Below are 40,568 nucleotides of genomic sequence, written 5' to 3' on the forward strand. Positions count from 1 at the left end.
GCCCAGGCCCTCCAGGGCGAGGAGCGTCGGCCGCGGCGCGCAGCCGCGGCAGCAGCGTCGTGCGCAGCGAGGCGGCGTCGTGCCGGCTGGTGTGGCTCACGGTGCTCAGCACGCACGCGATCCGTCCGTCCGGCCCGCGCACCGGCACCGCGAGCGCCACCAGTCCCGGCTCGACCAGCTGGTCGTCCACCGCGAAACCGGCCTCGCCCGCCTCGGCGACCCGGGCCGCGAAGTCACCGCCGGCCACCGCGCCCGAGCGGCCCGGGGGCAGGGCGGGGAAGCCGAGCCCCGCCGGATCGGCCGTCCGGCGCTGCCGCCACCGCTCCCACTCCGGTTCGTCCCACTCCGAGGCGAACAGCACGCCCGGCGCGGTGCGCTCCACCGGCAGCAGATCGCCGATGCGGAAGCTCACCGACATCGCCCGGCGCCGGGTCGCCTGGTGGACGAAGCGGATGCCGTCGCCGTCGGCGACCGCGAGCGACACCGACTCGTCCAGCTCGTCCGCGAGCGCGTCGGCGCGCCCGCCCAGCAGGTCGGGCAGCCGCACGGAGGCGAGGTAGGCGTTGCCGAGTTCGAGCAGCCGGGGCGCGAGCACGATGTCGCGGCCCTCGATCCGTACGTATCCCATGCGGGCGAGCGTGCCGGTGACCCGGTCGACCGTGGAGCGGGCGAGTCCCGTGGCGCGTTCGAGTTCGCCGACCGCGAGGCGGCCGCCCGCGTCGGTGAGCCGGCGCAGCACGCCGAGGCCGCGCAGCAGGGGCGTCACCGCCTCGGGCGGCGCGCCGGCGGTCGTGTCGTGGGGTGTCGGTGGCATCGGCTCTCCGTCGTGGATCTTCGCTCCACCGTAGTGAATACGCGTGCGGCACGGACACGGCACCCCGTTGACAGGCGGGCCCGGCCGCGACCAGACTCCCAGCATAGTGAAGAAGTCTTCACTATGCGAACAACCCTTGATTCGACGCGACGAGGAGACCTCATGCACACCACCGTCGGCATCATCGGCGGCGGCCCCTCCGGCCTGCTCCTGGCCCGCCTGCTGCACCGCGCCGGCATCGACAGCGTCGTCCTGGAGAGCCGCGACCGCGCCTACGTCGAACAGCGCCAGCGCGCCGGCATCCTCGAACAGGCCACCGTCGACGCCCTGCGCGCCGTCGGCGCGGGCACCCGCCTCGACGCCGAGGGCCTCCCGCACGACGGCATCGAGCTCCGCCACGACGGCCGCGCCACCCGCATCGACTTCCCCGCCCTGACCGGCGGCCGGCGCGTCTGGGTCTACGCCCAGACCGAGGTGGTCAAGGACCTCGTCGCCCTCCAGCTCGCCGAAGGCGGCCCGCTCCTCTTCGAGGCCGAGGCCGTCGCCGTCGAGGGTGCCGACACCGACCGCCCCCGCATCCGCTACACCCGCGAGGGCCGCGAACAGATACTCACCTGCGACTACGTCGTCGGCTGCGACGGCTACCACGGCGTCACCCGCCGCGCCGTCCCCGAGACCGCGCAGCGCACCTTCGAGCGGACCTACCCCTACTCCTGGCTCGGCATCCTCGCCGACGCCCCGCCCGTCTACGACGAGCTGATCTACGCCCACTCCGAGCGCGGCTTCGCCCTCGCCAGCATGCGCTCGCCGTCCGTCAGCCGGCTCTACCTCCAGGTCCCCAACGGCACCGACCCGGCCGACTGGCCCGACGAGCGCGTCTGGGACGAACTCGACGCCCGCCTCGCCCTGAGCGCCGACCCCGGCTGGCGCCTCACCCGCGGCACCGTCACGCAGAAGGCCGTGCTGCCGATGCGCAGCTCCGTCACCGAGCCGATGCGCTTCGGCCGGATCCTCCTCGCCGGAGACGCGGCGCACATCGTGCCCCCGACCGGCGCCAAGGGCCTCAACCTGGCCGCCGCCGACGTCATCGTCCTCGCCCGAGCCTTCGCCCACCTGCACAAGACCGGCTCCACCGAGCTCCTCGACGCCTACTCCGACACCTGCCTGCGCCGGGTCTGGCGGGCCGAGCACTTCTCGTACGCCATGACCACCACCCTGCACGCCGACCCGGCCCAGTCGCCCTTCGACACCCGTCTCCAGCAGTCCCAGCTGGACCGCATCGCCACCTCCCCGCACGCGGCCGCCGAACTCGCCGAGAACTACACCGGGTTGCCGCTCGACGTCTGACGGGAGACCGCCGGGCGGCTACGCCCCGGGCGACTCCGAGAGCAGGACCACCTCCAGGCGGCGCGGCCCGTGCACCCCCTCCACCCGGTCGAGCTCGATGTCGCTCGTCGCCGACGGCCCGGAGATCCAGGTCAGCGGCCGCTCCGGCGCCAGCCGGGGCAGCGCGAGCGGCACCGACGCCACCACCTGCTCCGGCACCCGCACGACACACAAGTGCAGATCCGGTACGAGGGTCAGAGCGCGGCGCCCCTGGGCCTGGCCGCCGTCGAGGACGATCGTGCCCGTCTCGGCGACGGCGACCGCGCAGCCGGTCACCACCGCGTCCGTCGCGTCCAACTGAAGGGCCGTCAGAGGCCCGTCGTCGCCCCGGAGTTCGACGTCCGCGCCCAGCCCCGACAGCCACTCCGACGGCAGCCCGGGCGGTACGGCGACACTGCGCGCACCGTGCGCGGCGAGCAGCCGGCCGATCAGCTCCGCGAGTCCGTCGGACCCGGTGCGGTGGACGACGGCGCGGTAGTCGGCGAGGTTCTCGTGCAGCAGATCGACGAGCGCGGCCGGATCGTCCGGTGCGTGCTGCCGCCGATAGCGGCGCTCCGGCTCGGGCGCCTCCGGGGCGCCGGCGACGGCGGCCCGGATCCGGGCGAGGACCAGCTCTCTGGAAGAGGTCATGAACGGTTCTTCCTCCACCACTCGCGGAACGGCTCCGCCGGCATCTCCGGCAGGTCACGGCTCTCGGTCCAGGACCCGGCGCCCGGCGGGTTCCTCGGGTGCAGGGCGCGGGTCCGGGCGGCGAGGCGCTCCCCGGCGGCGAGCACGCCCGGCCGGTCGAGCACCCAGCCCGCGGCCTTGACCGCCGCGCGTTCGAGCCGGTGCCCGGGGCCGCCCTGCGCCGCGACCCGCTCGCGCAGGTGCACGAGCACCTCGGGGATGTCGATGGCGACCGGGCACACCTCGTAGCAGGCCCCGCAGAGCGACGAGGCGTACGGCAGCGAGGCGTCGACCTCGCTCGCAGTACCGCGCAGCTGGGGAGTGAGGATCGCGCCGATCGGGCCCGGGTAGACGGAGCCGTAGGCATGGCCGCCGGCCCGCTCGTACACCGGGCAGACGTTCAGGCAGGCCGAGCAGCGGATGCAGCGCAGCGCCTGGCGGCCGGTCGCGTCGGCCAGGACGTCGGTGCGGCCGGCGTCGAGCAGCACCAGATGGAAGTTCTCGGGCCCGTCGCCGTCGGTGGTGCCGGTCCACATCGAGGTGTACGGGTTCATCCGCTCGGCGGTCGAGGAGCGGGGGAGCGTCTGCAGGAAGACCTCCAGGTCCCGCCAGGTGGGCACGACCTTCTCGATGCCCACGACCGAGATCAGGGTCTCGGGGAGGGTGAGGCACATCCGGCCGTTGCCCTCGGACTCGACCACGACGAGCGTGCCGGTCTCGGCGACCATGAAGTTGGCGCCGGAGACGCCGACCTTGGCGCGCAGGAACTTCTCGCGGAGATGGAGCCGGGCGGCTTCGGCGAGTTCGGCGGGATCGTCGGTGAGGTCCTCGGGGGCCGGGCGGCCCCAACGGGCCATCTCGGAGCGGAAGACGTCCCGGATCTCGCCCCGGTTGCGGTGGATCGCCGGGACGAGGATGTGCGAGGGCCGGTCGTCGCCCAACTGGACGATGAGTTCGGCGAGATCGGTCTCGTAGGCGCGGATGCCCTCGGCCGCCAGGGCCTCGTTGAGGCCGATCTCCTGGGTGGCCATCGACTTGACCTTGACGACCTCATGCTGCTCAAGGTCACTGCCGCCGGTCGCTTTGACCAGGTCGGCGACGATCCGGTTGGCCTCGGCGGCGTCCGCCGCCCAGTGCACCGTGCCGCCCGCCGCGGTCACCGCCTCCTCCAACTGGACGAGATAGCGGTCGAGGTGACGGAGCGTGTGGTCCTTGATGCGCCGCCCCGCCTCCCGCAGCTCCGCCCAGTCGTCGAGCTCGGCGACCGCACGGGCCCGCTTGTCGCGGATGGTGTGGGTGGCGTGCCGCAGGTTGGCGCGGAGCGTCTCGTCGCGCACCGCGTCGTGCGCGGCCTTCGGGAAGGCGGGCATGCCGAGAAAAGTGCCGCTCATGCCAGGGGCTCCTCTTCCGTGCTCGCCAGGATCTCCGCGAGGTGCACCGGCCGCATCTCCGGGAACACCTTCATCCGGCTCATCGTGCCACCCAGGTGCATCAGGCACGAGCTGTCCGCCCCGCACAGCACCTCGGCCCCGGTCGACACGGCGTTGCGGACCTTGTCCGCGCCCATCGCCGCCGACACGTCCGGGTTCTTCACCGCGAACGTGCCGCCGAAGCCGCAGCACTCCTCCGCGCCGGGCAGTTCGACCAGCTCCAGGCCCTTGACGGCTTCGAGCAGCCGGCGCGGCCGGTCGCCGAGCCCGAGGAGGCGCAGCCCGTGACAGGAGGGGTGGTAGGTGACCCGGTGCGGGAAGTACGCGCCGACGTCGGTCACACCGAGGACGTCGACCAGGAACTCCGTCAGTTCGTAGGTCCGCGGCCCGAGTTCGGCGGCGCCGGGGCCGAACTGCGGGTAGTGGCGGCGGATCATCGCGGCGCAGGAACCGGAGGGGGTGACCACGTACTCGTACCCCTCGAAGGCGCGCACCGTCCGCCGGACCAGGGGAGCGGTCTCGGCGCGGTAGCCCGTGTTGAACTGCGGCTGCCCGCAGCAGGTCTGGGCGGCCGGGAAGTCGACGGTGACGCCGAGGCGTTCGAGCAGCCGGACGGTCGCCACCCCCGTCGCCGGATACAGGGCGTCGTTGACGCAGGTGACGAACAGGGCGACGCGCATGTGCGGGGTCCTCCGGGTCAGGGGCGCGGCCAGGGCCGCCCGTCGAGTCGTTCGATGTCCCGGTTGAAGCGTTCCAGGACGGCGGCGAAGTCCGCCACCTCCCGGGGCGTCCAGTCGGCGAGCACCCGTTCCAGGCCCTCGACGTTGTAGGAGCGGTCGGCGTCCAGGCGCCGCTCGCCCTCCTCGGTGATGCGGAACTTGCGGGCGATGCCGCCGGCCGGGTCGGGAATCCGCTCGACGACCCCGGCCCGCAGCATGGCCGCCGTCTGCCGGTTGAGCGTGGAGGCGTCCAGGCCGAAGGCGTCGCTGAGCTGGCTGATGGACATCGGCCCGTCCATCCGGATGCGGGTGAGCAGGAGGTACGCGCTCCGGTCGAGGTTGCCGCCGGCCGCCCGTGAGCGCGGCGCGTGGAGCAGCGAGTACCGCGCCAGGAGCATGGTCTCGAACTCGATCAGATGCGTGGGCTTGTCCATCGGCTCAGGATAGGCAGCGGGCAGTGATTGTGCATGTTGCACATCATGTGTACCTTGCACATCGCCGGCGATGTGCCACCCGTCGTTCGCCGTCCAAGGAGCTTCCATGCCCGCCACCACGCCCGCCGCCCGCCCCCAACGCGGGCGGCGATCTCAGCGGCGTGGTGCTGCCGGTGGACGGGGGCTGGTCGGCGGTGCGAGCCGGCCCGCCGCCGGTCACGACCTGCGGCGCGGCTTCCCGGAGCGACCGCTCTTGGGGGCCGCGCCGCCGCCGGTGCGGCCGCCGCCCGGCTTCTGCCCCTGCTTGGACTGCTGCCGCTGCCCGGCGGCCTTCGGCTTCGCCGAGCGTCCGCCCTTCGTGCCCTTCGCGTCCTTCGCGCCCGTGTCCTTGGTCTTGGCCGTCTTCTCGTCGGGGCGCCGGCCGCGCGAACTGTTCACGGTCCGCCCGCGCACGATCCCGATGAAGTCCTCCACCAGATCGGTGGTCGCCTCCTCCGGCCAGGACAGTGCCACCTGCGACTGCGGAGTCCCCGTGATCGTCCGGTACGTGAGGTCCTTGCGGTGGTGGAGCCGCGCGAGCGACTGCGGCACGATCAGCAGCCCGATCCCCGCCGCCACCAGCTCGATCGCGTCGGCCGTCGTCGCCGGGCGCTCGAACGCGGGCTGTCCCGGCGGGCCGTCCCAGTCCAGCGTGTCGTCCAGCGGATGCAGCACGATCTCGTCGGCGACGTCCTCGACGGTCACCTCGTCCGCCGCCGCCACCACGTGGTCCTTGGGGCACACGACGACGGTCAGCTCCGTGTAGAGCGGGATGGCGCTGAGCTCCGTACGGTCCACGGGCAGGCGTACGAAACCGGCGTCGGCACCGCGCTCCCGCAGCAGCGCCGCGGCCTCGCCCGGCTGCACCTGCAGCAGCTCGAGCGGCACGTCGGGCAGCCGCTCCTGCCAGATCCGCACCCACTTGCCCGGCGTCACGCCCGGCACGTACGCCAGCCGGAACGACGGAGCGGCCGGGGCCGGCGCCGGGGCCGCAGCCGGGGCCTCAGCTGGGGCCGGGGCGGCCGCGGAAGCGGAGGGAGCGGGGGTGGGGGAGGTGTCCGAGCCTGTCACCAGGCCAGATTACCGGCCGTGGTCGGCGGCGGCGCCCCTGGCCGATATTCTTGTCGCATGACGCAGCACCAGACCGCCCAGACCATGAAGCCCGCCACCGCGGCGAAGAAGCTGGGTGTGTACCTCGATGCCACCCCCGCCGAGTTCCGCGAGGGTGTCGTCTCCCGTGCCGAGCTCAACGCCCTCCAGACCGATCCGCCGGAGTGGCTGCGCGAGCTGCGCCGCACCGGACCGCACCCCCGCCCCGTCGTGGCGGCCAAGCTCGGCATCTCCATCTCCGGCCTCGCCCGCGGCGGCGTCACGGAGGCGCTCACCACCGAGCAGATCGAGGCCCTCAAGGCAGAGAACCCCGAGTGGCTCCAGAAGGAGCGCGCCACCCAGGCGGAGGTCCGCAAGGAGACCGTCCGCATCAAGGAGATGCACGCAGAGAAGGCGGCGCGGGCGCAGCAGCAGGACTGAGCCCGGGGCGGCCCGGGCCCTGGCGGCCCGGACCGCCCCGCCGCCGCCCTGGACCGCCGGCACAGCCGTGATCCGGCCGCGCCGGCTCCAGCCGCACCGCCGTAGCTCGGGTGCGTCGGCTTCGCCCGTACTGCCGTGTTCCGGGTACGTCGGCTTCGCCCGTACTGCCGTGTTCCGGTTGCGTCGGCTTCGCCCGTACCGCTGTGATCAAGACGCGTGCACTCTGCCCGTACCGTCGTAATTCGGATGCGTCGGCTCTGCCCGTAGTGCTGCAATCGCCGGATGTCACGCGAGACCGAGACACCGGCCGTGCCGGTGACAGACGTGCCCATCACGCTCGACCGCGGGCGGTTCGCCGACGCGGTCACGCCCTGGGAGGACACCGGCTGGCGGGCGGCCGCCCTGGAGTGGGCGGAGCGGGGCCTGGCCCGCCACGGTCTGGCCGAGGCCGGACCGCGCGAGGCGCGGATCAGGCCCTGGTCGATCCTCGTCCGCTTCCGTACCGGAACGAACGCGCGCGACGCGGTCTGGTTCAAGGCGAGCGCGCCCGCCGCCGGGTTCGAGGCGGCGCTCGGAAGCGCGCTCGCCGAGTGGGTGCCCGAGCACGTGATGACGCCGCTCGCGGTCGACGCCGAACGCGGCTGGTCGCTGCTGCCCGACGGGGGCCCGCTCTTCCGGAAGGTCCTCGACGCCGGGGCGGCCGGGCCGGCCGACTGGCCGGCGGCGGTGGGGCAGTACGCGCGGATGCAGCGCGCCCTGACCCCGTACGCCGACCGGATGACCGAGCTGGGCGTGCCCAGCGCCCGGACCGCCCATCTGCCCGGGATCTTCGACCGGCTCGTCGAGGAGAACCCGACCCTGGCCCCGGACGCCCGGCGGTCGCTGCGGGCCCGGCGCCCGCGGCTGCTCGACTGGTGCGCGGAGCTCGACGCCCTCGGCATCCCCGACTCGCTCGACCACTGCGACCTGCACGACGGCCAGGTCCTCGCCCCCGCCCCCGGGCGCTTCACCTTCTTCGACTGGGGCGACGCCGGGGTGGCGCACCCCTTCGCCAGCCTCCTCGTCCCGGCGCGTGACGTGCGCGAACGGTACGGGCCCGAGGCGGTGGCGGGCGTCCGCGACGCGTATCTGGAGCCCTGGACGGACCTCGGCGCGCCGCTGCCCGAGCTGCGCCGCGCCGCGACCCTCGCCGTCCGCCTCGCCGCCATCGGCCGGGCGGTCTCGTGGGGCCGGCTGTTCCCCGGCACACCGGCCGGGGACTGCCACGAGGCGAGCGCCTACTGGGTCGAGGAACTGTTCGCCGAGCCCGACCTGCTCTGACCGCCGTCCGGTCGCCGGTCCCGCCGGGCGACGAGGTGCAGCAGCCGGGCGGTGTGCCGGTACGGGGCCCGTCCGGCTGCCGCGATCTCCAGGCGCTCCAGACGGGCGTAGTACCCGGGGTCGAACTTCACCGTGTCGTCGGGGATGTAGTCGCAGAACACCCGGATCCCGTAGTGGTGCACCTCGCCACATCCCAGCGTGCGGAGCGTCGCGGTCAGTTCCTCGGCCGTGTGCAGCCGCAGCTCGGCGTCGAACATCCCGGTGTGCACGGTCGGCGCGTCGAGCGCCTCCAGGACCGCGTCGGGATCCATCGTCCGCACCGCCGAACGCAGCGCCTCCGAATGGCGGTTCATGGCGATGACCGACACGAGCCCGCCCTCGCGCAGCGCCCCGAGCGCCACGCCGAGCGTCGCCGCCTCGTCCGGCATGTACGGCAACAGGCCGTGGCAGAGCGCCACATCGAACCCGCCGTCCGCCAACTCGGCTGGCAGAGCCCCCACTTCGGCCTGCACGCAGGTGATCAGGTCTGCCACGCCCGCCTCGGCCGCGCGCCGCGCCGCGGTCGCCAGCATGGCCGGCGCGTAGTCGACGACGGTCACGTGGTGGCCGCGAACAGCCAGCCGGACCGCGTCGCCGCCGTCCCCGCCGCCGAGGTCGAGCACGCGCAGCGGCCCACTGCTCAACTCGGCGAGATGAGGCGCCAGATCGGCCTCGGCCACGGCGTAGCGCAGCCGTCCCCACGGTGCCTCCTGCCAGTCCTGCCATGCTGCGACGCCCTGGTCGAAACTCTGCGAAGCCACCGTCACCCCTTCTCGTTGTCGCCGTTGTCGCGGAAATGTCGGTCCAGGTAGTCGATCAGTGCCGGCTCCTTCCCGCGCAGGGCCTCGCGCCGCTCGGCGGGAAGGCCCGCCAGGACGTCCACGAGCACCCGCCTGCGCGGGACGTCGACCATGTTCCCGGCGTACAGCCGGCACTCCGGACACCAGGCGAAGCCGACGCACCGCTCGTAGAGCTCGGACTCGGGCGGGTGGAAGCGGTACTGGTACGAACGGATGGGCGTCCGGCAGTCGGCGCAGACCCGTCGCTCTCCGTCGGCGACGCTCTCCAGGCCGCCCTTGATCCACCTGTACCGGTCCTGCGGCCGTCTCTGTATGCGCACGGGGATCATCCTGCCCGCAACCGCTCCGGTACGGAGTCCCGCAGCGCCCCGATCAGCGCCGCGACCGCCGGATGCGCGCCGGCTCCGCTGCGGAACGCGATCCGGGTCCGGCGACGCACCGGCAGTGCCGTCAGGCGCACTCCGGTCGGCGGGTCCGTCGCTCCCAACTCCGGGACGACAGCCACACCCTGACGGGCCGCCACGAAGGCGAGCACCGTCGCGAACTCGTCCACCTGGTGCCGTACGCGCGGCACGAACCCCGCCGTCCGGCACACCTGCTCGGTCACCGCCCGGCACAGCGTGTCGGGAGCCGCCATGATCCACGGCGCGTCCCGCCAGTGCGCGAGCACCGCCAGGCCGACGGAGCCCTCGGAGTTCTCTGGTGCCGGCGCGGGCGAGGCCAGGTACATCCCCTCCTCGCACAGCGGTTCGGCAGCGAGTCCCGGCTCCAGGGGCGACGGCACCAGGTCGTAGTCGTGGACCAGGGCCACGTCGAGGTCGCCCGCCCGCAGTGCGTGCGCCACTCCGGCCGGATCGGTCTCGGAGACCATCGGCTCCAGGGCCGGATGGCGGGCGGCGAGCAGGACGAGGGCCTCCGGCACGATCGCGCGGGTCGCGGTCGGGAAGGCGCCGATCCGCAGTGGACCGGCCGGCCCGCGCCGGGCCTCGGCGAGCTCGGCCGCCGCCTGCTCCAGGCGTTCGAGTACGGCCTCCGCGTGCCGTACGAGGTTCTCCCCGGCCGGAGTGAGCCGCACCCCGCGGCCGGAGCGTTCCAGGAGCGCCACCCCGGCCTCCCGTTCCAGGGTGCCGAGCTGCTGCGACACCGCCGAAGGGGTGAACGACAGGGCGTCGGCGACCGCGGCGATGGTGCCGCGCAGGGCCAGTTCGCGCAGCAGGCGCAGACGTCGCACATCGAGCATCAGCTCAGCTTACGCTTCGCATCAAAAACGCGAACTGGACCTGAGGGGTCGGCCGCCCGCACCCTCGACGGCATGGCACAGGACTTCATCCCGCACGGGATCCACGTACCGCTCGTCACGCCCTTCGCCCGCGACGGCCGCCCCGACCTCGACGCCCTGGCGGGGCTCGCGCACTCCGTCCTCGACGACGGCGCCGCCGGGCTCGTCGCGCTCGGCACGACCGGCGAGGCCGGCGCCCTCGAACCCGAGGAGCGCCGGGCCGTCGTCGACACCTGCGCCCGGGTCTGCCGGGAACGCGACGCGCAGCTCGTCGTCGGCGCCGGAAGCGGCGCCACCGCCTCCGCCGGCCGTGACCTCGTCGCACTCGCCCGGTGGCCCGAGGCCCGGGCGGCCCTGGTCATCGTCCCGGCCTTCGTGCGCCCCTCGCAGGAGGGGGTGATCGCCCACTTCACCCGGCTCGCCGCCGACAGCCCCGTACCGCTGGTCGTCTACCACATCCCGTACCGCACCGGCCGCTCGCTCGACGCCGCCACCCTCCGCGCCCTCGCGGCCGTCCCCGGCGTGATCGGCGTGAAGCACGCCGTCGGCGGCATCGACCAGGACACCGTCGACCTCCTCGGCGACCTGCCGCCCGGCTTCGCCGTCCTGGCCGGCGACGACACCTTCGCGTCCCCGCTGCTCGCCCTCGGCGCCGCCGGCGGCATCCTCGCCTCGGCGCACCTGGCCACCGACCGCTTCGTCCGGCTCGCCGCGGCCTGGCGCGACGGCGACGCGCCCCGCGCCCGCGCCCTCGGACACCGCCTCGCCCGCCTCTCGGCCCGGCTGTTCGCCGAGCCCAACCCGGTGGTCGTCAAGGCCGTCCTGCACGCCCAGGGCCGCATCCCCACCCCCGACGTCCGCCTCCCGCTCCTCCCGGCGTCCGAGGCGTCGGTGGCGGCGGCCCTGGCGGAACTGGCCGCGCTCGACGCCTCGGATGGGCGAAGTACGCCTGTGACAGCTGAACCGAACCCGTCCGTGGGCACATTCAGGTAGTGATGAGCACCATGATCATGACGCCGTCGAGGGCAAGGCCCAAGCACAAGCAGCCTAGGGAGAGGACGACGTACACGACTGTGCGACGCCCCGAGCGGTGGACGACCACCTTCTCCGGGTCCTGCGGGTCGTAGGCGACCTGGATGCTCTCGGCGCCGGCCCTGCCGTCCACAGTTCGGCTCACGCCCGCAGTGTCCGTGTAGACGTACGTCCTTGAGCTGCCGAGCCGGTCAGGTGTATCAGCGGCGTTCGCCGCTTCGACGGTGATGCCGTGCCGAGTCAGCTGCCACCCCCTGAACGCTGCCCACATCCCCGCGGCGCCGCCTGCGGTGGCCCCCGCGGCTACCAGGCCGTTGAACAGGGTGACGACCGCCAGGATGACGCCGCTCAGCCCGCCCTCCCGGATCCCGATGGTCAGGGCTAGGGCGACGATCAGGAGGCCAACGGCGAGCGCTCCCCACCTCGGGATGCGCTGCCTCCTCTCCGCCGGGGACGTGGTCAGGACTCGCGTGGCGACGAGGCCGGAGCCGTCGACGACCACGTCCCCTTCGGCGCGCTCGGGCAGGGCGCGGTTCACGGCCTCGGCGAAGACCCTGGCTGCTGCCTCGCTCACACCGCCGACCCGGCGGACGGCCGGCGCCACCCCGGCCGCGGCGGTCAGCTCGATGGTGACCGACCGACCCTCGGCGCGTATCCGTTCGATCGCCACCAGAGGAATGCGCAGTTCCTCGTGCGGGCGGCTCAGGAGCAGCACCGCGCCCTCGGCACGCAGGACGGTGCCCTTGCTCCCCTGCAGGACGGGTATGGGCGATGTGATCGACATGATCGTGATCGTAGAGCGTCTCCCGCGGCTCGAAGCGGGATTGCCGCTGCCGCAATCGGCCCTCCGTCACCCCCAGCAGAGTCAGGCTCGCCCGGCTGGTATCGGCGAAGAGCTCGGGATGGAACTCCGTGGCCGGTCGGGGGCCGTACAACGGAGAGTGCACCATCGCCCCTTTACGGACACGGCCTGGTCGGCTCCGGCCGGGCAGCCGCGTCACGAACGCGGAACCGTGGCATGTACACGGCGCGTCCTCCTGTGTGCGCCGGGTGAGCGGAACCCCGGCGCATCACGCCCGAAGCAGGAGGACTCGATGGCCACGCCCGGCACGACCCCGCCCCCCGCCCGGAAGAGCGGCGGCTGCCTCTCGGCGCTGCTGATCATCGCCGTCATCCTCGGCCTCGCCTACGGGGCCTCCAAGTTCTTCGACGACAAGAACAAGTCGTCCTCGTCCTCGTCCTCCTCGTCGTCCTCCGGCGACAAGGACGGCTCCTGGAACGTCGGCGACTGCGGCGGCCCCGACCCGGACGACGCCCCCGACGGCTACCGCGCGGTCGACTGCGGCGACTCCGGCGCGACCTTCAAGGCGCTCGCGGTGATGGACGCCAGCATCCTGCCCGACGCCATCCAGTGCCCGGCCGGCACCGACCTCATCATCCAGGTCAAGATCTCCTTCGGCTCCGGTGGCGACAAGAGCGGCGGCATCCCCAGCAAGACCGTCTGCGGACGCAACCTCTCCGGCACCCACCCGGGCGACGCGGGCGCCGGCGGCGGCCAGCTCGTCAAGGGCGACTGCGTGACCTCCACGGCCCAGGAGGTGCCCTGCGCCCAGGCCGCCGGCAGCGGCTACAAGGTGCTCGACCTGACCAAGGACGTGAAGCAGTGCCCGTCCGGCACCACCGAGCCCATGCGACTCACGCTCGCGATCGGACGCCCGTACGACGTGATCTGCGCCGCCAAGGTCTGAGCACCGTCACACCGTGTGCGCCTCGAAGTCCCAGAAGGGGCGCAGACGTTGGCGAGCCGCGACGGTCTGCGGATGTCGGGCGCCGAGGGTGCGGGCGAGCGTGCGGAGGGCCGTGTCCTCCAGCTTGCCGGCCTCCTCGGCATTCCGTAGGTCCCGCAGGCCGGCGGAGAGCGCGACCTGGCAGGAAAGGGTGAACGGATGCTCGTTGCCGAGAGCCTCCCCGGCCCTCAGCAGGGTTTCGCGGCCGAGCTCGACGCCGTAGTCGAACAGGCCGTTGAGGGTGCGGGCCGCTCCGGTGTTCAGGGCGCAGCCGAGGACCCAGGGGTGATCGGCGCCGAGTGATTCGGTCAGCCCCACGAGCGCGGCCTCCAGGAGGTCGAGCGCGCCGGCCCCTTCGCCCGCGGCCTGCATCGCGAGCGCGGTGCTGATCAGCATGCCGATGGCGACGGGGTGGGCGGAACCGAACAGGTCCCGGAAGCCGGCCTCGGCCTCGTCGACGAGCTCGCGGGCCTCGTCGACGTCGCCGTGCTCCCGAAGGAAGTTGCCGTAGTCGTTGAGGAAGCTCAGCGTCGCGTGATGGCCGCGGCCGTGAACCTGTTCGAGATCCTCGAGAACGGCGGCCATGGCGGCGCCGAGGTCCGGGTGGAGGGCGCCCCCGCTTCGCCGGCACCGGATCAGCTGGACGCGGGCTTCGAGGGTCTGTGGATGCAGGGAGCCCAGCACCAGCTCGTGCATCCGCAGCGTGGACTCCTGGCGGGCCAGGGCCTCCCCGTAGCGGCCGAGCAGCCGCAGGTCCTGGGCGACGGCGAGGCCGGTGGCGAGGGTGGTGACGGTCTGCGGGAGGAGCGCGCGCTCGCTGCGCGCGAGCGTGGCGGTGTCGTGTTCGAAAGCGTCTTCGTAGCTGCCGAGGAGCCGGAGTCCGCGTCCGAGGTCGTTGCGGGCGGCGAGGGTGACGACGTCCGTGTCGCCGAGCAGCCGGTGCGCCTCGCTCAGCGTCCGGTGCTGAAGGTCGTCGGCCTCCTGGTACCGGCCGAGGTGGCGAAGGTCGCTCGCGAGGGCGCCGTCGCAGAGCATGTTGCCGAGCTCGTTGGCGGGGACGGCCTCGCCGAGCCGCTCGCGCAGCCCGAGGTCCACACGCTGGGCGTCGTAGACGCGTCCCTCGGCCCGCAAAAGGCTGCTCTCCTGGACGGTGAGATCGAGCATCGGCTCGGCGAGTGGATCCATGAACTCGGTCCAGGCGGCGCGGATCCTCTCGGCGAGGCGGATCCCGGTGCGGTACTCGCCGCTGTGCACGCTGTAGCGCAGGCAGTTGAGCACGGTGTTCTGGATGCCCCGGCTGCCACTGGTGAGAGCTCCGGAGGGTTCGAGGTGGGGCAGGAGGTCGGCGTAGGAGGGCCAGCCGCGGCTGTCCAGGGGGTTGCCGGGGTCCGCCCAGGGGAGCACGCTGCGGACGGCTTGGCGGTAGGCGTCGCGGCCGTCGCCGTCGGTGAGCTCGGCGACGATGTCGTGGACGTGCCGGTGCATGTGCACCGTGTCCGGGTAGGTGACAAGGGCGCGGGTCTCGCGGGTGAACAAGGAGTAATCGACGAGGGTGTCCAGGGCCCGGTTCCATGCTCGCGCGTCGCCGACCATCCACCGCTGTTCCTTCGGCAGATCCACGGGGAGTTCACGCACGATGCCGAGCGGGATCCGCCCAGGTCCGAACGCCGCGGCAAGGTTGAGAACGTCGAAGGCTTGTGGGTGGTCGCGCCGGAGCTCCGCCAAGAGGATCGACCAGTTGGCGAAGGAGTCGTCGGGGACTCCCGCCACGGCCGCGGGGCCCCCGAAGAGGGAGACCCGCCGTCCCTGGACCATCCGCAGGTACGCGGCGACCTCCATCCCGGATTCGCCGAGCCGGGCGGCGAGCTGGGCGAGCGCCAGCGGCACGTCGCCGAATTCGGCGGCGACTTCATCGGCCTCGGACGCGGTGATGTGCGGGGCGCGCCGCATCAGGTAGGCGGTGGACTCGGTCCGGTCGAAGCCGGGGACCTCGATGACATCGGTGTGCCCGCCCCAGCCACGGTTGCGCGACGTGATCAGTACATGCCCAGTGCCCTGGGGCAGGACGGCCTCGGCGTCGTCGGTGTCGTCCCAGCCGTCGAAGACGACGAGCCAGCGGGAGTGCGGGTCGCCCCGGCGCAGCGCCTCGCGGACGGCGCGGATGCGTTCGCCGGGCTCGTTGCCGGTGGAGAGGCCGAGCTCGACGGCGAGTTCGCCGAAGCGATCGCGCAGGACGGTGCGGTCGTCGGAGTTCACCCACCACACGACGTCGTAGTCGGAGCTGAAGCGGTGGGCGTACTCGGCGGCGATCTGGGTCTTGCCGATGCCGGACATGCCGAGCAGGGTGCACGTCGCACTGCCCCGTTCGGAGTCCATGAGCCGCGTCTGGAGCGTGGTGAGCAGGTCCTCCCGGCCGGTGAAGCGCGGGTTGCTGCGCGGGACCTCGCCCCAGATCGTGGGCGGGGTGTCCGGGTAACGGACGCGAGAGCCCGGCAGGTCGGCGAGGGCGGATCGGCGGCGAGGCTCGACGCAGAGCCGGCTCAGCAGCCGCTTCTCCGCCTCCTCCTCGCCGATGGACCAGAGGCTTGCCGGCTCCAGCACTCTGGCCGCCGGGAGCAGGGTCCGGTTGGTGATGTCGACCGCGGCGAACCGCTCGGCGTGGGCCGCGACGAAGCCGCGCAGCACCTCGTTCCACTCGTCCGCCGAACGTGGGCCGACGCCGAAGATCCGGTCGCTGAGGACGAGAAGGACCCTGCCGCGAGCGAGCAGCAGGTCCTTGAAGTAGTCCTCCAGGGGCACCTCCCGCAGCGGATCCCAGCGCTGCAGCGCCACGCGGCAGCCGTGGGTCTCCAGCCGCTGGGCGAGCCACGCCGCCCAGGGGCGGTGGTAGCCGGGAAAGACGACCGTGAGGTGCCGGAGGTCCTCCGGGCTCGTCGTGGGCGCCTGCCCGCCTTCTCGTACGTCCGTGCTCGGTGTGGGTCTCGCCTCGGCCTGCTCCTTCCGCTCCCTGAGGAGCGCCACCTCCTCCTGGAGTTCCACGCAGCGCTGCTCGACGCCCGCAACGCGCTGCTCCGTCGCCCTCAGTGCCTCGCGCAGTTCCGCCACCCGTCGGAGGAGCGCCCTGCTCCACGCCGCGTCCGGGCGGCCGTACGCGGCGTTCGTCACCCAGGGCAGGTCGCCCGTCGCGTTCTGTCCGAACTGCTGGGGTTCCGGGGAGCCGCGTTCGAGGAGTGCCGACCGGGACGCCTGCCATATGGTGTTGAGCGTCAGTTCGGGGCCGGCCGCGGGCAGGCCACTCTCGAGGATGTCGATCAGGACCCCGGTGAACTCGGGGTAGGGCTGCTCGTCGTGGGCGAAGGCCCGCTGGGTGCTGGAGGCCGAGGTCAGCAGGTACGTGCCCTCGACCGTCTGTTCGGAGAGCTCCGCCCGGGTGATGCCCTGCGGCCCCATGCTGCCGGCCAGTCCGCTGTAGCAGCAGTCGAGCAGCACGATGCGCCGCCTGGCCCGGTTTCCGGCCCGGAGCGTCCGGCGGACGTCGTCGTAGACGATGCTGCCGATCTGCGGATGCTCGTCGTCCGCGCCGGTCAGGGCCAGATGAAGCTGTTGTCCGCCTCTGTCGCGCAGTCCGTGTCCCGCGAAGTACAGCAGCAGGGTGTCCGTGGTGGCCTGGGCCGCCTCCTTGATCGCGGCGAGGATCTCGTCCCGCCCCGCCTGAGCGCCGAAGACCGTGACGTTGTCCTCGTGCAGCCCCCAGACCGCGGGGTCCCGAAGCAGCTCGGCCAGGCGGTCGCGCCCTCGGCCGACGGGGCGCAGTGAGGGCAGGTGCCGGTACTCCTCGATGCCGATCAGCACGGCACGGCTCGCCCCTGGGTCAGGAAGCGCCACCGTCTTCTCCGCCCTCGCGCTCGCCGTCGGAGCCCTGCTGATCGTCCGCGGGAGCCAGGAGTTCCACGATGCGCGCGGCGGTCTCCGGCGAGGCGTCGGTCACCGTGATCCGGGCGCCGTCCCGCTCGATGACCACGGCCGCGTCCTGCCGGCGACGGGGCAACGAGGCACGGAAGGCCATGTGCGCGTAGAGAGCCCGGCGGCCGAGAAGCCCGATCCCACGAGCAGTTGGATCCAGCCGGACGGGTCCCCGCTCATCGCACCGGAACCCCTGCCGGGCTCGCCTCCCGACCGGGAGATCTCCGCGTGGAGACCCACCCCCCGGTCCTCGGTGAGCCAGTCGTGGAGCGCCTGCGTGAGCTCTTCGTCCTCCGGGCCCTGCTCGGACCCGTCGGAAGCCACCACCAGCCGGATCTGCATACGATTCCCCCTTCTGGCCGCCGTCCCGCAGGGAGATTCTGCACGGTGAGCGTCCGGGTGAACCTCAGTTCTCGACCCTCGTTCGGTTCGCGCACTGATTTCGTGCACTGATGCCGTGCACCGATTCCGCGAACCGCATTCGTGTGCCGGTCAGCGGTGCATCGCCGCCCGGCGGTCCACCGTCGCGACAGCCGTGTTCACGAGGGCGACGACCCCGAAGGCGAGGGCCCATGCGGGGTGCCCGACGCCGTACAGCGCGGCCACCGCGGAGCCGAAGACCAGCGCCTTCACGGCGAGGATCCCCGGCAGCGGGACCGGGACGCGTGCCTTGGGCGCGGCGAACAGGCCCCACACGACGGCCGCCGCGGCGGGCGCCGCGACGGCGATAACCAGCCGCAGGGCGACGGGCGCCACGCTCTCCCAGCCCCACCAGGCGAGGCAGCCGAGGGCCGCGAGTTCCAGGAGGAACGCGAGGCCCTCGTTGAACACGTGCAGGGGAGTGGGGAGTCTCATGGAGGTCATTCTGCGCCAGGATCGCACCGATCGCGCCTGCCGGTGTTCACTTCTCGACCAACCTCGATCGACTCGCCAACCAGCCTCACCAGACGGTCGCATGACGTTTCGTCAGATCAACAATGCGTAACGGAAAAGGATACGGCGGGCGGAATCCTTCCCTCCGGTAGTGGCGTCCTGGGATCTTGCGTCCACCCCACACCACACAGGGCCCGGCCGGTGCCACCCGCACCACCGGACCATCGGAGGACGCAGTGTTTTCCCACATATCGAACCGGATATCGCACCGGCTGAGAATGCCGGTCGCGGCCGCGGCCGTCGTAGGCGCCACCGTCGCCCTCGCCACCCCCGCCCAGGCCACCATCGAGCCCACGGGCGGGCCCCGGACCCAGGCCCCCGCCGCCAAGTCCGCCCCGCGGACGGCCGCCACGACGCAGCAGATCGCCGGCGTGCAGCAGACCGCCGGCGCCTGGGCCGCCGGCACCCGCGCCTATCTGGTGATCACGACGCCCGGCGACACCACCGCCGTCCGCAACGCGGTCGCCGCCAACGGCGGCAGCGTCTTCGCCTCCTACGACGCCATCGGCGTCGTCGTCGCCCACTCGACCTCCGCCTCCTTCGCCGCCACGATGCGCGGCGTGACCGGCGTCCAGCAGGTCGGCGCGACCCGTACCTCCGACGTCCCCGCGGACGCGTACAACCCGGCGCTGCCCGCCAACCCGAGTCAGTCCACGACCACGCTGACCGAGTCGAACCGCTGGGACATGACCCAGATCAAGGCGGACCAGGCGTGGGCCGTCACCACCGGCTCCGCGTCCGTGAAGGTCGGCGTCCTCGACACCGGCGTCGACGACCAGCACCAGGACATCGCGCCCAACTTCGACGCCGCCGACTCCGTCTCCTGCGCCTACGGCAAGGCCGACACCCGCGTCGGCGCCTGGCGGGACGTCGACACCCACGGCACGCACGTCGCCGGCACCATCGCCGCCGCGAAGAACGGCAAGGGCGTCATCGGTGTCGCGCCCGGCGTGAAGATCGCCTCGGTCCGCATCGCGGAGCCCACGAGCACGCTGTTCTACGCCGAGAACACCGTCTGCGCCCTGATGTGGGCGGGTGACCACGGCTTCAAGGTCACCAACAACAGCTACTACACCGACCCGTGGCAGTTCAACTGCCCGGACAACGCCGACCAGGCCGCCATCATCGAGGGCGTCCGGCGCGCCCAGGCGTACGCCGAGTCCAAGGGCTCGCTGCAGGTCGCCGCGGCCGGAAACTCCAACTACGACCTGGCGAACAAGACGACCGACAGCGACAGCCCCAACGACTCCACGCCGGTCACCCGCACCATCACCAACGCCTGCCTCGACATCCCGACCGAGCTGCCCGGCGTCGTGACGGTCGCCGCCCAGGCCAGCGGCGGCGCCAAGGCCTCGTACTCCAACTTCGGCAACGGCGTCATCGACATCGCCGCGCCCGGCGGCGACGGCACGACCGGTGTCTACTCGACGCTCCCGGGCGGCAAGTACGGCACCAAGAGCGGCACGTCGATGGCCTCCCCGCACGTGACGGGCGTCGCCGCGCTCATCGCCAGCGTCAACCCGACGTACACCCCGGCGGACATCCGTGCCGCGCTCGCCGCGCAGGCCACGGACAAGGCGTGCCCCGCCGACACCCGCTGCACCGGCACCACCGCCAACAACGGCTTCTTCGGCGAAGGCGCGGTCGACGCCCTGAAGGCGGTCTCGGGCTCGACCCCGCCGCCCACCGGCCCGTACTTCGAGAACCTGACCGACGTCGCGATCCCCGACAACACCACCGTCGAGAGCCCGATCACGGTCTCCGGCGTCACGGGCAACGCCCCCGCCACCCTCAAGCTCGGCGTCGACATCAAGCACACCTACCGCGGCGACCTCGTCGTCTCCCTCGTCGCGCCCGACGGCACCGTGTACCTGCTGGAGGACTTCCCGAACAGCGACAGCACGGACGACGTCCTCAAGACCTACACGGTCGACGCCTCCGCCGAGACGGCGAACGGCGTCTGGAAGCTCCGCGTCCAGGACACCGCGACCCAGGACACGGGCCGCATCGACGCCTGGAACCTGACCTTCTAGGCCTCCCGGTCCACTGGGACCGCCCGGTCCTCGTGGACCTGTTCGCACCGTGAACGCGCGGTGAGCCCCCGGGAGTCGACTCCCGGGGGCTCACCGCGCGTTCACGGTGCGAACAGGTCCACGAGGACCGGGCGGTCCCAGTGGACCGGGAGGCCTAGAAGGTCAGGTTCCAGGCGTCGATGCGGCCCGTGTCCTGGGTCGCGGTGTCCTGGACGCGGAGCTTCCAGACGCCGTTCGCCGTCTCGGCGGAGGCGTCGACCGTGTAGGTCTTGAGGACGTCGTCCGTGCTGTCGCTGTTCGGGAAGTCCTCCAGCAGGTACACGGTGCCGTCGGGCGCGACGAGGGAGACGACGAGGTCGCCGCGGTAGGTGTGCTTGATGTCGACGCCGAGCTTGAGGGTGGCGGGGGCGTTGCCCGTGACGCCGGAGACCGTGATCGGGCTCTCGACGGTGGTGTTGTCGGGGATCGCGACGTCGGTCAGGTTCTCGAAGTACGGGCCGGTGGGCGGCGGGGTCGAGCCCGAGACCGCCTTCAGGGCGTCGACCGCGCCTTCGCCGAAGAAGCCGTTGTTGGCGGTGGTGCCGGTGCAGCGGGTGTCGGCGGGGCACGCCTTGTCCGTGGCCTGCGCGGCGAGCGCGGCACGGATGTCCGCCGGGGTGTACGTCGGGTTGACGCTGGCGATGAGCGCGGCGACGCCCGTCACGTGCGGGGAGGCCATCGACGTGCCGCTCTTGGTGCCGTACTTGCCGCCCGGGAGCGTCGAGTAGACACCGGTCGTGCCGTCGCCGCCGGGCGCGGCGATGTCGATGACGCCGTTGCCGAAGTTGGAGTACGAGGCCTTGGCGCCGCCGCTGGCCTGGGCGGCGACCGTCACGACGCCGGGCAGCTCGGTCGGGATGTCGAGGCAGGCGTTGGTGATGGTGCGGGTGACCGGCGTGGAGTCGTTGGGGCTGTCGCTGTCGGTCGTCTTGTTCGCCAGGTCGTAGTTGGAGTTTCCGGCCGCGGCGACCTGCAGCGAGCCCTTGGACTCGGCGTACGCCTGGGCGCGCCGGACGCCCTCGATGATGGCGGCCTGGTCGGCGTTGTCCGGGCAGTTGAACTGCCACGGGTCGGTGTAGTAGCTGTTGTTGGTGACCTTGAAGCCGTGGTCACCCGCCCACATCAGGGCGCAGACGGTGTTCTCGGCGTAGAACAGCGTGCTCGTGGGCTCCGCGATGCGGACCGAGGCGATCTTCACGCCGGGCGCGACACCGATGACGCCCTTGCCGTTCTTCGCGGCGGCGATGGTGCCGGCGACGTGCGTGCCGTGGGTGTCGACGTCCCGCCAGGCGCCGACGCGGGTGTCGGCCTTGCCGTAGGCGCAGGAGACGGAGTCGGCGGCGTCGAAGTTGGGCGCGATGTCCTGGTGCTGGTCGTCGACGCCGGTGTCGAGGACGCCGACCTTCACGGACGCGGAGCCGGTGGTGACGGCCCACGCCTGGTCCGCCTTGATCTGGGTCATGTCCCAGCGGTTCGACTCGGTCAGCGTGGTCGTGGACTGACTCGGGTTGGCGGGCAGCGCCGGGTTGTACGCGTCCGCGGGGACGTCGGAGGTACGGGTCGCGCCGACCTGCTGGACGCCGGTCACGCCGCGCATCGTGGCGGCGAAGGAGGCGGAGGTCGAGTGGGCGACGACGACGCCGATGGCGTCGTAGGAGGCGAAGACGCTGCCGCCGTTGGCGGCGACCGCGTTGCGGACGGCGGTGGTGTCGCCGGGCGTCGTGATCACCAGATAGGCGCGGGTGCCGGCGGCCCAGGCGCCGGCGGTCTGCTGCACGCCGGCGATCTGCTGCGTCGTGGCGGCCGTCCGCGGGGCGGACTTGGCGGCGGGGGCCTGGGTCCGGGGCCCGCCCGTGGGCTCGATGGTGGCCTGGGCGGGGGTGGCGAGGGCGACGGTGGCGCCTACGACGGCCGCGGCCGCGACCGGCATTCTCAGCCGGTGCGATATCCGGTTCGATATGTGGGAAAACACTGCGTCCTCCGATGGTCCGGTGGTGCGGGTGGCACCGGCCGGGCCCTGTGTGGTGTGGGGTGGACGCAAGATCCCAGGACGCCACTACCGGAGGGAAGGATTCCGCCCGCCGTATCCTTTTCCGTTACGCATTGTTGATCTGACGAAACGTCATGCGACCGTCTGGTGAGGCTGGTTGGCGAGTCGATCGAGGTTGGTCGAGAAGTGAACACCGGCAGGCGCGATCGGTGCGATCCTGGCGCAGAATGACCTCCATGAGACTCCCCACTCCCCTGCACGTGTTCAACGAGGGCCTCGCGTTCCTCCTGGAACTCGCGGCCCTCGGCTGCCTCGCCTGGTGGGGCTGGGAGAGCGTGGCGCCCGTCGCCCTGCGGCTGGTTATCGCCGTCGCGGCGCCCGCCGCGGCGGCCGTCGTGTGGGGCCTGTTCGCCGCGCCCAAGGCACGCGTCCCGGTCCCGCTGCCGGGGATCCTCGCCGTGAAGGCGCTGGTCTTCGGCTCCGCGGTGGCCGCGCTGTACGGCGTCGGGCACCCCGCATGGGCCCTCGCCTTCGGGGTCGTCGCCCTCGTGAACACGGCTGTCGCGACGGTGGACCGCCGGGCGGCGATGCACCGCTGACCGGCACACGAATGCGGTTCGCGGAATCGGTGCACGGCATCAGTGCACGAAATCAGTGCGCGAACCGAACGAGGGTCGAGAACTGAGGTTCACCCGGACGCTCACCGTGCAGAATCTCCCTGCGGGACGGCGGCCAGAAGGGGGAATCGTATGCAGATCCGGCTGGTGGTGGCTTCCGACGGGTCCGAGCAGGGCCCGGAGGACGAAGAGCTCACGCAGGCGCTCCACGACTGGCTCACCGAGGACCGGGGGGTGGGTCTCCACGCGGAGATCTCCCGGTCGGGAGGCGAGCCCGGCAGGGGTTCCGGTGCGATGAGCGGGGACCCGTCCGGCTGGATCCAACTGCTCGTGGGATCGGGCTTCTCGGCCGCCGGGCTCTCTACGCGCACATGGCCTTCCGTGCCTCGTTGCCCCGTCGCCGGCAGGACGCGGCCGTGGTCATCGAGCGGGACGGCGCCCGGATCACGGTGACCGACGCCTCGCCGGAGACCGCCGCGCGCATCGTGGAACTCCTGGCTCCCGCGGACGATCAGCAGGGCTCCGACGGCGAGCGCGAGGGCGGAGAAGACGGTGGCGCTTCCTGACCCAGGGGCGAGCCGTGCCGTGCTGATCGGCATCGAGGAGTACCGGCACCTGCCCTCACTGCGCCCCGTCGGCCGAGGGCGCGACCGCCTGGCCGAGCTGCTTCGGGACCCCGCGGTCTGGGGGCTGCACGAGGACAACGTCACGGTCTTCGGCGCTCAGGCGGGGCGGGACGAGATCCTCGCCGCGATCAAGGAGGCGGCCCAGGCCACCACGGACACCCTGCTGCTGTACTTCGCGGGACACGGACTGCGCGACAGAGGCGGACAACAGCTTCATCTGGCCCTGACCGGCGCGGACGACGAGCATCCGCAGATCGGCAGCATCGTCTACGACGACGTCCGCCGGACGCTCCGGGCCGGAAACCGGGCCAGGCGGCGCATCGTGCTGCTCGACTGCTGCTACAGCGGACTGGCCGGCAGCATGGGGCCGCAGGGCATCACCCGGGCGGAGCTCTCCGAACAGACGGTCGAGGGCACGTACCTGCTGACCTCGGCCTCCAGCACCCAGCGGGCCTTCGCCCACGACGAGCAGCCCTACCCCGAGTTCACCGGGGTCCTGATCGACATCCTCGAGAGTGGCCTGCCCGCGGCCGGCCCCGAACTGACGCTCAACACCATATGGCAGGCGTCCCGGTCGGCACTCCTCGAACGCGGCTCCCCGGAACCCCAGCAGTTCGGACAGAACGCGACGGGCGACCTGCCCTGGGTGACGAACGCCGCGTACGGCCGCCCGGACGCGGCGTGGAGCAGGGCGCTCCTCCGACGGGTGGCGGAACTGCGCGAGGCACTGAGGGCGACGGAGCAGCGCGTTGCGGGCGTCGAGCAGCGCTGCGTGGAACTCCAGGAGGAGGTGGCGCTCCTCAGGGAGCGGAAGGAGCAGGCCGAGGCGAGACCCACACCGAGCACGGACGTACGAGAAGGCGGGCAGGCGCCCACGACGAGCCCGGAGGACCTCCGGCACCTCACGGTCGTCTTTCCCGGCTACCACCGCCCCTGGGCGGCGTGGCTCGCCCAGCGGCTGGAGACCCACGGCTGCCGCGTGGCGCTGCAGCGCTGGGATCCGCTGCGGGAGGTGCCCCTGGAGGACTACTTCAAGGACCTGCTGCTCGCTCGCGGCAGGGTCCTTCTCGTCCTCAGCGACCGGATCTTCGGCGTCGGCCCACGTTCGGCGGACGAGTGGAACGAGGTGCTGCGCGGCTTCGTCGCGGCCCACGCCGAGCGGTTCGCCGCGGTCGACATCACCAACCGGACCCTGCTCCCGGCGGCCAGAGTGCTGGAGCCGGCAAGCCTCTGGTCCATCGGCGAGGAGGAGGCGGAGAAGCGGCTGCTGAGCCGGCTCTGCGTCGAGCCTCGCCGCCGATCCGCCCTCGCCGACCTGCCGGGCTCTCGCGTCCGTTACCCGGACACCCCGCCCACGATCTGGGGCGAGGTCCCGCGCAGCAACCCGCGCTTCACCGGCCGGGAGGACCTGCTCACCACGCTCCAGACGCGGCTCATGGACTCCGAACGGGGCAGTGCGACGTGCACCCTGCTCGGCATGTCCGGCATCGGCAAGACCCAGATCGCCGCCGAGTACGCCCACCGCTTCAGCTCCGACTACGACGTCGTGTGGTGGGTGAACTCCGACGACCGCACCGTCCTGCGCGATCGCTTCGGCGAACTCGCCGTCGAGCTCGGCCTCTCCACCGGCAACGAGCCCGGCGAACGCATCCGCGCCGTCCGCGAGGCGCTGCGCCGGGGCGACCCGCACTCCCGCTGGCTCGTCGTCTTCGACGGCTGGGACGACACCGACGACGCCGAGGCCGTCCTGCCCCAGGGCACTGGGCATGTACTGATCACGTCGCGCAACCGTGGCTGGGGCGGGCACACCGATGTCATCGAGGTCCCCGGCTTCGACCGGACCGAGTCCACCGCCTACCTGATGCGGCGCGCCCCGCACATCACCGCGTCCGAGGCCGATGAAGTCGCCGCCGAATTCGGCGACGTGCCGCTGGCGCTCGCCCAGCTCGCCGCCCGGCTCGGCGAATCCGGGATGGAGGTCGCCGCGTACCTGCGGATGGTCCAGGGACGGCGGGTCTCCCTCTTCGGGGGCCCCGCGGCCGTGGCGGGAGTCCCCGACGACTCCTTCGCCAACTGGTCGATCCTCTTGGCGGAGCTCCGGCGCGACCACCCACAAGCCTTCGACGTTCTCAACCTTGCCGCGGCGTTCGGACCTGGGCGGATCCCGCTCGGCATCGTGCGTGAACTCCCCGTGGATCTGCCGAAGGAACAGCGGTGGATGGTCGGCGACGCGCGAGCATGGAACCGGGCCCTGGACACCCTCGTCGATTACTCCTTGTTCACCCGCGAGACCCGCGCCCTTGTCACCTACCCGGACACGGTGCACATGCACCGGCACGTCCACGACATCGTCGCCGAGCTCACCGACGGCGACGGCCGCGACGCCTACCGCCAAGCCGTCCGCAGCGTGCTCCCCTGGGCGGACCCCGGCAACCCCCTGGACAGCCGCGGCTGGCCCTCCTACGCCGACCTCCTGCCCCACCTCGAACCCTCCGGAGCTCTCACCAGTGGCAGCCGGGGCATCCAGAACACCGTGCTCAACTGCCTGCGCTACAGCGTGCACAGCGGCGAGTACCGCACCGGGATCCGCCTCGCCGAGAGGATCCGCGCCGCCTGGACCGAGTTCATGGATCCACTCGCCGAGCCGATGCTCGATCTCACCGTCCAGGAGAGCAGCCTTTTGCGGGCCGAGGGACGCGTCTACGACGCCCAGCGTGTGGACCTCGGGCTGCGCGAGCGGCTCGGCGAGGCCGTCCCCGCCAACGAGCTCGGCAACATGCTCTGCGACGGCGCCCTCGCGAGCGACCTTCGCCACCTCGGCCGGTACCAGGAGGCCGACGACCTTCAGCACCGGACGCTGAGCGAGGCGCACCGGCTGCTCGGCGACACGGACGTCGTCACCCTCGCCGCCCGCAACGACCTCGGACGCGGACTCCGGCTCCTCGGCAGCTACGAAGACGCTTTCGAACACGACACCGCCACGCTCGCGCGCAGCGAGCGCGCGCTCCTCCCGCAGACCGTCACCACCCTCGCCACCGGCCTCGCCGTCGCCCAGGACCTGCGGCTGCTCGGCCGCTACGGGGAGGCCCTGGCCCGCCAGGAGTCCACGCTGCGGATGCACGAGCTGGTGCTGGGCTCCCTGCATCCACAGACCCTCGAAGCCCGCGTCCAGCTGATCCGGTGCCGGCGAAGCGGGGGCGCCCTCCACCCGGACCTCGGCGCCGCCATGGCCGCCGTTCTCGAGGATCTCGAACAGGTTCACGGCCGCGGCCATCACGCGACGCTGAGCTTCCTCAACGACTACGGCAACTTCCTTCGGGAGCACGGCGACGTCGACGAGGCCCGCGAGCTCGTCGACGAGGCCGAGGCCGGCTTCCGGGACCTGTTCGGTTCCGCCCACCCCGTCGCCATCGGCATGCTGATCAGCACCGCGCTCGCGATGCAGGCCGCGGGCGAAGGGGCCGGCGCGCTCGACCTCCTGGAGGCCGCGCTCGTGGGGCTGACCGAATCACTCGGCGCCGATCACCCCTGGGTCCTCGGCTGCGCCCTGAACACCGGAGCGGCCCGCACCCTCAACGGCCTGTTCGACTACGGCGTCGAGCTCGGCCGCGAAACCCTGCTGAGGGCCGGGGAGGCTCTCGGCAACGAGCATCCGTTCACCCTTTCCTGCCAGGTCGCGCTCTCCGCCGGCCTGCGGGACCTACGGAATGCCGAGGAGGCCGGCAAGCTGGAGGACACGGCCCTCCGCACGCTCGCCCGCACCCTCGGCGCCCGACATCCGCAGACCGTCGCGGCTCGCCAACGTCTGCGCCCCTTCTGGGACTTCGAGGCGCACACGGTGTGACGGTGCTCAGACCTTGGCGGCGCAGATCACGTCGTACGGGCGTCCGATCGCGAGCGTGAGTCGCATGGGCTCGGTGGTGCCGGACGGGCACTGCTTCACGTCCTTGGTCAGGTCGAGCACCTTGTAGCCGCTGCCGGCGGCCTGGGCGCAGGGCACCTCCTGGGCCGTGGAGGTCACGCAGTCGCCCTTGACGAGCTGGCCGCCGCCGGCGCCCGCGTCGCCCGGGTGGGTGCCGGAGAGGTTGCGTCCGCAGACGGTCTTGCTGGGGATGCCGCCGCTCTTGTCGCCACCGGAGCCGAAGGAGATCTTGACCTGGATGATGAGGTCGGTGCCGGCCGGGCACTGGATGGCGTCGGGCAGGATGCTGGCGTCCATCACCGCGAGCGCCTTGAAGGTCGCGCCGGAGTCGCCGCAGTCGACCGCGCGGTAGCCGTCGGGGGCGTCGTCCGGGTCGGGGCCGCCGCAGTCGCCGACGTTCCAGGAGCCGTCCTTGTCGCCGGAGGACGACGAGGAGGACGAGGACGAGGACGACTTGTTCTTGTCGTCGAAGAACTTGGAGGCCCCGTAGGCGAGGCCGAGGATGACGGCGATGATCAGCAGCGCCGAGAGGCAGCCGCCGCTCTTCCGGGCGGGGGGCGGGGTCGTGCCGGGCGTGGCCATCGAGTCCTCCTGCTTCGGGCGTGATGCGCCGGGGTTCCGCTCACCCGGCGCACACAGGAGGACGCGCCGTGTACATGCCACGGTTCCGCGTTCGTGACGCGGCTGCCCGGCCGGAGCCGACCAGGCCGTGTCCGTAAAGGGGCGATGGTGCACTCTCCGTTGTACGGCCCCCGACCGGCCACGGAGTTCCATCCCGAGCTCTTCGCCGATACCAGCCGGGCGAGCCTGACTCTGCTGGGGGTGACGGAGGGCCGATTGCGGCAGCGGCAATCCCGCTTCGAGCCGCGGGAGACGCTCTACGATCACGATCATGTCGATCACATCGCCCATACCCGTCCTGCAGGGGAGCAAGGGCACCGTCCTGCGTGCCGAGGGCGCGGTGCTGCTCCTGAGCCGCCCGCACGAGGAACTGCGCATTCCTCTGGTGGCGATCGAACGGATACGCGCCGAGGGTCGGTCGGTCACCATCGAGCTGACCGCCGCGGCCGGGGTGGCGCCGGCCGTCCGCCGGGTCGGCGGTGTGAGCGAGGCAGCAGCCAGGGTCTTCGCCGAGGCCGTGAACCGCGCCCTGCCCGAGCGCGCCGAAGGGGACGTGGTCGTCGACGGCTCCGGCCTCGTCGCCACGCGAGTCCTGACCACGTCCCCGGCGGAGAGGAGGCAGCGCATCCCGAGGTGGGGAGCGCTCGCCGTTGGCCTCCTGATCGTCGCCCTAGCCCTGACCATCGGGATCCGGGAGGGCGGGCTGAGCGGCGTCATCCTGGCGGTCGTCACCCTGTTCAACGGCCTGGTAGCCGCGGGGGCCACCGCAGGCGGCGCCGCGGGGATGTGGGCAGCGTTCAGGGGGTGGCAGCTGACTCGGCACGGCATCACCGTCGAAGCGGCGAACGCCGCTGATACACCTGACCGGCTCGGCAGCTCAAGGACGTACGTCTACACGGACACTGCGGGCGTGAGCCGAACTGTGGACGGCAGGGCCGGCGCCGAGAGCATCCAGGTCGCCTACGACCCGCAGGACCCGGAGAAGGTGGTCGTCCACCGCTCGGGGCGTCGCACAGTCGTGTACGTCGTCCTCTCCCTAGGCTGCTTGTGCTTGGGCCTTGCCCTCGACGGCGTCATGATCATGGTGCTCATCACTACCTGAATGTGCCCACGGACGGGTTCGGTTCAGCTGTCACAGGCGTACTTCGCCCATCCGAGGCGTCGAGCGCGGCCAGTTCCGCCAGGGCCGCCGCCACCGACGCCTCGGACGCCGGGAGGAGCGGGAGGCGGACGTCGGGGGTGGGGATGCGGCCCTGGGCGTGCAGGACGGCCTTGACGACCACCGGGTTGGGCTCGGCGAACAGCCGGGCCGAGAGGCGGGCGAGGCGGTGTCCGAGGGCGCGGGCGCGGGGCGCGTCGCCGTCGCGCCAGGCCGCGGCGAGCCGGACGAAGCGGTCGGTGGCCAGGTGCGCCGAGGCGAGGATGCCGCCGGCGGCGCCGAGGGCGAGCAGCGGGGACGCGAAGGTGTCGTCGCCGGCCAGGACGGCGAAGCCGGGCGGCAGGTCGCCGAGGAGGTCGACGGTGTCCTGGTCGATGCCGCCGACGGCGTGCTTCACGCCGATCACGCCGGGGACGGCCGCGAGGGCGCGGAGGGTGGCGGCGTCGAGCGAGCGGCCGGTGCGGTACGGGATGTGGTAGACGACCAGCGGTACGGGGCTGTCGGCGGCGAGCCGGGTGAAGTGGGCGATCACCCCCTCCTGCGAGGGGCGCACGAAGGCCGGGACGATGACCAGGGCCGCCCGGGCCTCGGGCCACCGGGCGAGTGCGACGAGGTCACGGCCGGCGGAGGCGGTGGCGCCGCTTCCGGCGCCGACGACGAGCTGCGCGTCGCGTTCCCGGCAGACCCGGGCGCAGGTGTCGACGACGGCCCGGCGCTCCTCGGGTTCGAGGGCGCCGGCCTCGCCGGTCGTGCCGAGCGCGACGAGCCCGGCGGCGCCGTCGTCGAGGACGGAGTGCGCGAGCCCCGCCAGGGCGTCGAGGTCGGGGCGGCCGTCGCGGGCGAAGGGCGTGACGAGCGGTACGTGGATCCCGTGCGGGATGAAGTCCTGTGCCATGCCGTCGAGGGTGCGGGCGGCCGACCCCTCAGGTCCAGTTCGCGTTTTTGATGCGAAGCGTAAGCTGAGCTGATGCTCGATGTGCGACGTCTGCGCCTGCTGCGCGAACTGGCCCTGCGCGGCACCATCGCCGCGGTCGCCGACGCCCTGTCGTTCACCCCTTCGGCGGTGTCGCAGCAGCTCGGCACCCTGGAACGGGAGGCCGGGGTGGCGCTCCTGGAACGCTCCGGCCGCGGGGTGCGGCTCACTCCGGCCGGGGAGAACCTCGTACGGCACGCGGAGGCCGTACTCGAACGCCTGGAGCAGGCGGCGGCCGAGCTCGCCGAGGCCCGGCGCGGGCCGGCCGGTCCACTGCGGATCGGCGCCTTCCCGACCGCGACCCGCGCGATCGTGCCGGAGGCCCTCGTCCTGCTCGCCGCCCGCCATCCGGCCCTGGAGCCGATGGTCTCCGAGACCGATCCGGCCGGAGTGGCGCACGCACTGCGGGCGGGCGACCTCGACGTGGCCCTGGTCCACGACTACGACCTGGTGCCGTCGCCCCTGGAGCCGGGACTCGCTGCCGAACCGCTGTGCGAGGAGGGGATGTACCTGGCCTCGCCCGCGCCGGCACCAGAGAACTCCGAGGGCTCCGTCGGCCTGGCGGTGCTCGCGCACTGGCGGGACGCGCCGTGGATCATGGCGGCTCCCGACACGCTGTGCCGGGCGGTGACCGAGCAGGTGTGCCGGACGGCGGGGTTCGTGCCGCGCGTACGGCACCAGGTGGACGAGTTCGCGACGGTGCTCGCCTTCGTGGCGGCCCGTCAGGGTGTGGCTGTCGTCCCGGAGTTGGGAGCGACGGACCCGCCGACCGGAGTGCGCCTGACGGCACTGCCGGTGCGTCGCCGGACCCGGATCGCGTTCCGCAGCGGAGCCGGCGCGCATCCGGCGGTCGCGGCGCTGATCGGGGCGCTGCGGGACTCCGTACCGGAGCGGTTGCGGGCAGGATGATCCCCGTGCGCATACAGAGACGGCCGCAGGACCGGTACAGGTGGATCAAGGGCGGCCTGGAGAGCGTCGCCGACGGAGAGCGACGGGTCTGCGCCGACTGCCGGACGCCCATCCGTTCGTACCAGTACCGCTTCCACCCGCCCGAGTCCGAGCTCTACGAGCGGTGCGTCGGCTTCGCCTGGTGTCCGGAGTGCCGGCTGTACGCCGGGAACATGGTCGACGTCCCGCGCAGGCGGGTGCTCGTGGACGTCCTGGCGGGCCTTCCCGCCGAGCGGCGCGAGGCCCTGCGCGGGAAGGAGCCGGCACTGATCGACTACCTGGACCGACATTTCCGCGACAACGGCGACAACGAGAAGGGGTGACGGTGGCTTCGCAGAGTTTCGACCAGGGCGTCGCAGCATGGCAGGACTGGCAGGAGGCACCGTGGGGACGGCTGCGCTACGCCGTGGCCGAGGCCGATCTGGCGCCTCATCTCGCCGAGTTGAGCAGTGGGCCGCTGCGCGTGCTCGACCTCGGCGGCGGGGACGGCGGCGACGCGGTCCGGCTGGCTGTTCGCGGCCACCACGTGACCGTCGTCGACTACGCGCCGGCCATGCTGGCGACCGCGGCGCGGCGCGCGGCCGAGGCGGGCGTGGCAGACCTGATCACCTGCGTGCAGGCCGAAGTGGGGGCTCTGCCAGCCGAGTTGGCGGACGGCGGGTTCGATGTGGCGCTCTGCCACGGCCTGTTGCCGTACATGCCGGACGAGGCGGCGACGCTCGGCGTGGCGCTCGGGGCGCTGCGCGAGGGCGGGCTCGTGTCGGTCATCGCCATGAACCGCCATTCGGAGGCGCTGCGTTCGGCGGTGCGGACGATGGATCCCGACGCGGTCCTGGAGGCGCTCGACGCGCCGACCGTGCACACCGGGATGTTCGACGCCGAGCTGCGGCTGCACACGGCCGAGGAACTGACCGCGACGCTCCGCACGCTGGGATGTGGCGAGGTGCACCACTACGGGATCCGGGTGTTCTGCGACTACATCCCCGACGACACGGTGAAGTTCGACCCCGGGTACTACGCCCGTCTGGAGCGCCTGGAGATCGCGGCAGCCGGACGGGCCCCGTACCGGCACACCGCCCGGCTGCTGCACCTCGTCGCCCGGCGGGACCGGCGACCGGACGGCGGTCAGAGCAGGTCGGGCTCGGCGAACAGTTCCTCGACCCAGTAGGCGCTCGCCTCGTGGCAGTCCCCGGCCGGTGTGCCGGGGAACAGCCGGCCCCACGAGACCGCCCGGCCGATGGCGGCGAGGCGGACGGCGAGGGTCGCGGCGCGGCGCAGCTCGGGCAGCGGCGCGCCGAGGTCCGTCCAGGGCTCCAGATACGCGTCGCGGACGCCCGCCACCGCCTCGGGCCCGTACCGTTCGCGCACGTCACGCGCCGGGACGAGGAGGCTGGCGAAGGGGTGCGCCACCCCGGCGTCGCCCCAGTCGAAGAAGGTGAAGCGCCCGGGGGCGGGGGCGAGGACCTGGCCGTCGTGCAGGTCGCAGTGGTCGAGCGAGTCGGGGATGCCGAGGGCGTCGAGCTCCGCGCACCAGTCGAGCAGCCGCGGGCGCCGGGCCCGCAGCGACCGCCGGGCGTCCGGGGCCAGGGTCGGGTTCTCCTCGACGAGCCGGTCGAAGATCCCGGGCAGATGGGCGGTCCGGGCGCTGGGCACGCCCAGCTCGGTCATCCGGTCGGCGTACGGGGTCAGGGCGCGCTGCATCCGCGCGTACTGCCCCACCGCCGCCGGCCAGTCGGCCGGCCCGGCCGCCCCGGCGTCGAGGACCTTCCGGAAGAGCGGGCCCCCGTCGGGCAGCAGCGACCAGCCGCGTTCGGCGTCGACCGCGAGCGGCGTCATCACGTGCTCGGGCACCCACTCGGCGAGCGCGCTTCCGAGCGCCGCCTCGAACCCGGCGGCGGGCGCGCTCGCCTTGAACCAGACCGCGTCGCGCGCGTTCGTTCCGGTACGGAAGCGGACGAGGATCGACCAGGGCCTGATCCGCGCCTCGCGCGGTCCGGCCTCGGCCAGACCGTGGCGGGCCAGGCCCCGCTCCGCCCACTCCAGGGCGGCCGCCCGCCAGCCGGTGTCCTCCCAGGGCGTGACCGCGTCGGCGAACCGCCCGCGGTCGAGCGTGATGGGCACGTCTGTCACCGGCACGGCCGGTGTCTCGGTCTCGCGTGACATCCGGCGATTGCAGCACTACGGGCAGAGCCGACGCATCCGAATTACGACGGTACGGGCAGAGTGCACGCGTCTTGATCACAGCGGTACGGGCGAAGCCGACGCAACCGGAACACGGCAGTACGGGCGAAGCCGACGTACCCGGAACACGGCAGTACGGGCGAAGCCGACGCACCCGAGCTACGGCGGTGCGGCTGGAGCCGGCGCGGCCGGATCACGGCTGTGCCGGCGGTCCAGGGCGGCGGCGGGGCGGTCCGGGCCGCCAGGGCCCGGGCCGCCCCGGGCTCAGTCCTGCTGCTGCGCCCGCGCCGCCTTCTCTGCGTGCATCTCCTTGATGCGGACGGTCTCCTTGCGGACCTCCGCCTGGGTGGCGCGCTCCTTCTGGAGCCACTCGGGGTTCTCTGCCTTGAGGGCCTCGATCTGCTCGGTGGTGAGCGCCTCCGTGACGCCGCCGCGGGCGAGGCCGGAGATGGAGATGCCGAGCTTGGCCGCCACGACGGGGCGGGGGTGCGGTCCGGTGCGGCGCAGCTCGCGCAGCCACTCCGGCGGATCGGTCTGGAGGGCGTTGAGCTCGGCACGGGAGACGACACCCTCGCGGAACTCGGCGGGGGTGGCATCGAGGTACACACCCAGCTTCTTCGCCGCGGTGGCGGGCTTCATGGTCTGGGCGGTCTGGTGCTGCGTCATGCGACAAGAATATCGGCCAGGGGCGCCGCCGCCGACCACGGCCGGTAATCTGGCCTGGTGACAGGCTCGGACACCTCCCCCACCCCCGCTCCCTCCGCTTCCGCGGCCGCCCCGGCCCCAGCTGAGGCCCCGGCTGCGGCCCCGGCGCCGGCCCCGGCCGCTCCGTCGTTCCGGCTGGCGTACGTGCCGGGCGTGACGCCGGGCAAGTGGGTGCGGATCTGGCAGGAGCGGCTGCCCGACGTGCCGCTCGAGCTGCTGCAGGTGCAGCCGGGCGAGGCCGCGGCGCTGCTGCGGGAGCGCGGTGCCGACGCCGGTTTCGTACGCCTGCCCGTGGACCGTACGGAGCTCAGCGCCATCCCGCTCTACACGGAGCTGACCGTCGTCGTGTGCCCCAAGGACCACGTGGTGGCGGCGGCGGACGAGGTGACCGTCGAGGACGTCGCCGACGAGATCGTGCTGCATCCGCTGGACGACACGCTGGACTGGGACGGCCCGCCGGGACAGCCCGCGTTCGAGCGCCCGGCGACGACGGCCGACGCGATCGAGCTGGTGGCGGCGGGGATCGGGCTGCTGATCGTGCCGCAGTCGCTCGCGCGGCTCCACCACCGCAAGGACCTCACGTACCGGACGATCACGGGGACTCCGCAGTCGCAGGTGGCACTGTCCTGGCCGGAGGAGGCGACCACCGATCTGGTGGAGGACTTCATCGGGATCGTGCGCGGGCGGACCGTGAACAGTTCGCGCGGCCGGCGCCCCGACGAGAAGACGGCCAAGACCAAGGACACGGGCGCGAAGGACGCGAAGGGCACGAAGGGCGGACGCTCGGCGAAGCCGAAGGCCGCCGGGCAGCGGCAGCAGTCCAAGCAGGGGCAGAAGCCGGGCGGCGGCCGCACCGGCGGCGGCGCGGCCCCCAAGAGCGGTCGCTCCGGGAAGCCGCGCCGCAGGTCGTGACCGGCGGCGGGCCGGCTCGCACCGCCGACCAGCCCCCGTCCACCGGCAGCACCACGCCGCTGAGATCGCCGCCCGCGTTGGGGGCGGGCGGCGGGCGTGGTGGCGGGCATGGAAGCTCCTTGGACGGCGAACGACGGGTGGCACATCGCCGGCGATGTGCAAGGTACACATGATGTGCAACATGCACAATCACTGCCCGCTGCCTATCCTGAGCCGATGGACAAGCCCACGCATCTGATCGAGTTCGAGACCATGCTCCTGGCGCGGTACTCGCTGCTCCACGCGCCGCGCTCACGGGCGGCCGGCGGCAACCTCGACCGGAGCGCGTACCTCCTGCTCACCCGCATCCGGATGGACGGGCCGATGTCCATCAGCCAGCTCAGCGACGCCTTCGGCCTGGACGCCTCCACGCTCAACCGGCAGACGGCGGCCATGCTGCGGGCCGGGGTCGTCGAGCGGATTCCCGACCCGGCCGGCGGCATCGCCCGCAAGTTCCGCATCACCGAGGAGGGCGAGCGGCGCCTGGACGCCGACCGCTCCTACAACGTCGAGGGCCTGGAACGGGTGCTCGCCGACTGGACGCCCCGGGAGGTGGCGGACTTCGCCGCCGTCCTGGAACGCTTCAACCGGGACATCGAACGACTCGACGGGCGGCCCTGGCCGCGCCCCTGACCCGGAGGACCCCGCACATGCGCGTCGCCCTGTTCGTCACCTGCGTCAACGACGCCCTGTATCCGGCGACGGGGGTGGCGACCGTCCGGCTGCTCGAACGCCTCGGCGTCACCGTCGACTTCCCGGCCGCCCAGACCTGCTGCGGGCAGCCGCAGTTCAACACGGGCTACCGCGCCGAGACCGCTCCCCTGGTCCGGCGGACGGTGCGCGCCTTCGAGGGGTACGAGTACGTGGTCACCCCCTCCGGTTCCTGCGCCGCGATGATCCGCCGCCACTACCCGCAGTTCGGCCCCGGCGCCGCCGAACTCGGGCCGCGGACCTACGAACTGACGGAGTTCCTGGTCGACGTCCTCGGTGTGACCGACGTCGGCGCGTACTTCCCGCACCGGGTCACCTACCACCCCTCCTGTCACGGGCTGCGCCTCCTCGGGCTCGGCGACCGGCCGCGCCGGCTGCTCGAAGCCGTCAAGGGCCTGGAGCTGGTCGAACTGCCCGGCGCGGAGGAGTGCTGCGGCTTCGGCGGCACGTTCGCGGTGAAGAACCCGGACGTGTCGGCGGCGATGGGCGCGGACAAGGTCCGCAACGCCGTGTCGACCGGGGCCGAGGTGCTGTGCGGGGCGGACAGCTCGTGCCTGATGCACCTGGGTGGCACGATGAGCCGGATGAAGGTGTTCCCGGAGATGCGGCCGGTGCACCTCGCGGAGATCCTGGCGAGCACGGAAGAGGAGCCCCTGGCATGAGCGGCACTTTTCTCGGCATGCCCGCCTTCCCGAAGGCCGCGCACGACGCGGTGCGCGACGAGACGCTCCGCGCCAACCTGCGGCACGCCACCCACACCATCCGCGACAAGCGGGCCCGTGCGGTCGCCGAGCTCGACGACTGGGCGGAGCTGCGGGAGGCGGGGCGGCGCATCAAGGACCACACGCTCCGTCACCTCGACCGCTATCTCGTCCAGTTGGAGGAGGCGGTGACCGCGGCGGGCGGCACGGTGCACTGGGCGGCGGACGCCGCCGAGGCCAACCGGATCGTCGCCGACCTGGTCAAAGCGACCGGCGGCAGTGACCTTGAGCAGCATGAGGTCGTCAAGGTCAAGTCGATGGCCACCCAGGAGATCGGCCTCAACGAGGCCCTGGCGGCCGAGGGCATCCGCGCCTACGAGACCGATCTCGCCGAACTCATCGTCCAGTTGGGCGACGACCGGCCCTCGCACATCCTCGTCCCGGCGATCCACCGCAACCGGGGCGAGATCCGGGACGTCTTCCGCTCCGAGATGGCCCGTTGGGGCCGCCCGGCCCCCGAGGACCTCACCGACGATCCCGCCGAACTCGCCGAAGCCGCCCGGCTCCATCTCCGCGAGAAGTTCCTGCGCGCCAAGGTCGGCGTCTCCGGCGCCAACTTCATGGTCGCCGAGACCGGCACGCTCGTCGTGGTCGAGTCCGAGGGCAACGGCCGGATGTGCCTCACCCTCCCCGAGACCCTGATCTCGGTCGTGGGCATCGAGAAGGTCGTGCCCACCTGGCGGGACCTGGAGGTCTTCCTGCAGACGCTCCCCCGCTCCTCGACCGCCGAGCGGATGAACCCGTACACCTCGATGTGGACCGGCACCACCGACGGCGACGGGCCCGAGAACTTCCATCTGGTGCTGCTCGACGCCGGCCGCACCGACGTCCTGGCCGACGCGACCGGCCGCCAGGCGCTGCGCTGCATCCGCTGCTCGGCCTGCCTGAACGTCTGCCCGGTGTACGAGCGGGCCGGCGGCCATGCCTACGGCTCCGTCTACCCGGGCCCGATCGGCGCGATCCTCACTCCCCAGCTGCGCGGTACTGCGAGCGAGGTCGACGCCTCGCTGCCGTACGCCTCGTCGCTCTGCGGGGCCTGCTACGAGGTGTGCCCGGTCGCCATCGACATCCCCGAGGTGCTCGTGCACCTGCGCGAGCGGGTCGCGGCGCAGGGCGGCCCCGGGCACCGGCTCGAACGCGCGGCGGTCAAGGCCGCGGGCTGGGTGCTCGACCGGCCGGGCGTGCTCGCCGCCGGGGAGCGCCTCGCCGCCCGGACCCGCGCCCTGCACCCGAGGAACCCGCCGGGCGCCGGGTCCTGGACCGAGAGCCGTGACCTGCCGGAGATGCCGGCGGAGCCGTTCCGCGAGTGGTGGAGGAAGAACCGTTCATGACCTCTTCCAGAGAGCTGGTCCTCGCCCGGATCCGGGCCGCCGTCGCCGGCGCCCCGGAGGCGCCCGAGCCGGAGCGCCGCTATCGGCGGCAGCACGCACCGGACGATCCGGCCGCGCTCGTCGATCTGCTGCACGAGAACCTCGCCGACTACCGCGCCGTCGTCCACCGCACCGGGTCCGACGGACTCGCGGAGCTGATCGGCCGGCTGCTCGCCGCGCACGGTGCGCGCAGTGTCGCCGTACCGCCCGGGCTGCCGTCGGAGTGGCTGTCGGGGCTGGGCGCGGACGTCGAACTCCGGGGCGACGACGGGCCTCTGACGGCCCTTCAGTTGGACGCGACGGACGCGGTGGTGACCGGCTGCGCGGTCGCCGTCGCCGAGACGGGCACGATCGTCCTCGACGGCGGCCAGGCCCAGGGGCGCCGCGCTCTGACCCTCGTACCGGATCTGCACTTGTGTGTCGTGCGGGTGCCGGAGCAGGTGGTGGCGTCGGTGCCGCTCGCGCTGCCCCGGCTGGCGCCGGAGCGGCCGCTGACCTGGATCTCCGGGCCGTCGGCGACGAGCGACATCGAGCTCGACCGGGTGGAGGGGGTGCACGGGCCGCGCCGCCTGGAGGTGGTCCTGCTCTCGGAGTCGCCCGGGGCGTAGCCGCCCGGCGGTCTCCCGTCAGACGTCGAGCGGCAACCCGGTGTAGTTCTCGGCGAGTTCGGCGGCCGCGTGCGGGGAGGTGGCGATGCGGTCCAGCTGGGACTGCTGGAGACGGGTGTCGAAGGGCGACTGGGCCGGGTCGGCGTGCAGGGTGGTGGTCATGGCGTACGAGAAGTGCTCGGCCCGCCAGACCCGGCGCAGGCAGGTGTCGGAGTAGGCGTCGAGGAGCTCGGTGGAGCCGGTCTTGTGCAGGTGGGCGAAGGCTCGGGCGAGGACGATGACGTCGGCGGCGGCCAGGTTGAGGCCCTTGGCGCCGGTCGGGGGCACGATGTGCGCCGCGTCTCCGGCGAGGAGGATCCGGCCGAAGCGCATCGGCTCGGTGACGGAGCTGCGCATCGGCAGCACGGCCTTCTGCGTGACGGTGCCGCGGGTGAGGCGCCAGCCGGGGTCGGCGCTCAGGGCGAGGCGGGCGTCGAGTTCGTCCCAGACGCGCTCGTCGGGCCAGTCGGCCGGGTCGGTGCCGTTGGGGACCTGGAGGTAGAGCCGGCTGACGGACGGCGAGCGCATGCTGGCGAGGGCGAAGCCGCGCTCGGAGTGGGCGTAGATCAGCTCGTCGTAGACGGGCGGGGCGTCGGCGAGGATGCCGAGCCAGGAGTAGGGGTAGGTCCGCTCGAAGGTGCGCTGCGCGGTCTCGGGGACGGCGCGGCGGGTGACGCCGTGGTAGCCGTCGCAGCCGACGACGTAGTCGCAGGTGAGTATCTGTTCGCGGCCCTCGCGGGTGTAGCGGATGCGGGGGCGGTCGGTGTCGGCACCCTCGACGGCGACGGCCTCGGCCTCGAAGAGGAGCGGGCCGCCTTCGGCGAGCTGGAGGGCGACGAGGTCCTTGACCACCTCGGTCTGGGCGTAGACCCAGACGCGCCGGCCGCCGGTCAGGGCGGGGAAGTCGATGCGGGTGGCGCGGCCGTCGTGGCGGAGCTCGATGCCGTCGTGCGGGAGGCCCTCGGCGTCGAGGCGGGTGCCCGCGCCGACGGCGCGCAGGGCGTCGACGGTGGCCTGTTCGAGGATGCCGGCGCGCTGGCGCTGTTCGACGTAGGCGCGGTCGCGGCTCTCCAGGACGACGCTGTCGATGCCGGCGCGGTGCAGCAGGCGGGCCAGGAGCAGGCCGGAGGGGCCGCCGCCGATGATGCCGACGGTGGTGTGCATGAGGTCTCCTCGTCGCGTCGAATCAAGGGTTGTTCGCATAGTGAAGACTTCTTCACTATGCTGGGAGTCTGGTCGCGGCCGGGCCCGCCTGTCAACGGGGTGCCGTGTCCGTGCCGCACGCGTATTCACTACGGTGGAGCGAAGATCCACGACGGAGAGCCGATGCCACCGACACCCCACGACACGACCGCCGGCGCGCCGCCCGAGGCGGTGACGCCCCTGCTGCGCGGCCTCGGCGTGCTGCGCCGGCTCACCGACGCGGGCGGCCGCCTCGCGGTCGGCGAACTCGAACGCGCCACGGGACTCGCCCGCTCCACGGTCGACCGGGTCACCGGCACGCTCGCCCGCATGGGATACGTACGGATCGAGGGCCGCGACATCGTGCTCGCGCCCCGGCTGCTCGAACTCGGCAACGCCTACCTCGCCTCCGTGCGGCTGCCCGACCTGCTGGGCGGGCGCGCCGACGCGCTCGCGGACGAGCTGGACGAGTCGGTGTCGCTCGCGGTCGCCGACGGCGACGGCATCCGCTTCGTCCACCAGGCGACCCGGCGCCGGGCGATGTCGGTGAGCTTCCGCATCGGCGATCTGCTGCCGGTGGAGCGCACCGCGCCGGGCGTGCTGTTCGCCTCGGAGTGGGACGAACCGGAGTGGGAGCGGTGGCGGCAGCGCCGGACGGCCGATCCGGCGGGGCTCGGCTTCCCCGCCCTGCCCCCGGGCCGCTCGGGCGCGGTGGCCGGCGGTGACTTCGCGGCCCGGGTCGCCGAGGCGGGCGAGGCCGGTTTCGCGGTGGACGACCAGCTGGTCGAGCCGGGACTGGTGGCGCTCGCGGTGCCGGTGCGCGGGCCGGACGGACGGATCGCGTGCGTGCTGAGCACCGTGAGCCACACCAGCCGGCACGACGCCGCCTCGCTGCGCACGACGCTGCTGCCGCGGCTGCGCGCCGCGGCCGACGCTCCTCGCCCTGGAGGGCCTGGGC

General features: G+C 72.8%; 38 protein-coding genes. 19 read left to right on the top strand and 19 right to left on the bottom strand.

Annotated features, from left to right (window positions below):
- Positions 1-814, bottom strand: an 814-nt coding sequence (locus tag ACWEV0_RS27370; RefSeq protein ID WP_453152180.1) for an IclR family transcriptional regulator, incomplete at its 3' end; no start/stop codon positions are given.
- A gap of 162 nt (positions 815-976) precedes the next feature.
- On the opposite strand from ACWEV0_RS27370, the gene ACWEV0_RS27375 reads away from it, so the two are divergent.
- Positions 977-2,161 (top strand): 4-hydroxybenzoate 3-monooxygenase, encoded by a 1,185-nt coding sequence (locus tag ACWEV0_RS27375; protein ID WP_453152181.1) that lies wholly within the window; start codon positions 977-979, stop codon positions 2,159-2,161.
- A gap of 18 nt (positions 2,162-2,179) precedes the next feature.
- On the opposite strand, the gene ACWEV0_RS27380 is transcribed toward ACWEV0_RS27375, so the two are convergent.
- The 5 genes from ACWEV0_RS27380 to ACWEV0_RS27400 form a co-directional block, all read right to left on the bottom strand.
- A complete protein-coding gene (locus tag ACWEV0_RS27380; protein ID WP_453152183.1) occupies positions 2,180-2,830 on the bottom strand; it encodes a LutC/YkgG family protein in 651 nt (216 codons plus the stop codon).
- Positions 2,827-4,260 (bottom strand): lactate utilization protein B, encoded by a 1,434-nt coding sequence (locus tag ACWEV0_RS27385; RefSeq protein WP_453152184.1) that lies wholly within the window; start codon positions 4,258-4,260, stop codon positions 2,827-2,829. The genes ACWEV0_RS27380 and ACWEV0_RS27385 overlap by 4 nt, the downstream gene beginning before the upstream one ends.
- On the bottom strand, positions 4,257-4,979 hold the full coding sequence (locus ACWEV0_RS27390; protein ID WP_453152186.1) for a (Fe-S)-binding protein: 723 nt from the start codon (positions 4,977-4,979) through the stop codon (positions 4,257-4,259). The genes ACWEV0_RS27385 and ACWEV0_RS27390 overlap by 4 nt, the downstream gene beginning before the upstream one ends.
- A 17-nt stretch (positions 4,980-4,996) precedes the next feature.
- On the bottom strand, positions 4,997-5,452 hold the full coding sequence (locus ACWEV0_RS27395) for a MarR family winged helix-turn-helix transcriptional regulator (protein ID WP_453152187.1): 456 nt from the start codon (positions 5,450-5,452) through the stop codon (positions 4,997-4,999).
- 216 nt (positions 5,453-5,668) lie between these two features.
- Entirely contained in the window at positions 5,669-6,445 is a 777-nt protein-coding gene (locus ACWEV0_RS27400) for a LysR family substrate-binding domain-containing protein (protein WP_453152201.1), read from the bottom strand.
- A gap of 174 nt (positions 6,446-6,619) precedes the next feature.
- Between ACWEV0_RS27400 and ACWEV0_RS27405 the strand changes: the two genes are divergently transcribed.
- Both ACWEV0_RS27405 and ACWEV0_RS27410 read left to right on the top strand, forming a co-directional pair.
- On the top strand, positions 6,620-7,021 hold the full coding sequence (locus ACWEV0_RS27405; RefSeq protein WP_453152188.1) for a DUF5997 family protein: 402 nt from the start codon (positions 6,620-6,622) through the stop codon (positions 7,019-7,021).
- A 282-nt stretch (positions 7,022-7,303) separates the two neighbouring features.
- On the top strand, positions 7,304-8,341 hold the full coding sequence (locus ACWEV0_RS27410) for a phosphotransferase (RefSeq protein WP_453152189.1): 1,038 nt from the start codon (positions 7,304-7,306) through the stop codon (positions 8,339-8,341).
- Here the strand turns inward: ACWEV0_RS27410 and ACWEV0_RS27415 are convergent.
- Genes ACWEV0_RS27415 through ACWEV0_RS27425 form a run of 3 tightly spaced genes read right to left on the bottom strand, consistent with a single transcriptional unit; the run spans position 8,299 to position 10,420 of the window.
- On the bottom strand, positions 8,299-9,141 hold the full coding sequence (locus ACWEV0_RS27415) for a methyltransferase domain-containing protein (RefSeq protein WP_453152190.1): 843 nt from the start codon (positions 9,139-9,141) through the stop codon (positions 8,299-8,301). The two genes, ACWEV0_RS27410 and ACWEV0_RS27415, sit on opposite strands and share 43 nt — an antisense overlap.
- Before the next feature lie 2 nt (positions 9,142-9,143).
- Entirely contained in the window at positions 9,144-9,500 is a 357-nt protein-coding gene (locus tag ACWEV0_RS27420; protein ID WP_453152191.1) for a hypothetical protein, read from the bottom strand.
- 5 nt (positions 9,501-9,505) lie between these two features.
- Positions 9,506-10,420, bottom strand: a complete 915-nt coding sequence (locus ACWEV0_RS27425; RefSeq protein ID WP_453152192.1) for a LysR substrate-binding domain-containing protein — start codon at positions 10,418-10,420, stop codon at positions 9,506-9,508.
- A 72-nt stretch (positions 10,421-10,492) separates the two neighbouring features.
- On the opposite strand from ACWEV0_RS27425, the gene ACWEV0_RS27430 reads away from it, so the two are divergent.
- Positions 10,493-11,452, top strand: coding sequence for a 4-hydroxy-tetrahydrodipicolinate synthase family protein (locus ACWEV0_RS27430; protein WP_453152193.1), 960 nt, complete (start codon positions 10,493-10,495; stop codon positions 11,450-11,452).
- Here ACWEV0_RS27430 and ACWEV0_RS27435 read toward each other — a convergent pair.
- Positions 11,445-12,275, bottom strand: a complete 831-nt coding sequence (locus ACWEV0_RS27435; RefSeq protein ID WP_453152195.1) for a hypothetical protein — start codon at positions 12,273-12,275, stop codon at positions 11,445-11,447. The two genes, ACWEV0_RS27430 and ACWEV0_RS27435, sit on opposite strands and share 8 nt — an antisense overlap.
- Before the next feature lie 310 nt (positions 12,276-12,585).
- On the opposite strand from ACWEV0_RS27435, the gene ACWEV0_RS27440 reads away from it, so the two are divergent.
- A complete protein-coding gene (locus ACWEV0_RS27440; RefSeq protein WP_453152196.1) occupies positions 12,586-13,239 on the top strand; it encodes an LppU/SCO3897 family protein in 654 nt (217 codons plus the stop codon).
- A gap of 6 nt (positions 13,240-13,245) precedes the next feature.
- Here the strand turns inward: ACWEV0_RS27440 and fxsT (ACWEV0_RS27445) are convergent, their stop codons facing one another.
- The 3 genes from fxsT (ACWEV0_RS27445) to ACWEV0_RS27455 all read right to left on the bottom strand — a co-directional run bounded on the left by fxsT (ACWEV0_RS27445) (position 13,246) and on the right by ACWEV0_RS27455 (position 18,096).
- Positions 13,246-17,163: an FxSxx-COOH system tetratricopeptide repeat protein gene (gene fxsT, locus ACWEV0_RS27445; RefSeq protein ID WP_453152197.1), complete on the bottom strand. Its 3,918-nt coding sequence runs from the start codon at positions 17,161-17,163 to the stop codon at positions 13,246-13,248.
- Positions 17,150-17,326 (bottom strand): hypothetical protein, encoded by a 177-nt coding sequence (locus ACWEV0_RS27450; RefSeq protein WP_453152198.1) that lies wholly within the window; start codon positions 17,324-17,326, stop codon positions 17,150-17,152. The genes fxsT (ACWEV0_RS27445) and ACWEV0_RS27450 overlap by 14 nt, the downstream gene beginning before the upstream one ends.
- 407 nt (positions 17,327-17,733) lie before the next feature.
- Positions 17,734-18,096 (bottom strand): YrdB family protein, encoded by a 363-nt coding sequence (locus tag ACWEV0_RS27455; RefSeq protein ID WP_453152199.1) that lies wholly within the window; start codon positions 18,094-18,096, stop codon positions 17,734-17,736.
- A 296-nt stretch (positions 18,097-18,392) separates the two neighbouring features.
- On the opposite strand from ACWEV0_RS27455, the gene ACWEV0_RS27460 reads away from it, so the two are divergent.
- Entirely contained in the window at positions 18,393-20,207 is a 1,815-nt protein-coding gene (locus ACWEV0_RS27460) for a S8 family serine peptidase (RefSeq protein ID WP_453152200.1), read from the top strand.
- Between the two features lie 154 nt (positions 20,208-20,361).
- On the opposite strand, the gene ACWEV0_RS27465 is transcribed toward ACWEV0_RS27460, so the two are convergent.
- Positions 20,362-22,176 (bottom strand): S8 family serine peptidase, encoded by a 1,815-nt coding sequence (locus ACWEV0_RS27465; protein ID WP_453152200.1) that lies wholly within the window; start codon positions 22,174-22,176, stop codon positions 20,362-20,364.
- A gap of 296 nt (positions 22,177-22,472) precedes the next feature.
- Between ACWEV0_RS27465 and ACWEV0_RS27470 the strand changes: the two genes are divergently transcribed.
- The 3 genes from ACWEV0_RS27470 to fxsT (ACWEV0_RS27480) all read left to right on the top strand — a co-directional run bounded on the left by ACWEV0_RS27470 (position 22,473) and on the right by fxsT (ACWEV0_RS27480) (position 27,323).
- Positions 22,473-22,835, top strand: coding sequence for a YrdB family protein (locus tag ACWEV0_RS27470; protein WP_453152199.1), 363 nt, complete (start codon positions 22,473-22,475; stop codon positions 22,833-22,835).
- Between the two features lie 407 nt (positions 22,836-23,242).
- Complete coding sequence (locus ACWEV0_RS27475; RefSeq protein ID WP_453152198.1) at positions 23,243-23,419, top strand: hypothetical protein; 177 nt, start codon at positions 23,243-23,245, stop codon at positions 23,417-23,419.
- On the top strand, positions 23,406-27,323 hold the full coding sequence (gene fxsT / locus ACWEV0_RS27480) for an FxSxx-COOH system tetratricopeptide repeat protein (protein ID WP_453152197.1): 3,918 nt from the start codon (positions 23,406-23,408) through the stop codon (positions 27,321-27,323). Before ACWEV0_RS27475 ends, fxsT (ACWEV0_RS27480) begins: the two co-directional genes overlap by 14 nt.
- A gap of 6 nt (positions 27,324-27,329) precedes the next feature.
- On the opposite strand, the gene ACWEV0_RS27485 is transcribed toward fxsT (ACWEV0_RS27480), so the two are convergent.
- Entirely contained in the window at positions 27,330-27,983 is a 654-nt protein-coding gene (locus ACWEV0_RS27485) for an LppU/SCO3897 family protein (RefSeq protein ID WP_453152196.1), read from the bottom strand.
- A gap of 310 nt (positions 27,984-28,293) precedes the next feature.
- Here ACWEV0_RS27485 and ACWEV0_RS27490 point away from each other — a divergent pair, with 310 nt between their 5' ends.
- On the top strand, positions 28,294-29,124 hold the full coding sequence (locus tag ACWEV0_RS27490; protein WP_453152195.1) for a hypothetical protein: 831 nt from the start codon (positions 28,294-28,296) through the stop codon (positions 29,122-29,124).
- On the opposite strand, the gene ACWEV0_RS27495 is transcribed toward ACWEV0_RS27490, so the two are convergent.
- On the bottom strand, positions 29,117-30,076 hold the full coding sequence (locus ACWEV0_RS27495) for a 4-hydroxy-tetrahydrodipicolinate synthase family protein (protein WP_453152193.1): 960 nt from the start codon (positions 30,074-30,076) through the stop codon (positions 29,117-29,119). The two genes, ACWEV0_RS27490 and ACWEV0_RS27495, sit on opposite strands and share 8 nt — an antisense overlap.
- 72 nt (positions 30,077-30,148) lie before the next feature.
- On the opposite strand from ACWEV0_RS27495, the gene ACWEV0_RS27500 reads away from it, so the two are divergent.
- The 3 genes from ACWEV0_RS27500 to ACWEV0_RS27510 are packed head-to-tail and all read left to right on the top strand — an operon-like array spanning position 30,149 to position 32,270.
- A complete protein-coding gene (locus ACWEV0_RS27500; protein WP_453152192.1) occupies positions 30,149-31,063 on the top strand; it encodes a LysR substrate-binding domain-containing protein in 915 nt (304 codons plus the stop codon).
- A gap of 5 nt (positions 31,064-31,068) precedes the next feature.
- Positions 31,069-31,425 carry a hypothetical protein gene (locus ACWEV0_RS27505; protein ID WP_453152191.1) on the top strand — a complete coding sequence of 119 codons (357 nt, stop codon included), beginning with the start codon at positions 31,069-31,071 and terminating at the stop codon, positions 31,423-31,425.
- A gap of 2 nt (positions 31,426-31,427) precedes the next feature.
- Entirely contained in the window at positions 31,428-32,270 is an 843-nt protein-coding gene (locus tag ACWEV0_RS27510; RefSeq protein WP_453152190.1) for a methyltransferase domain-containing protein, read from the top strand.
- Here the strand turns inward: ACWEV0_RS27510 and ACWEV0_RS27515 are convergent.
- Both ACWEV0_RS27515 and ACWEV0_RS27520 read right to left on the bottom strand, forming a co-directional pair.
- Positions 32,228-33,265, bottom strand: coding sequence for a phosphotransferase (locus ACWEV0_RS27515; protein WP_453152189.1), 1,038 nt, complete (start codon positions 33,263-33,265; stop codon positions 32,228-32,230). The two genes, ACWEV0_RS27510 and ACWEV0_RS27515, sit on opposite strands and share 43 nt — an antisense overlap.
- Before the next feature lie 282 nt (positions 33,266-33,547).
- Entirely contained in the window at positions 33,548-33,949 is a 402-nt protein-coding gene (locus tag ACWEV0_RS27520; protein ID WP_453152188.1) for a DUF5997 family protein, read from the bottom strand.
- A 174-nt stretch (positions 33,950-34,123) separates the two neighbouring features.
- Here ACWEV0_RS27520 and ACWEV0_RS27525 point away from each other — a divergent pair, with 174 nt between their 5' ends.
- From ACWEV0_RS27525 to ACWEV0_RS27545, 5 genes are all read left to right on the top strand, one after another.
- Positions 34,124-34,900: a LysR family substrate-binding domain-containing protein gene (locus ACWEV0_RS27525; RefSeq protein WP_453152201.1), complete on the top strand. Its 777-nt coding sequence runs from the start codon at positions 34,124-34,126 to the stop codon at positions 34,898-34,900.
- Positions 34,901-35,116: 216 nt separating this feature from the next.
- Positions 35,117-35,572 carry a MarR family winged helix-turn-helix transcriptional regulator gene (locus ACWEV0_RS27530; protein ID WP_453152187.1) on the top strand — a complete coding sequence of 152 codons (456 nt, stop codon included), beginning with the start codon at positions 35,117-35,119 and terminating at the stop codon, positions 35,570-35,572.
- A 17-nt stretch (positions 35,573-35,589) separates the two neighbouring features.
- A complete protein-coding gene (locus ACWEV0_RS27535; RefSeq protein WP_453152186.1) occupies positions 35,590-36,312 on the top strand; it encodes a (Fe-S)-binding protein in 723 nt (240 codons plus the stop codon).
- On the top strand, positions 36,309-37,742 hold the full coding sequence (locus tag ACWEV0_RS27540) for a lactate utilization protein B (RefSeq protein ID WP_453152184.1): 1,434 nt from the start codon (positions 36,309-36,311) through the stop codon (positions 37,740-37,742). Before ACWEV0_RS27535 ends, ACWEV0_RS27540 begins: the two co-directional genes overlap by 4 nt.
- Complete coding sequence (locus ACWEV0_RS27545; RefSeq protein WP_453152183.1) at positions 37,739-38,389, top strand: LutC/YkgG family protein; 651 nt, start codon at positions 37,739-37,741, stop codon at positions 38,387-38,389. Before ACWEV0_RS27540 ends, ACWEV0_RS27545 begins: the two co-directional genes overlap by 4 nt.
- 18 nt (positions 38,390-38,407) lie before the next feature.
- On the opposite strand, the gene ACWEV0_RS27550 is transcribed toward ACWEV0_RS27545, so the two are convergent.
- Entirely contained in the window at positions 38,408-39,592 is a 1,185-nt protein-coding gene (locus tag ACWEV0_RS27550) for a 4-hydroxybenzoate 3-monooxygenase (protein ID WP_453152181.1), read from the bottom strand.
- A 162-nt stretch (positions 39,593-39,754) separates the two neighbouring features.
- On the opposite strand from ACWEV0_RS27550, the gene ACWEV0_RS27555 reads away from it, so the two are divergent.
- On the top strand, positions 39,755-40,568 hold an 814-nt coding region (locus ACWEV0_RS27555; protein ID WP_453152180.1), incomplete at its 3' end, for an IclR family transcriptional regulator.

Source organism: Streptomyces sp. NPDC003943 (genome assembly GCF_053605265.1).

Bases quoted from the DNA above. Each gene is read 5' to 3' on its own strand.
- ACWEV0_RS27460 (WP_453152200.1), top strand. From the start codon at position 18,393: ATGCCGGTCGCGGCCGCGGCCGTCGTAGGCGCCACCGTCGCCCTCGCC.
- ACWEV0_RS27440 (WP_453152196.1), top strand. From the start codon at position 12,586: ATGGCCACGCCCGGCACGACCCCGCCCCCCGCCCGGAAGAGCGGCGGC.
- ACWEV0_RS27410 (WP_453152189.1), top strand. From the start codon at position 7,304: ATGTCACGCGAGACCGAGACACCGGCCGTGCCGGTGACAGACGTGCCC.
- ACWEV0_RS27425 (WP_453152192.1), bottom strand. From the start codon at position 10,420: ATGCTCGATGTGCGACGTCTGCGCCTGCTGCGCGAACTGGCCCTGCGC.
- ACWEV0_RS27500 (WP_453152192.1), top strand. From the start codon at position 30,149: ATGCTCGATGTGCGACGTCTGCGCCTGCTGCGCGAACTGGCCCTGCGC.
- ACWEV0_RS27550 (WP_453152181.1), bottom strand. From the start codon at position 39,592: ATGCACACCACCGTCGGCATCATCGGCGGCGGCCCCTCCGGCCTGCTC.
- ACWEV0_RS27375 (WP_453152181.1), top strand. From the start codon at position 977: ATGCACACCACCGTCGGCATCATCGGCGGCGGCCCCTCCGGCCTGCTC.
- ACWEV0_RS27395 (WP_453152187.1), bottom strand. From the start codon at position 5,452: ATGGACAAGCCCACGCATCTGATCGAGTTCGAGACCATGCTCCTGGCG.
- ACWEV0_RS27540 (WP_453152184.1), top strand. From the start codon at position 36,309: ATGAGCGGCACTTTTCTCGGCATGCCCGCCTTCCCGAAGGCCGCGCAC.
- ACWEV0_RS27455 (WP_453152199.1), bottom strand. From the start codon at position 18,096: ATGAGACTCCCCACTCCCCTGCACGTGTTCAACGAGGGCCTCGCGTTC.
- ACWEV0_RS27430 (WP_453152193.1), top strand. From the start codon at position 10,493: ATGGCACAGGACTTCATCCCGCACGGGATCCACGTACCGCTCGTCACG.
- ACWEV0_RS27465 (WP_453152200.1), bottom strand. From the start codon at position 22,176: ATGCCGGTCGCGGCCGCGGCCGTCGTAGGCGCCACCGTCGCCCTCGCC.
- ACWEV0_RS27385 (WP_453152184.1), bottom strand. From the start codon at position 4,260: ATGAGCGGCACTTTTCTCGGCATGCCCGCCTTCCCGAAGGCCGCGCAC.
- ACWEV0_RS27380 (WP_453152183.1), bottom strand. From the start codon at position 2,830: ATGACCTCTTCCAGAGAGCTGGTCCTCGCCCGGATCCGGGCCGCCGTC.
- ACWEV0_RS27485 (WP_453152196.1), bottom strand. From the start codon at position 27,983: ATGGCCACGCCCGGCACGACCCCGCCCCCCGCCCGGAAGAGCGGCGGC.
- ACWEV0_RS27470 (WP_453152199.1), top strand. From the start codon at position 22,473: ATGAGACTCCCCACTCCCCTGCACGTGTTCAACGAGGGCCTCGCGTTC.
- ACWEV0_RS27390 (WP_453152186.1), bottom strand. From the start codon at position 4,979: ATGCGCGTCGCCCTGTTCGTCACCTGCGTCAACGACGCCCTGTATCCG.
- ACWEV0_RS27545 (WP_453152183.1), top strand. From the start codon at position 37,739: ATGACCTCTTCCAGAGAGCTGGTCCTCGCCCGGATCCGGGCCGCCGTC.
- ACWEV0_RS27490 (WP_453152195.1), top strand. From the start codon at position 28,294: ATGTCGATCACATCGCCCATACCCGTCCTGCAGGGGAGCAAGGGCACC.
- ACWEV0_RS27495 (WP_453152193.1), bottom strand. From the start codon at position 30,076: ATGGCACAGGACTTCATCCCGCACGGGATCCACGTACCGCTCGTCACG.
- ACWEV0_RS27535 (WP_453152186.1), top strand. From the start codon at position 35,590: ATGCGCGTCGCCCTGTTCGTCACCTGCGTCAACGACGCCCTGTATCCG.
- ACWEV0_RS27515 (WP_453152189.1), bottom strand. From the start codon at position 33,265: ATGTCACGCGAGACCGAGACACCGGCCGTGCCGGTGACAGACGTGCCC.
- ACWEV0_RS27520 (WP_453152188.1), bottom strand. From the start codon at position 33,949: ATGACGCAGCACCAGACCGCCCAGACCATGAAGCCCGCCACCGCGGCG.
- ACWEV0_RS27435 (WP_453152195.1), bottom strand. From the start codon at position 12,275: ATGTCGATCACATCGCCCATACCCGTCCTGCAGGGGAGCAAGGGCACC.
- ACWEV0_RS27405 (WP_453152188.1), top strand. From the start codon at position 6,620: ATGACGCAGCACCAGACCGCCCAGACCATGAAGCCCGCCACCGCGGCG.
- ACWEV0_RS27530 (WP_453152187.1), top strand. From the start codon at position 35,117: ATGGACAAGCCCACGCATCTGATCGAGTTCGAGACCATGCTCCTGGCG.